Genomic DNA, 57,671 nt, shown 5'->3' on the forward strand with positions numbered 1-57,671 from the left:
CTCTGGTCACTGTCCGAGGACGTCGTACTTCATCGCACCGCTCGCGATGACCGGTTGATCCTCTCCAGCCCCTGGGGCGTGAACCGGCTGGAACGGCCGGGCCCCCTCGTACTCGAAGCGCTCCGGCGCATGGAACTCGGCCCCGTCCTGCTCGCCAACGCGCTGCCCGGGCATCCCGACGACCGCCCGAAGGACGACACGCCCGCGATACTCGTGCCGGTGCTCACCGGCCTCTCCCATCTGATCGTGCGCACGCTCGGCGTGGACGACCTGGGCGGTCCGCTGCTGTCCGTGTTCCCCGTCGAACCCGCGGCCCGTTTCACGCTGGTACGGCTCACCGGCGGCAAGCCGATGCGTCTGCCGGACACCGCCGTCCTGACGTCGCTCCCGTCCGGATTCTCGCTGGAGGCCACGACCTCCGCGCACCGCGTCGTACTGCACAGGCCGGAGGCCGCCATGGTGGTGGCGCTCCTCGCCTGGCCCGTCACCCACGAGGCGGCCTCGGCCGCCCTGCCCCTGCCGCCCCAGGTGACGGAGGCCGTCCTGTGCTATCTGGCCGCCGCCGGGATGGCGGTCTGGGCGGACGGCTGAGGACCGGAAGCCGACCGGGAGCCGAGACCCGAGAACCGAGAGCCCGAAGGCCGAGCCGCCGTCAGAGCAGCCAGCCGGCGTCCCGCGCGAGACGGATGGCGTCGATGCGGTTGCGGGCGTTGAGCTTCGAAACGATGGTCGTGAGGTAGTTGCGTACGGTGCCCGACGACAGATGCAGCTCCGCCGCGATCTCGACCGCCTCCAGACCCTCGGCGGTGAGCCGCAGCACCTCCGTCTCCCGCTCCGTCAGCGGGTTCTGCGCGCTGTTCCACGAGGCGAGGGCCAGCCGTGAGTCGATGACGCGGTGGCCCGCGACGACCCGCCGGATCGCGTGCGCCAGCTCCGTCGGCGACTCGTCCTTCAGGAGATAGCCCGACACTCCCGCCGTCAGGGCCCGTTGGAGTACGCCGGGCCTGCCGAGGCTGGTGAGCATCAACGTCCGGCAGTCCGGCAGCTGTTCGTGGATCTGGACGGCGGCGCTCAGCCCGTCGAGTCCCGGCAGGTCGATGTCGATGAGGGCGACATCGGGCTTGACCGTCAGCGCCGTCTCAAGGATCTTGTCGCCCCGCTCCAGCTCGGCGACGACCTCGATGTCGCTCTCCAGATTCAGCAGCGCGACGAGCGCGCCCCGGACCATGTTCATGTCCTCGGCCAGCAATATTCGGATCACTGCCATGCCCCCATGCAGTTGCGATCGAACAACCCGGAGCCTATCAACCGGCCCGCACAGCGTCGGAATCAGGCCGCCGTCCGATTCCCGTCCTGCCGCTGCGAGGCGCCTTCGGCTCCGCCGAGGGGGGCCGACGCCGTCAGCCGGAATCGCGCGTCGCCGCGCTGCTCCACGACCAGCGTGCCGTTCACCGCGCTCAGCCGGCGGCCCAGATTCCCGAGGCCGGAACCGCTGTGCGGCGACGGATCGCGGTAGCCGGGCCGTACACCGTCGTTGCTCACCGAGAGCGTCATCAGCTCACCGTCCCGGTCGGCGACGATCTCGCAGTGCGAGGCATGGCTGTGCCGCAGCACATTGGTGACCGCCTCACGCAGCACGGTCGCGAAGACGGTGTCCAGGTCCTGGCTCACCGCGCCGATCCGCATCCGGACGCTGACCCGTACATCGGCGGAGTTCAGCACCGACTCCGCCGAACCGATCTCGTCCCGCAGGGACATGTCGCGATATCCGCTCGCGACCCCGCGGACGTCGGCGAGCGACTGCCGCGACATCGCCAGGACGTCCTCCACCTCCGTCTTCGCCCGCGCCGGGTGGGCCGGGAGCAGCCGGTGGATCAACTCGCCCTTGAGCGTGATCGCGGAGAGGCTGTAGCCGAGCAGATCGTGCAGGTCGCGCGCGAAGCGCAGGCGCTCCTTCGTCACCGCCACCCGCGTCAGTTCGCCCCGGGTCTCGTGCAGCATGTGAATCACGTCCACGAGCCGCGTCAGACCGTAGACGACGACCCCGGTGAGGAGCGTCGACTGTACGAAGTAGAACGTGTCGACCACCGAGCGTTCGGTGAGGATCGGCGGTACGAGCATGCTGGCCCCCACCGCCCCGTACATGATCCAGGCCGACTTCGTGGGAAGCAGCAGCAGGAGCGACCCGGCCAGGAATCCGGCCATCGAGCCCCACTGGGACTTGAACACGAGAAGCGGCAGATAGGTGAACAGGGCCTGGATGCCGAGCGTGAGGATCTTCCGGCGCACGGCGACCGTGCTCGCGCCCGGTCTGGAATGCACCAGTTGCAGCGCGAAGATGACGAAGAGACCGATCAGTGCGGCGGCTTCCTCTTCCGCCGACGTGTGGGCACTGAGGATGTTGAGCATGGTGATGCTGACGTAGCAGAGCAGTGCGGCGAGCAGGATCACCCGGCCCAGGCGGGGCACGGGCAGCTGATGACCGGCGTCCGGAGGATGTGCGCTCCCCTCCTCGCGCCGTTCTTCCGATTCGCGTAAAAACCTGCGGAACCGCGCCATCTCTTCCCCCATTTGTCACGATCACCTGCGCCCCCCTGCTCGGAGCATAAGCGAGGGACATGTGGATCACATAAGGGTGCGTTCCCAAAACAAACGCGTCACACCTGACCATCAACTCACAGGAGTTTCACAGGAAAACGTGCGGACCTGTTGCTTTCGGCTCAGCGGGTGGCATCCCTGGATGGCCGTACGAGCAGACCTCGCTCCAGGGCCACCATCACGGCGTGCGTACGGTCCTTCACGTCCAACTTGGCGAAGACCCGCAGCAGATGGGTCTTGACCGTGGCCTCGCCGATCACCAGACGCCGGCCGATGTCGGCGTTGGACAGGCCGTCGGCGACCGCGTTCAGTACGTCGATCTCCCGTCCGGTCAGGGCCACTTGGGTGGGCCGGCGCATCCGGGCGACCAGGCGTTCGGCGACCTTCGGGGCGAGGACCGTCTCGCCGCGGGCCGCCGCCCTGATGGCGTCGACGAGCTGTTCGCGGGTGGTGTCCTTGAGGAGATAGCCGATGGCTCCGGCCTCGACGGCGCGTTCGATCTCCACGTCAGTGTCGTACGTGGTGAGGATCAGCACCCGGGTCGCGGCGGGTCCCGCGATGATGCGTTCGGTCGCGGCTACACCGTCGAGCACGGGCATCCGCAGGTCGACCAGGGCGACATCGGGGGCGAGGGCCTCGACCAGCGCGACGGCCTCCCTGCCGTTGTCCGCCTCGCCGACGATGGTGATGGACGGCTCGGGCGCGAGGAGGGCGATGACTCCGGCGCGCATCACGGCGTGGTCGTCCACCACGATCACCCGGAGGCCATCGGTCTGTTCGGCCGGAGCGGCCGGAGCCGGCGAGGAACCCAGACCGGCCGGAGAAGTCGTAGCGGCCGGAGCGGCCGGAGCGCTGGAGGTGCTCGGATCGGACATGTCAGTCCTGACTGTTCGTGGGAATCATGGCTAGGACGCGGGTGCCGGCCCCGGGAGAGCTGGTGACGGTCAGCTCTCCGTCGAGTTCGGCGAGCCGCTTGCTCATACCGACCAGGCCGAAGCCCTGGGACTCCTCGACCAGGAAGCCCCGGCCGTCGTCGGTGATCTCCAGCTCTATGCCGTAGGGCAGTTCGGCCAGGACCATGCCCACCGTGGCCGCGCCCGAGTGCTTGCGCACATTGGCGAGGGACTCCTGGGCGCACCGCAGCAGGGCGATCCGGGTGGTCTGGTCGCACTCGACGTCCGCCAGCTCCGCGCTGACCGTGAGCCCGGTGTCCTGGACGAACCGGTCCAGTGTGCGGCGCAGGGTGGTGGCGACCGTCCCGGCGGCGACTCCGCTCTGCGGCGCGGAACCGACGAGCACCCGCGCCTCGGCGAAGTTCTCGCGGGCGGTCTGCGCGATGGACACGAGCTGTTGGTCGCAGCGCTCCGGCGCCTCGGTCAGACTGCCGCGGGCCGCCTCCGCGAGCACGAGGATGGAGGCGAAGCCCTGGGCGAGGGTGTCATGGATCTCGCGGGCGATCCGCTCCCGTTCGGCGGTGGCGCCCTGCTGCTGATACGCCTCCACCAAATGCCGCTGCGCCTCGTCGAGTTCGACCCGCAGCCGCTCGGTGCGCTCGTCGCTCTGCCCGACGAAGCGGTGCAGCCACAGCCCGAGGGCGGCCCCGCCGACACATCCCATGACTGTGAACACGACGTTTCCGGTGAGGAGTTGAGGACTCCACCCCTGTCGCAGGGTGCCGCCGGAGATCGCCGCCACCGCCCCGACCGCGCTCAGCACGATCGCGGAGCGCGGGCTGCGCGCGAAGGCCCAGAACTGCGGCAGGGAGACGATGTAGAAGGCGGCGGATCCGCCCAGGAGATACGAGAGCGCTCCGAGGAAGAGGGCGAGGACGAACAGATAGACCTCGGGGCGCAGGACCCGGTTCTTCGGCGCCGTCAGTACGAGCGCGTAGCAGCCGGAGATCAGGGCCAGCAGTCCCAACGACCAGTATTTCTTGGTGTCCTGGGCGTCCAGCACGGCGATGGCGGTGGGAGCCAGGCCGAAGACGATCCACGAGACGGTGTTCCAGAAGTGGAACCTGGGGGTGAAGGAACGGTCGTTGGGCTGCGGCCGGCTCATGGCGTCAGTTTACGTTTTGGAGCGGACGGTTCGCGGTGATCGCCTCGGCCGGCTTCGGCCCGGCGGCCATGCGCGACGGCCACCAGTTCGCCTCCCCGAGCAGCAGCATCAGGGCGGGGAGGATCAGCATCCGGATGACGAAGGCGTCGAGCAGGACGGCGACCGCGAGGACGAAGCCGATCTGCTTCATCTCGATCAGATGCAGGGCCGCGAAGCTCGCGAAGACCGTCACCATGACGACGGCCGCGCCGGTGACCACACCCGCCGAGCTGCTGATCCCGTCGAGCACCGCCTTGCGGGTGGGTACGCCGTTCATGGCGGCCTCCCTGATCCGGCTGATCACGAACACCTGGTAGTCCATCGACAGCCCGAAGAGGATGACGAAGAGGAACAGCGGCACCCGGGAGCCGATCGTGCCGGTGGAGGTGAAGTCGAGGAACCCTTCGGCCCAGGTGTTCTGGAAGAAGAGGACCAGGACGCCGATCGAGGCGGCGGCCGAGAGCAGGTTGAGCAGGATGCCGACGAGACCGAGGACCACGGAGCGGAAGGCCCACACCGTCATGGCGAAGGTGACGAGCAGCAGGGCGGCGATGATCAGCGGCAGCTTCTGCTTCTGATGGGTGGGGTAGTCGGTGTAGCGGGCGATGTCACCCGTCACGGCGGTCTGGGTGCCGGCGACCTTGCCGACCGTCTCGGGGAGGTAGGTGTCGCGGATGTCCTTGAGCGAGGACTGGGCCTGCTCGGTGTGCACGTAATGCGGCACCTGGATCTGGAGCATGCTGATCCGCTTGTCCTCGGAGATGGACAGCTTCGGGGTGCCGACGATCCGCGGGTCGCCCTCGATGTCCCCGGCGAGCGTGCGCAGCGCGGCGGTCACCTCCGGCGAGCGCTCGGCATCCGCGCGTACCAGGATCTGGTGCATGGACTTCAGGTCGGGGTAGGCCGCGTTGAGGCGGTCGAAGGTCTGCATGGCGACGATGTCGCGCGAGTGGGTGTCGCGGCCCATGTCGGTCAGCTTCATCCCCAGCGCCGGGGCGGCCAGGGCCAGCATCGCCACGAGGGTGACGGTCAGCGCGGCGGCGGGGTGCTTGGCGACGGGGCGCAGTACGGCGGCGGTGAACCGGCCTCCGCCGGGCTTGCGCTCCTTGGCCGCGCGCGGGGACTCACCGCGGGCCGTCGCCTTCGCCTCCTTGCGTACGGCGCGCCGCTCCGCGCGCTGGACCAGCTTCACCAGCAGGGCGGGCAGCACGGTCAGCGAGCTGATGATGGCGACCAGGGTCACGACGATCGCGCCCACGGCGATCGAGGAGAAGATGACGTCGTCGGCGAGGAACAGCGTGGCGCTGGAGACGGCGACGGCGAGACCGGACAGGACGACCGCGCGGCCCGAGGTGGCGGCTGCCAGCTCCACCACGGCCTGCGGGGTGAGATGGCCGCCGGCCTTGGCGCGCTCCTCGCGCTCCCGCTTGAGATAGAAGAGCGTGTAGTCGACGCCCACGGCGAGACCGATGAGCAGGATCACGTTGGTGCCGACGCCGGCGTCGGGGAAGACGTGCGAGGCGAGTCCCGACAGTCCGATGGCCGCGGCGATCGAGGTGAGCGCGAGCAGCAGCGGTACGAGCGCCATCGCCAGGGAGCTGAAGACGACGAGCAGCGTGATCAGTGTGACGGGCAGGGCGATCATCTCGGTACGGGCGAGATCGTCGCCGCGCAGCTTCTCCACCCCCTTGCTGATGGAGGGGGATCCGGTCTCCTCCACCCGCAGGTCCGGGTTGGCCTTCTGGACCTCGGCGGTCTGCGCGAGGAGCGGGTCGACATGCTTCTTGCCGTCCAGCTCGGGGCCGTTCATGGTGATGTCGACACGTACGGCGCTGCCGTCGGCGGAGGTCACCGGTACGGCCACCGAGCGGACCTCGGGCAGGGCGCGCATCCGGGTCGCGACGTCCTTGGCGGCGGCGCCGGCGGCTGCCGGGTCGAGCCGGTCGCCGCCGGGACCGGCGGTGATCAGCACACGCTCGACGGGGCGCTGCTGGAGGCCGCCCTCGGCCGCCAGCGCCTCGCCACGGCCGGCCTCGCCGACCCGGTAGTCCTCCGTGGCGGCCTGGTTGGTGCCCGCCGCGATACCGGCGCCCAGGCACAGGACCACGAAGAGGAGCCAGCCGACGATCGCGCGCCAGGGGTGTCCGGCGCTCCAACGAGCCATACGTACCAGTGAATTCGTCATGCGTTCATGCTGATCGGCGGGGGTGTGCCGCCGACAGCCTCACCCGGTTGAACTTGGCGTCCACCAGTTGGTGGACCCCCTTGTCCCCCGGCATGTGAAAGCCCCTGGGTACGCGCGGTCCGCGCGCACCCAGGGGCGGGGGGGGGGGAGGGAGATGGTCGGAGGGACAGAGGGGAAGAGGGAAGAGGTCGGGGGCGGCTCGGCAGAGACTCAGAAGCTCAGAAGCTCAGTGTGTGATAGACCGTCACATCCCCGGACAGCTCCTGGCATCGCCGGGCCGCCGCCGCGAGACGCGCGGGGCAGTCGGGGGCCGTGCTGTCCAGCAGGACGCCGAGCGTGGTGCCGCTGTGCGCGACCGCCACGCCCAGCCCGCCCACCTCCTCGCAGATACGCACCATCGGCTCCAACGCCCATTTGTGCCGCAGGACTTGATTCATCCGGGCGCTCGCCGTCGCCACCCGGCCGACCTCGGCGAGATCACCGCGGGCGATGGCACCGGTGACGCGTTCAAGCAGCCGCGCGTAACGGTGCTTGTCCGCCTCGGTGAACGGCTTGGGGATGGCGTTGAACGCGACCGTGTCCACCGCGCCGCCCTCGTCGATGCCGACCACGGCCATGGACGGCAGCGACCCGAGCCGGGCCCGTAGCCGGACACTGCGGTGGTGGAAAGCGACGATCGACGGATACAGCACGCCGTCGGTCGGCTCGATCCTGGCCAGATACGTCTCCAGGCGGCGCGGCGGCATCGGCTCGTCGAGCGCGTTGGCGACGGCGCGCGCCGTGGCGACCAGGTCGGCGGACGAGCTTGCCAGGCCCTTGCCCTCGGGCAGGGTGCTGTCGATGCGCAGCATGCCGCCCGCGCCGCCGCCGGAGTCCGCAAGGATCATGGAGGCGAGCCGCAGCGCCTTGGCCTTGTGCTCCGGGGAGACCGTCAACGCGTCCCCCGGGGCGCCGAGTTCGAACCGCGCCAGCGACCAGCGGGCGACGGGCAGCGTCACCAGGAAGTCCCCGTCCTCCTCGGGCAGCACGCCTTGCAGCAGCTCGCCGAAGGTGCCGAAGGCGGTGCTGACGCCGGTCGCGGCCACCCTTCGGTAGCCCGCGTCCCGTGCGCTGCCCGCGCCCGTCCTGCTGCTCGTGCTCGTCGTGCTGCTCGTGCTCGTGCTCGTGCTCGTCGTCATGGTCCGGTCCCCTCGTCCCGATCGCCATGGTCGCCCCGGTCGCCGGGCGGCGCACAGGCCGCCCGCACCAAGGCGGCCGTCAGGGCCGGCCGCGTACCGACGAAGTAGTGGCCGCCCTGGTCCAGTTCGTGCAGCGTCACCTCGTCGCACAGCTCCAGCCAGGCCCGGTGGCGACGCCCCGCGTCGGCGGTGGCGGTGTCGTCGCGCGCCACCACGACGTCCACCGGCGCGCTCACCCGGTGGCGCCGGGGATCCTGCCGGGCCCGGACGAGATGGCGGTTGGCCACGCCGACGTCGTGCCGGTAGGAGCGGTCGGCGATACGGGCCCGCTCCGGCCGGTACGCGTCCAGCTCCACGTACGCGTTGTCCACCCGCATCCGGTCGAGCAGCAGCCGCCGGTCGACCCCGGCGACCCGCTCAGCCTCGGCCCGCAACTCCTCGTCGGGCAGCAGGAGTTGCGCCCCGAGAAAGACACGCCGCACGGGCCGCCCCGCCTCCTGGAGGAGCCGGGCGGTGGCGAGCGCCACGGCTGATCCCGCGCAGTGCCCCCACAACAGCACCGGTGTGCCGACGTGCGCGAGGATCTCGTCCCGCGCCCGCGCCGCGATCGTGGGCACGTCCAGGAGCGGTTCGTCCTCGGCGGCGAAGTCGTGTCCGGGCAGTTCGGCGCCGAGGACGGCGATGCCCTCCGGCTCCAACTGGGCCGCCAGCGAGCGGAAGTTCACCGCGTTCCCGCCCGCGTAGGGGAAGCACACCAGGGTGTGGTGCACGCTGCGTACCGGCAGCAGCGGATGCAGCAGCCGCTGGCCGCCGGGTCCGGTCTCCCCCCGCCCGCGCCCGGCGAGGACGCCCGCGAGATCGGCGAGGCGCGGGTGGGCCACCAGCTCACGGACGGTCAGCCGCCGGTCGAGCTGGGCGATCAGCCGTACCGCCGCCAGCGAAGTGCCGCCGAGCGCGAAGAAGTTGTCGTCCCGGCCGATGCGCTCAAGAGGCGCGCCGAGGACTTCGGCCCATGCCATGGCGAGGCGCCGTTCGCCGGGCCCGGCGGGCGCGGTGTGCGCGGCGCCGCCGTGGCCGAGGGTCCCGGCGAGCGCGCCCAGGGCCGCCTTGTCGACCTTTCCGTGTGTGGTCAGCGGCAGCCGGTCGAGTCGGTACAGATGGGCGGGCACCATGTAGTGGGGCAGCAGCTCACCGAGGAACTCCCGGGCCGCCGCGACGAGATCGGGCGACGACGGCGCGTCCCACGCGGTGAAGAAGGCGGCGAGATTACGGGGCTCCCGGGCCTCGCCGTCGACGACGACCGCGGCCTCCCGCACCCCGGGCACGGCGCGCAACCGGTGCTCGATCTCGCCGAGTTCGATACGGAAGCCGCGGATCTTGACCTGTTCGTCGTGGCGCCCCAGATACTCCAGCCGCCCGCCGGGCAACCAGCGCCCGAAGTCACCGGTGCGGTACATCCGGGTGCCCGCCCGGAAGGGATCGGGTACGAAGGACTGCGGGGTGCGCGCCTCGTCGTTGAGGTAGCCACGCCCCACGCACACCCCGGAGAAGGCGATCTCGCCGACCGAGCCGAGCGGGACCGGCTCCAGATTCTCGTCCAGTACATAGGTGTTGACGTTGCGCAGGGGCCGGCCGAGCGGGACGGTGCCGCCGTCCGGCGGGGCGTCCATGACGTGGTGCGTCGTGTCGTCGCACACCTCGGTGGCGCCGTAGGCGTTGACGAGGCGTACGCCGGGAAAGGCGGCGAACCACCGCCGTACCAGCGCCGGCGCGAGGACGTCCCCGGTCACGCACACGGTGTGCAGCGCCCCGGTCGCGGCCGTTCCGTGCTCCACACCGCGCAGCAGCGCGTCCAGATGCGCGGGCACGGTCTGCGCGACGGTGACCCCGCCGCCCGCGATCTCGGCCAGGAAGCCCTCCGGGTCGAGCAGGACACCGGAGTCCACGACACGCACGGCGGCGCCGGTCAGGAGCGGCGCGGCGAACTGCCACAGGGAGATGTCGAACCCCTGCGAGGCGGTCTGTGCCACGACCTCGCCGGCGCCCGCCGCGAGGCCCATGTCCTCGACCTTCGCGAGGAGATGGTTGAGCATCCCGGCGTGCTCGCACACGGCGCCCTTGGGGGTGCCGGTGGAGCCGGAGGTGAAGAAGACGTACGCCGCCCGGTCCGGGGCCGGCGAGGCCTGCGGGGCGGGCCCGGTGGGCGTCGGCGGGGCCGGGCCGTCGGTGTCCTGTAGGTGCGGCGCGTTCAACACCGGTGGCGGGGAGTCCAGTTCGGCGAGGGCCTTGCGCGCGTACGCCTCACTGTCGTGGTCGGTGAGCACCACCACCGCGCCGGCGGCCCGTAGTTGGTACGCCATCCGCTCGACGGGCAGGTCGGGCGGCATCGGCAGATAGACCGCGCCCGCCTTGAACACGCCGACGGCGGACGCGATCCAGTCGAGGGAGCGTTCCATGACCACGGCGACGGTGTCCTCGGCGCCGGCCCCCGCCTCGGCCAGCGCCCGCGCGACCCGGCCGGCCCGCTCGTCGAGCCGCCGGTACGTCCAGCTCAGCTCCCCGTGGAGGGCGGCGGGGGCGTCGGGAGTGCGCCGCGCCTGCTCCTCGAACAGGTCGGTGAACGTCGCGTCCGGCAGCTCGGCGCGCGGCCCGGCGAGCCCGAAGATCTGGGTCCGCCTCTCCTGCGGCGACAGCAGGCTCTGCCGGTCGTGGCGGGCGGCGGGGTCCGCCGTGAGCAGGCGCAGGGCGGTCAGTTGGTAGCCGGCCAGCCGCTCGGCGTACGCGGCGTCGATGTGCGCGGTGTCGTGGTGGAGGCGGAGGGTGAGTCCGCCGTGCTCGTCGCGCTCCCACCCGGTGTGCAGGACGACACCGTCCCCGGCCGGGCTCTCCCCGGGGATCGCCGCCGGTCGCGTGAGCCCGGTCAGGTCCACCGTCGCCTCGGGGCGTACGCCGGGGCGGTGGGCCAGCGGCGTGTGCGAGACGGCGGTCACGAGGTCGGCCCAGGACGAGCCCGTCACGGTGTGGCGCAGGGTGAGCGGGGCCCGGTGGGCGGTCGACCGTACACAGCCGACGAGCACGTCGCGGTCGGAGGTGATCGCGGCGTGGACATGGACGTACGCCGCGAGCACCAGGTCCGCCACGGAGGTGTTCAGTTCCTCGGCGGTGCGGGTCAGGGCCTCCGGGAGTCCGGGGGGCAGCGGGGTGCGCAGCGCCGCGTATCCCGGTGCGTCGCCGGGTGCGCGCCGGCGCGGGATCCTGCTGAGTTCGGTGTCCGCGCTCATCTGCTCGGGGCCCCCTCCGGTACCGCCTGTGCGATGTCGACGGCGATCAACTCGGCTGCCGCCTCGGCCCGTCGACCGGCCGTCCGGGTGTCGGACCCGGTGGCGACCACGCAGCCGAGGCGGTCCTGGAACGAGTGCGTGATCGTGACCTCGCGGCCGACGTAGGTGTTCGCCGCCACGGCGGCCACCACGCCGGGCGCGTGCGCCGCCGCTTCGAGCCCTTCGACGGCCGTCACGCGTCCCTCGCGCCCGGCCATCACGAACCGGACGGCCGCGTGTCCGGCTGCCGTCCCCGGCGGCGCCTGGGTCAGTCCCGCCGCCCGCGCGACGACGGCGTCGACCAGGTCGACGCCGGTGGCCGCCCGGACGGCGGCCGGGATCATGCCGCCGGCGAGCCTCGGGTTGACCTCGATGACGACGGGTCCGCCGGCGGATCGGCGCAGTTCGGTGTGGGCGGCGCCCCAGCCGAGGCCGAGGGCGGCGAGCGCGCGCAGGGCGGTGTCGCCGAGGGCGGTCGCGATGTCCGGTGCCACCGGGGCGGGTACGTCGTGTCCGTGCTCGACGAAGTACGGCCGTGGGCCGAGGTGTTTGGCGACGACGGCGACGACGGCGCCGTCGAACGTCTCGACGGAGAACTCCGGTCCGTCCACGGCCGCCTCCACGAGGACGCGGCGCGCCGTGCTCGCGCCCCGTTCGTCGGTGCCGCGGGCGAGCAGGCCGGCCGCCCACCGCCTGGTCTCGTCGCGGTCCCGGCACAGCCGTACGCCGACCGAGCCCGATCCGCTCACCGGTTTGAGGACGACGGGATGGCCGATGGTGTCGGCCGCGCCGACGGCCGACTCCACGTCGTCGGCCACCGCGAACGCGGGCACGGGCACCCCGGCGGCCAGATGCGCGGCGCGCTGCGTGTCCTTGGCCCGGCAGCGTTCGACGGCGTCGCCGTCGGGCGCGGGCAGTGCGAGGCGGGCCGCCGCGCGGGCAGCGGACGCCACGAAGTACTCGGAGCTGGAGGTGATCCCGGCGAGCCCGCCGTCCGTGGCGAGCGCGGCGCAGGCGGCCAGGACGGCGGTGAGGTCCGCGGTGTCCAGGGTCCGGGTCTCGATGCCGTCCTGGACGACGTACGGGTAGCGGCCGGGATCGCGGGTCAGCAGGACGGGCCGCAGGCCCCGGGCCCGCGCGGCGGCGCAGAACTCCCGCCCCGTACCGGTGGTGTTGCTCTCCACGAACGCGAACCAGCGGCCGGTCATGACGACGCTCCTGTTCCGTACCGGGTCACGACGGCGGCGGAGTCGGCGTCGAGGCGCCGGTGGGCGGCGCGCAGCCGGCGGCGGTGTTCCGCCAGGCGCTCGCCGTGGCCCGTGAGGCTCGCGCGGAGCCGGGCCACGACCGTGTCGCACTCGCCGGGGCCGCCGCCCCTGTTCAGGTCCGCGACGACCTCGCCCGGCGTGGGCGAGGCGGCGCGCGGGTCGAGGCCCAGTTCCTCGGGGCGGGCCACCGCCGTCAGGTCGTGCTCCCCCGCCGCGACCGCGTCGCGTACGGCGGCGCCCACCACGTGGTGCGCGGTGCGGAAGGGGACACCCCGGGCGACCATTCTGTTGGCGATGACGGTGGCGGTGACGAAGCCCTCGCGGGCCCGTCGGTCCATCCGCCCGGCGTCCGGCCGTGCCCCCGACACCAGGACCTGGCCGAGCAGCACGGCGTCGTGGAGGGCGTCGAAGGCGGGCCAGGCCGCGGCCACGGCCTCCGTGCCCACCTCGATGGAGTTGGTGAACGGTGTCGACTTCATGGCGGACGCCACGGCGGTCCACGCGCCGATGGCCACCGCCGCCTTGGCCTTGACGTGTTCGAGGAGGAACGCGTTGCGTTTCTGCGGCATGGCGGAGCTGCCGCCGACGAGCCGTTCGGGGAACGCGACGAAGCCGAACTCCTGGGTGCTCCACAGCTGGAGGTCCGTGGCGAGCCTGCTGAGGGTCACCGCGGCCGATGCGGCGCAGCCGACCGCGCGCAGCACGCTGTCGCGGGAGGCCACCGCGTCCATGGCGTGCGGCGCGGGTCCGGAGAAGCCGAGGAGCGCGGCGGTGCGGCCCGGGTCGATGGGCAGATCCGTACCGGCCACGGCGCCGGCGCCCAGCGGGCTGCGGTCCACCTCGGCCAGTGTGTGCAGCAGGGCCGTCAGATCGCGGTCGAGCGCGGACGCGATGCCCGCCAGGTAGTAGCCGTAGGTGATCGGCATGGCGGGCTGGAAGTGGGTGTGCACGGGCATCACGACGTGCGCGTGGGCGCGGGCGCGGGCCAGCAGTACGGCCTGCTGGCGCAGCAACTGGCCGGTCAGCTCGATGAGTTCGTCCCGCAGCCGCATCGCGGTCACGGTCGCCTTGATGTCGTTGCGGGAGCGGGCGGTGTGCAGCTTGCCGCCGACGTCCGCGCCCAGTTCCCGCACCAGATGGCCCTCGTACATCAGATACGCGCCACGGGGGGCGTCGAGCCCTTCGAGTTCGCGGAATCCGTCGGCGCGCATCCGCCGGACCCGGTGGAGCAGGGCGGCGGCGACCGGTCCCGGGAGCAGTCCGCTCTCGGTGAGCATCACGACATGGGCGAGGTCGACGGTGCTGATGGGCGCCAGTTCGCGGCGGATGTCGTCGAAGTCCTGCGCGCCGTAGACGATGCGGCGGGTACGGGGGTTGAGGGTGCGGGTGAGCCGCCCGGTGCCGGCCGCCGGTGCGGCTTCTCCGGCGGTCATCGGTGCCGCGCCCGCCGTCATCGGTGGTGCGCCGTCGGTCGCCGTCGGTGCGCCGCTCATGACAGGCCGCCTTCCGGCACGGTGAGGGCCGAGGCGCCGCGCGCCACGGTCCCGGGGACCTGCTCGTAGGGTCGGCGGCCCCAGACGTAGCGGGACCAGCGCTCGCCGACGAGATCGGGGCCGGCGACGCCGACCGGCTCGGAGGGGTGCTCGCCCGGCGCGTACCCGTGGGACGTCAGCCAGGCGTCGTCGTACACGGTGGCCTGGTAGCGGTAACCCTCGTCCGGGAGCATCACCACACAGGTACCGTCCGGGTTGCGGTCGGCCCACCAGCGGGCGACGAGATACGCCGCGCCGCTGGTCGGTCCCTGGAACAGCGCGTGTTCCGCGTGCAGCGCGCGCGTGCTGCGGTACGCGTCGCCGGCCGAGCACCAGTGGACCTCGTCGAAGGCGGAGTGGTCGAGATTGCCAGGCCACAGGCTGTTGCCGAGGCCGCGCAGTTCACGTGTTCCGTCGGGCAGGCCGAACAGCACGCTGCGATGGGTGTCGACACCGATGGCCCGGGTGTGCGGGGTGTGCTCGCGCAGGCCGCGCACGGTGCCGCACATGGAGCCGCCGGAGCCGACCGGGCCCACCAGGCAGTCGACCGTGCCGAGTTGGCGGGTGAGCAGATCGGCGACCACCTTGTACGAGAGGGGGTTGCCGGGGTTGGTGTACTGCTCGGGGCAGAAGGTCTTGGGCAGTTCGGCGCGGATCTCGGCGAGCCGGCGCAGCCTGGCCTCCTGGTAGCCGCCGACGGGCGCGGGTTCCCGGCAGATCTCGACGGTCGCCCCGAGGTCGGTGAGCCTGCGGTACAGATTGGCGTCGATGGCGGGGTCGCTGACGAGGATCAGCTTGAGCCGCATCAGGGCCGCCTGCATGGCGAGGGCGAGCCCGAAGGTGCCCGACGTGGTCTCGACGACCACGGTGTCGCTCTCCAGCTCGCCGCGTTCTTGCGCCTCTCGCAGAATGTGATGCGCGGGCAGCAGCTTCATCAGGGTGAAGACCGCGCCGTACAGGCGGGGACCGATCCGGACGAGGCGCGGCATCATCTGCGCCTCCGTGATCGAGTGGTAGGGCGATGTCACCGGCATGGGGTCTCCCGTGGATCGTGAACGACGACTGGGCACACCTGGGCCACGTCCGACCTAGGACCTGTCGTTCGGCCATGTTTCCTTCCCCGCCCTGACAGCCCGCTGACAGCGGCCAGGCAGCGGACCGGTAGCGGGCCGGCAGCGGGCCGGGGCCGGAGCCGGTGTCAGCTCCGTGTCAGGGCCGTGACAGATCATCACGACGAGCACGACACGTTCCCGCGGGACAGCCGCGGGGCACGAATCCGGGGGGCAGCATGCTGTGGACGCAGTGCGTCGAGCCGAGACCGTTCGCCGCGCGGCGGCTGATCTGTTTTCCGCACGCCGGAGGGTCCCCGCACTTCTTCCGGGGCTGGGCGCGGGCCTTCGACGGCGTCGAGGTCCACACCGTGTGCTATCCGGGCCGGGCGGAGCGCTTCACCGAGCCGTGCGCCACGGATCTCGTGGCGCTGGCCCGGAGCGTCGCCGAGGAGCTGCTCGCCACCGGGGACACCCGGCCCACCGTCCTGTTCGGGCACAGCATGGGCGCGACGGTCGCCTTCGAGACGGCGTGCGCGCTGTCGGAGGCCGGCGCCGAGGTGAGCGCCCTGGTCGTCTCGGGCGCCCGTGCCCCGCAGCTGATGACCGCCGACCCGGCCGCCGCCACCACCTGGGACGAGGCGTCCGTCGCCCGTACCCTGGTCGAACTGGGCGGTACCGAGCCGGAGTTGCTGGAGAACCGGGGCTTCGTCGAACTCGTGATGCCGTACATCGGCGCCGACTTCCGGATGCTCGCCCGGTACGCGGGCCGTACCAACAGCCCGCTCACCTGCCCGCTCACCTCGCTCGTCGGGCTGTCCGATCCCCGGGTGTCGCGGGCGGACGCGGCGGCCTGGCAGGAGGCCACCCGGGGCCCGTTCCAACTCCGCACGCCCCCGGGCGAGCACTTCTATCTCGCCGACGCGCCCCCGTTCGACATCGTGGCGCAGGCCCTGCGGGCCCGTCCGGTCAGCTCCGCCGGTACGAGTCGGCGAGCCGGTCGGCCAGACCGAGCGCCTGCGCGCGATTGAGCCGCGGGTCGCACGCCGTCTCGTACCGCTGTGTCAGCTCCTCGGCGAACAGCGGGCCGCCGGCGCCGAGACATTCGGTGACGTCGTCCCCGGTGAGTTCCAGATGGACGCCGCCGGGGTGCGTGCCCAGCGCGCGGTGCACCTCGACGAAGCCGCGTACCTCGTCGAGCACGTCGGCCACATGCCGGGTCTTGTGGCCGCTCGGCGCGGTGACCGTGTTGCCGTGCATGGGATCGCTGACCCAGCACACCGCGGAGCCTTCGGCGTTGGCCTTCTCGACGAGGGCGGGCAGGACGTCGCGTACGCGTCGGGCGCCGGCCCGCACGACGAAGGTGAGCCTGCCGGGCTCCCGGCCCGGGTCGAGCCGGTCCATCAGCCCGAGCATTTCGTCGCTGGTGGCGTTCGGGCCCAGCTTCACCGCGACGGGGTTGCTGATGCGGGAGCAGAACTCGACGTGCGCGCCGTCGAGTTGGCGGGTGCGTTCACCGATCCACAGCAGATGTCCGCCGCCCGAGTGGACGCGCCCCGTCGCGGGGTCGGTACGCAGCAGGGCGGCCTCGTAGTCCAGCAGCAGCGCCTCGTGGCTCACATAGAACTCCGGGCCGGGGACGTCCGGTGCCCCCTCGGCGGCCAGGGAGCGCAGCACGTCGAGCGTGCGCGCCGACTCCTCGTACATGGTGCGCAGCCGGGCGGGGTCGGGTCTGCGGGCCCGCTCGCCGAAGTGCCGTCCGTTGACGGCGTCGCCCCGGTAGGACGGCAGGGTGACACCGTCCCGCCGCTCGACGGGGCTCGATCGCGGTTTGGCGTACTGCCCCGCCATCCGCCCCACCGTGACCACCGGCAGACCACTGGCGCGGCCGAGGACGGCCGCCATCCGCAGCAGCGTCGTGGCCGTGCGGCGGATCGATCCGGCGGTGCCGGGCGCGAAGGTCTCGGCGCAGTCGCCGCCCTGGAGCAGCGTCGCCTCGCCGCGTGCCACTCGCGCCAGCCGCTGCCGCAGCCGGTCGCACGCGTCGGCGCTCACCAGCGGCGGCCGTACGGCGAGTCCGGCCGTGACGCGCTCCAGCTCCCGGGGGTCGGGCCAGTGCGGCTGCTGAGCCGCCGGGCGTGTGCGCCAGGATCTCGCGGCCTCGTGCCCGTCCCCGGAATTGCTTTTCCCTGCTGCCATGTCGGCCCTTCCCAGTGAGTGTCGAAGAAGCACGCCGTACGCGCCCGCGTTCCGCCGCTCAGGCCCGTCCCGCGGCCACCAGCGCGGCCACCGCGCCGGGGCCGCCCGTCACCACGGACCGCCCGACCAGCACCGCGTCGGCGCCGAGCGCGCCGTACGCGGCGACGTCGTCCGGGCCGCGTACACCCGACTCGGCGATCCGCACCACATCGGCCGGGATCTCCGGTGCGACCCGGGCGAAGGTGCCCCGGTCGACGTCGAGCGTGCGCAGGTCGCGGGCGTTGACCCCGATCACCGGCGCCCCGGCGTCCAGCGCCCGTACCGCCTCCGCCGCGTCGTGCACCTCCACCAGCGGGGTGAGTCCCACCTCGGCGGCGAGGGCCAACAGGTCGGTGAGGAGCGGCTGTTCGAGGGCGGCGACGATCAGGAGGACCAGCTCGGCGCCGTGCGCGCGGGCCTCCCACACCTGGTAGGGGTCGACGACGAAGTCCTTGCGCAGCACGGGCAGCCGGACCCGGGCGCGGACCGCGTCCAGGTCGGCGAGGCTGCCGCCGAACCGGCGGCCCTCGGTGAGGACGCTGACCGCCGCCGCGCCGCCCGCCTCGTACGCGGCGGCGAGCGCGGCCGGATCGGCGATGTCGGCGATGGGGCCGAGCGCGGGGCTCGCCCGTTTCACCTCGGCGATCACCCGCACGCCGGCGCCGCCGCGCAGCAGGCCGGTGACGTCGCGGCCGGCCGGGCGGGAGGCCGCCCGGTCCGCCAACTCCCGCTGTGGCACCTCGCGTCGCCGGAGCGCGAGGTCCTCGCGTGCGCCGGCCAGGATGCCGTCGAGCACGTTCATCCTCGGGCCCCTTCCTCGGTTGGACCGCCGGGGGGCCCGGAGCGTGGCCCCGGGCCCCCCGGCGGAGGGTTGGTGAAGCTCTGCGGTCAGGTCATGGCGACGACGACCTTGCGCTCGCCGGTGAACGCCTCTCGGCCGTGCAGCACCGACATGTTGTCGACGATCATCACGTCGCCCACCCGCCAGGGCTCCGCGAGCTTGTTCTCGCGCTGGGCCCGGCGCATGTGCGCCAGGTCCTCGTCGGAGAGCGGGCTCCCGTCGCCGTAGGTGATCCAGTGCGGCAGATCGTGGACGGACTCGGTCACCGAGAGCAGCAACTCGCCCTCGTCGCCCGGCAGGTTGGACGGATGCCACTGGTCGGCCTGGTTGAACCAGGTGTCGCGACCCGTGCGCGGGTTCTTGCGGATCGCCGGCCGGTGCTGGCGTACGCGCAGACCGCCCTCGGCGGTCCACTCGAAGTCGGCGTCGGAATCGGTCAGGAACTCCTCGACGACGGCGCGGTCCTCGGTCTCGAAGGTGTCCTGCCACGACTTGCCGAGCCCGTGTCCGCCGTGCAGATGCTGGTGGTAGACGACCCCGCCCGCCAGCCGGTCGCGCAGTCCGGCCGGCAGCGCGGCGAGCAGGGCCTCTCCGTCGCAGACCGGGGTGGCGCCGCCGGTCGCCGCCGCCACGAAGCAGCCGAAGAACAGCCGGGTCGGCCAGGTCTTCGCGTACGACAGCTCGTTGTGCAGCGTGATGTCGTAGCGGGCCGGGTACTCGGTCGAGGTGAAGACACCGTCGGAGACGGCGGCGCGCGGGGTGTTGCCGCCCCGGTAGCTGTCGATGAGGCGGTCGCCGAAGCGGGCGACCACGGCGTGGAACGCCTCCGCGTCGGTGGCGCCGGCGCCCCGCAGCAGCACCGCGCCGTATGTGTCGAGCAGTTCCTCGGCCTGCCGCCGGATGTCGCCCAGGCCGGTGCCGTCCGGGGCATCCGCCGGGCCGCCGGCCGGGCTGTCGGCCGGGCTGTCCAGGTGCAGGACGGCGAGTGTGGTGCCGCCCGTCGTCAGGGTCTCGTGTCGCACGTCAGCGGGTCTCCTCACCGGCCGGTGCCGCGCGCAGTGCCACGGGCAGGCCGCTGTAGCCGTGAATGAAGTTGGAGTAGAGGCGGACGGCCGGGCCCCGCAGGGCGACCTCCGCCGCCATGTCGCGTACCGCTTCGACCATGGCCTGCACATGGACCCGGCCGAGGAACGCCCCGAGGCAGAAGTGCGGGCCGTGGCCGAACACCACATGCTTGTTGGGGCTGCGTCCCACGTCGAAACGGTGGGCGTCGGCGAAGACCTCCTCGTCGAAGTTGGCGGAGGTGTTCCAGAGGGTGACCACGTCGCCCGCCTTGATCACCCGGTCCCGCAGGGGTACGTCGGTCAGGGCGCGCCGGCCGAAGTGCATGGCGGGCGTCGCCCAGCGCAGCACCTCCTCGGTGGCGCTCTCCGAGGTCACCTCGCCCGCCTTGACCCTGCGCCACTGCTCGGGGTTCTCGGCCAGCGCGATGAGGCCGCCGGTGAGGGACATCCGGGTCGACTCGTCGCCGCCGAGGATGAGGCTGTAGCAGTTGAGGACGATCTCGTCCTCGGTCAGCGGCTCGCCGTCGATCCGCGCGGTGGCGAGGACGCTGAGGACGTCGTCACCGGGGTTCGCCCGGCGTTCGGCGACGAGCTGCGACATGTAGAGCAGGATCTCGTTGCGGGCCATCAGGGACTCGAACTCGCTGTCGTCGCCGGAGTGCCGGGACAGCGTCCGCGTGTTCCACTCGACGAGTTGCGGCCGGTCGGCGTCGGGGATGTCCAGCAGGTCGCCCATGGTGTGGATCGGGATGTGGTCGACGACGTCGGTGACGAAGTCCGCGTCGGGCGAGCCGATGATCCCGGCGAGGAGCCGGCGGGTGTGCTCGTGGACCCCGGCGACGACGGGTTCGAGGACGCGTGGCGCGAAGGACTTCAGCATCAGGTTGCGGATCTCGCGGTGCCGCTTGCCGTCGGTGACGGCGAGCATCTTGCCCGCCGCCGAGTCGCCGCCCTGGAGCAGGGTGGCGAGCACCGTGCCCCGCTCGGAGGTGAACCGCTTGTTGTCGCGGTAGACGCTCACGGCGTCGGCGTACGTGGACACCACCCAGAATCCGGGGTTGTCCCCGCGGGCCGGGTGCCAGTGCACCGGGCTCTCGGTGCGGAAGCGGCGCCACATGGCGGGCGCGTCGTTGTCGAGGAAGGTCCGGGGGTCGGTGAGATCGAGGGAGGCGAGGTCCGGCGCGTGCGCCAGTTCGGTTACGGGCATGGGTCTTCGTCCTCGGGACTGGGAGCGGGCTCGGGGCCGGGGCCGGTCAGCGGCCCGCGGTGCGGAAGCGGCGCAGGCTCACGACGCAGCAGGTCACGAACAGCGCGGTCATGGTCACGGCCGCGACGAGCAGGGGGTGTTCGCCGACGAAGCCGCCGCTGGTGGTGGCCGGGTTGCCCCACAGCTCGCGGCAGGCCGCGATCACGGAACTCACCGGGTTCCACTCGGCCAGTGGCCGCACCGCGCCGGGCATCGACTGCGGTGAGATGAAGGCGCTGGACAGGAAGGGCAGCACGATGACGATGAACGGGGCGACCACGGCGATCGTCTCGACGCTGCGCAGGGTCAGGGCGAGCAGCACCCCGAGCCACAGCATCACGTACACGAACACCGCGATCAGGGCGAACCCCGCGAGGGTGGGGAGCAGCCCGGTGTGCGAGCGCCAGCCGAGCAGCAGCCCGGCGACGGCCGTGACGAGGAGCCCGGCGAGGCCCACCACCAGGTCGGCGCTGGTGTGCCCGATCGGCACCGCGAGCCGGCTGATGGGCAGGGACCGGAACCGGTCGACGAGCCCGCCCTGGAAGTCCATGGCGAGCGACACCGCCGTGGGTCCGACACAGGCGAGTCCGACCTGGACGGCGCCGCCCGCGAAGACGTACTCGATGTACGAGCCGCCCGCCGGCAGGGTGACGGCGTCCCGGAAGAGATAGCCGAGCAGCACGAGCGAGATCAGCGGGTTGAGGACGACGCCGATGGCCCGGCCGGGGGCGCGGCTGAGCCGGCGCAGCCGGCGGCCGGCCACGGCGGTGATCTCCACGGCGGCGGTGCGCAGCCGGCCGTACGGCGTCCCCGCCGCCGTGGGCGGGGGCGCGTCGACGGGCTTCGGATGACGGGGGGTCGGCAGGGTCGTCGTCATGACAGCTCCCGGCCGGTGCGCGCGGCGTGCAGCCGGTCGAGTTCGGCGGCGACGGCCGGACCGATCTCGGCCAGTGGTCCGGCGCTGAGCATGTCGTCGTGCGCGCAGTCGATCCGGTGCACGGTGGTGGGGCCGCTGTGCTGTGGCCGCCACAGCGCCTCCTTGTCCGTCACCTCGCCCCACGGTGAGCGCCCGGCGACGAAGAGCTGCATCTCGCCGTCGTAACTCCCCGGCAGATACGCGGTGTTGAGGATCTGGTGGCGGGCCATCAGGGCGACCATGCGGGTCATGCGCTCCTCCCCCATGCGGGCCAGCGGGTTGTTGTCGCGGCGCAGCACGTCGATGAGATCGGCGGGTGTGAGGTCACGGCCGCCGTACTCGTCGGGGCTGTGGCCGATGCCCTCCAGCAGCCAGGCGAGACTGCCCTGTTCGTCGCGTACGTCGGCCACGCCGGTGCGCGGGTAGGAGTCGAGCACCGCGAGGAGTCCGACCTCCTCGCCCGCCGCGCGCAGCTGGACCGCGATCTCGTAGGCGAGCAGTCCGCCGAACGACCAGCCGAGCAGGTGGTACGGGCCCTTCGGCCGTATCTCCCGGATGAGCCGGATGTAGGCCGCCGCGTTCTCCTCGACGGTCGCGGGCAGCGGGGCGTCGCCCACCACGCTCGGCGACTGGATGCCGTAGACGGGGTGCTGCCGGTCTATGTACGGCGCGAGCGGCAGATAGGACAGGGCGAAGCCGACGCCGCTGTGCAGGCAGAACACGGGCGGCCGGTCACCGCCGGGCCGGATGCACAGGGTCGTGCCGAACGTCTCGGCGTGGTCGAGCGCGTCGGTCTCCCCGATCGCCTCGGCCATGATCCTGGTGCTGTCCCTGGGCGCGGACGCCGGTGTCGGCGCCGGTGTCTCGGGCGCCGCGGCGACCGGGGGCCGGAGGCCCGCCGCGAGCGCCGCGACGTTCTGGTGCGCGAAGACGTCCGCGACGCTCACGTCGAGGCCCGCCTTCTTGGCGCGGCTCACCAGGCGCATCGACTTCATGCTGTCCATGCCCGCCTCGAAGAAATTGGCCTCGGCGGGGAGCTGTTCGACGCCGAGGATCTCGGTGACGATGCCGAGCAGGGCCACCGTCACCGGGTCCCGCTCCACGGCAGGCGCCGCGGCCGGGGCGGGCGCCGGTTCCGGCTCCCCCGGTGAACTCGACGGTGGCGCCTGGAGGTTGCCGCCGGTGTCCCAGCGGGCGAGCCGTCCGGTCCTGCGCATCCGCGCGCCCTTGCCGCCCCAGGGGTCGGCGACGATCGTCGCGGCGGACTCGCCGGGCCGGCCCGCGACGACGCGCGGCACCGAGGCCCCGGCGAGATACACCTCGCCGGTGACACCCGGCGGCACCGGCCGCAGCCACGCGTCCAGGACATAGCGGCGTACGTTCCAGGCGGGCCCGTCGTCCACCGGTTCGGGCCGGGGCGCCGTCCACTCCGGTCCGGGCCGCTCACCGGCCGCCACACCCTTGCCGGCGAGCAGCGCGCCCCACAGTCCGGCCTCGCCGGACCTGCCGGCGCCGAGCGCCCACCGCAGATGGGCGGCGGCGGCGCGGTGGTCCACGACGTGGGCGTACGGGCGGTCCCCCGTGCCGGTGGCGCGGACCAGCCAGGCGGCGTGTCCGGGGGTCAGGGCGCCTCCGCGCTCGGTGTCGGTGACCGGCCCGGTGGGCGAGGTGCCCGGGGCCGCGCCGTCCAGGACCACGACGGGCACCCCGGTCGCCCGCAGCCGCCCGGCGAGTCCCGCCGTGGTCAGCACACAGACGGGGCCGGTGTCGGCGAACAGCGCGCGTACCCGCCCCGTCGGTTCGTCGGCGGCCACCGGCAGCAGGGCCGCGCCCGCCTTGAGGACGGCGAGCGACGCGAGTGCCTGGTCGGCGGCGCGGGGTACGGCGAGTGCCACGACCCGGTCGAGGCCCGCACCGGCGTCGATCAGACGCCGGGCCAAGTCGTCCGCACGGGAGTCCAGTTGGGCGTAGGTGAGGGCCCGCTTGCCGGAGCCGGCCGCGACGACGTCCGGGGTGTGCGCCGCGCGTTCCGCGAACAGGCCGACGACGGTCTCGGCCGGCAGCTCGCGGGCGCTGCCGTTGAAGCCGTGGAGCACCCGCTCCTCCTCGGCCTCGTCGAGCAGCCGCAGTCCGCTCACGCGTACGTCCGGGTCGGCGACGGCGTCCCTGAGCACCTGGGTGAACTGCTCGGTCAGCCTGCGCACACTCTCCCGGGTGAACAGATCGGTGCTGTACGTGAACAGACCGCGCATGCCGCCCTGGCCCGCCCAGGAGATCAGCTCCACGACGAGGTCCAGCTTGGCCTGCCGTGAGGGCACGTACTCGGGACGGGCGGTGAGGCCCGGCAGATCGAGGTCGCGCACCGCGTCGTACTGCACGGTCAGCGAGACCTGGAAGAGCGGGTGCCGGCCCAGGGCGCGGGCCGGCCTGAGCGCGTCCACCACCTGGTCGAAGGGGACGTCCTGGTGGGAGTAGGCGGCCAGATCGGTCTCGCGCAGCCGGGCGAGCAGTTCCCGGAAGGTCGGGTCGCCGCCGGTGTCGCCGCGCAGCACCAGCGAGTTGAGGAACATCCCGACGGTGTCGGCGAGGGCGTCGTCGCCCCGGCCCGCCACGGACACCCCGACCGGGATGTCGGTGCCCGCGCCGCGCCGGGTGAGCAGGGCGGCGAGCGCCGCCTGGAAGACGATGAACTCGGTGGTCCCTGTCGTACGCGCCAACTCGCCGACCGCGTCGTGCAGTTCGGGCACGACGTCGAACATCACGGCGTCTCCGGCGCGGCTGGGCCGCTCCGGGCGCGGGAAGTCCGTGGGCAGCACCGGCTCCTCGGGCAGGCCCGTCAGGGCGTCCCGCCAGAAGTCGAGCTGGCGTGCCGCCGTGCTGTCCGGATCGTCGGCGCCGCCGAGGAGTTCGCGCTGCCAGGCGGCGAAGTCGGAGTACCGCACGGCCGGCGGCTGCCACTGCGGGACGCGGCCTTCGGCCCTGGCCCGGTAGGCGGTGGAGAGGTCGCCGAGCAGCGGGCCCATCGACCAGCCGTCGAAGGCGATGTGGTGCAGCACCAGCAGCAGGACGGACTCGTCGGCTCCCGCCGGGAACACCCGCACCCTGACCGGGGTCTCCTCGGTGAGGTCGAAGCCCTGGTCGGCCTCCGCCGCCAGGGCGGCGGCCAGTTCGTCCGCGGGCACGGACACCACCTGGACGGTGGGCGCGCCCCCGACCGCGTCCAGGACGCGCAGCGCCGGCTCCCCGTCGGTCTCCGGCATGACGGTGCGCAGGACGTCGTGCCGGTCGGTCACGTCGAGCAGGGCGGCCTGGAGGGCGGCCAGGTCGAGCCGGCCGGTGAGCCGGAACGCCATGACGGTGTTGTACGAGCCGTCGCCCCGGCCCTCACGGCGGTTGAGGAACCACTGCCGCTGCTGGCTGAAGGACAGCACGCGGGGCGCGTCGGGCGCCGCGGGTACGAGCGCGGGCCGCGCCTCGTCGGCGGCGGCGACCTGCGCGGCGAGCGCCGCCACGGTCCGTGCCTCGAACAGGGCGCGGATGGGCAGTTCGACGCTGAGCGCCTTGCGGACCCGGCTGACGAGCCGGGTCGCGAGCAGCGAGTGCCCGCCGATCTCGAAGAAGTCGTCGTCCACCGAGACCTGTTCGATGCCGAGGACATCGGCGAACAGGCCGCACAGGATCCCTTCGAGAGGGGTACGGGGCGCCTGTCCCCGCGACACGGCGCCGAGGTCGGGGTCGGGCAGCGCGGCGCGGTCCAGCTTGCCGTGCGGGGTGAGCGGCAGCGCGGGCAGTGTCACCACGGCGGACGGCACCATGTAGTCGGGCAGTTCGCCGGTGAGCCGGTCCCGCAGTTCGCCGCTGATCCGGGGTTCGGCGTCGGGCGCGGCGCCCTCGGGCACCACGTAGGCGACCAGGCGGCGTTCGCCCGCCGCGTCCTCGCGCAGCACGGCGACGGCCTGCTCGACGCCCGGCGCGGAGCGCAACGCCGAGGCGATCTCGCCGAGTTCGATCCGGATGCCGCGCAACTGGACCTGGTCGTCGATGCGGTCGAGGTAGTCGAGCCGGCCGTCGGGCAGCCACCGCACCAGGTCCCCGGTGCGGTACATCCGGGAGCCGGCGGGGCCGTGGGGGTCGGCGACGAAGCGCTCGGCGGTGAGTCCGGGCCGGCGCAGGTAGCCGCGGGCCAGGCCGCCGGAGACGTACAGCTCACCGGTCACGCCCTGCGGCACCGGCCGCAGGCGCGCGTCGAGGACATAGACGCGGTGGGCGCTGGTGGGCCCGCCGATCGGCGGGCGTCCGGCGCCGCCGGCCAGCGGGCCGGCGAGGGTGCAGCCGACGACGGCCTCGGTCGGGCCGTAGCCGTTGAACATCAGCACCTGGTCGGCCCATCGGTCGACCACCTCGGCGGGGACCGCCTCGCCGGTCGCCACGAGCCGCAGGTCCGCGGGGAGCGTGCTGCCGCGCGGCAGTCCGCCCGCGACGACGGGCGGCAGGGCCACCAGATTGATCCGGGCGTCGTTGATGAGGTCGACCAGCGGCTGTCCCGGGGTGCGGCGCTCCTCGTCGGCGATCACGAGGGTGCCGCCGTTGAGGAGGGCCAGCATGATGCCGAAGACGGAGGCGTCGAAGCTGAACGAGGCGAATTGCAGGGCGCGTACGTTCTCGTCCAGGCCGAGCCGCTCGGTGAAGCTGTCGACCATCGCCATCAGCCCGGTGTGCGCGACCGTGACGCCCTTGGGGCGCCCGGTGGAGCCGGAGGTGTAGATCATGTACGCGGCGTTCTCGGGGTGCAGGGCGCCGTTGCGGTCGGCGTCGGTCGGATCGGTGTCCGGCTGCGCCGCCAACTCCCGTACGGTCTCCGGGTCGTCCAGCAGCAGGGGCGTACCGGCGCCGGGCACCGCGGCGGTGCCGCGGGCGGTGGCGGTGTCGGTGATCAGCGCGGCGGGACGGGCGTCGGCCAGGAGGTAGCCCACCCGGTCGGCCGGGTAGTCGGCGTCGACGGGCAGGAACACCGCGCCGGCCTTCATCGCGGCGAGCGCGGCGACCACCAGGTCCGGGGAGCGCGGCAGCAGCACGGCGACGGGCTGTTCGGGGCGTACGCCCCGGGCGAGGAGGAGCCGGGCGAGCCGGTTGGCGCGGCCGTTCAGCTCCGCGTACGTCAGCCAGGTGCTGTCGAGTCCGACGGCCTCCTTGCCGGGCCTGTTGGCCGCCCACGCCTGGAGGGCGTCGGTGGCGAGGGCGGGCGCGGTGGTCCGGGCCGCCTCGGCGCCCGACCAGACGCGCAGCAGGGTGTGGCGTTCGTCGTCGCCCAGGGTGTCGACGGTGGCGAGCGGCGCGTCGGGGGTGGCGGCGAGCGCTTCCAGGACGCGTACGAAGCGCTGGACGAAGCCGGCCGCCTGGCTTTCGTCGAAGATGTCGGGCCGGTACTCGGCCTCCACCCGCAGCCGCCCGTCGGGCAGCGGGAACACCCCTACGGCGAGCGGGTATTCGGCGATGACGCGGGCCTTCCAGTGCCGCATGGTCAGGCCGGGCAGGTGTTCGCCGATCCGGTCGAGCACGCCCGCCGGGTAGTTGTGGAAGCTGACGACGGTGTCGAAGAGTTCACCGGTCCCCACAGAGTTCTGGACCTCGGCCAGGCCCAGGTGGTGGTGGGCCTCCAGACCGAGCTGCCGGTCCTGGAGGTCGGTGAGGGCCGCCTCGAAGGACAGCGCCGGGTCCAGGGTGACCCGTACCGGCAGGGTGTGCAGGAAGGCGCCCACCATCCGCTCGACGTCGGGCAGTTCGGCGGGGCGCCCGGAGACGACGGCGCCGAAGGTGACGTCCCGTCTGCCGGTGAGACTGCCGAGCACGGCGGCCCAGGAGCCCTGCACGACGGTGTTCATGGTCAGTCCGCGCTCATGGGCCCACGGGGTGAGCCGCGCGGTCAGCTCCGCCGGGAGTTCCACGCCCAGTGTCTCGGGCAGCGCGGACACCCGCTCACGCTCGGCGGGGCCGAGCCGGGTCGGTCCGTCGACACCGGCCAGCTCCGCGCGCCAGGCCGCCCGTGCGGCGTCCTTGTCCTGGGCGGCGGACCACTCCAGGTAGGCGCGGGCGGGGGCGACGCGGGCCAGCGGTGTCACATCGGCGCCGTTGGACCACAGGGTGACGAGTTCGTCGGCGAGGACGGCGGACAGGGACCAGCCGTCGACCAGCAGATGGTGGGTGGTCCACACGACGCGGTGCCGGTCGGCGGCGGTGCGGTAGACGGTGAACCGGGTCAGCGGCCCGTGCGCGGCGTCGAAGCGCCGCAGCCACTCCGCGTCGGTACGGCGGCGCACCTCGGCGGCCGTGTCCGCCGCCGCGACGTGCGTCAGGTCGACCTCGCTCCAGGGGAGTTCGACGGCGGCGGGGATCACCTGCACCGGGTCGCCGTTCGCCCGGCGTCGGAAGCAGGCGCGCAGCGCCGGGTTGCGATCGAGGAGCGCGGTCGCGGCGGCCCGCAGCGCGGCCGGGTCGAGGGGGCCCTCGATGTCCATGACGACCTGGAGGGTGTACGCGTCCGTGCCCCGGCCGTCGAACTCGCTCTGGAACAGGAGCCCGCGCTGGAGCGGTGTGAGGGGCAGGATGTCGGTGATCCCCGCCAGTTCGCTCTCGTACGCGTCGATCTCCTCCTGCCCGACGGTGACCAGCGGGAACTCCGCCGGCGTGAGGCGTCCGGCGGCGGGCCGTCCGGCGTGCGCGACGAGTGCTTCGAGCGCCTCGAACCAGCGCTCGGCGAGCGCGCCGACCTCGGACTCGGACAACAGCGCGCCGGCCCAGGTCCAGTCGGCCACCAGGACGGGCCCGTCCGGGCGGTCCTCGGTGACGGCGACGAGGTCCACGGCCTGGCGCAGCGGGGTGCCGGGGGCCGCTGTCAGCCCGGAGGCGCCGGCCCGTATCGTCCAGTCGCCGCCCTCCCGGCCCTCGGTGGTGGTGAACCGGCCCAGGTAGTTGAAGCTGAGCTGCGGGACGGCCTCGCGGGCGAGGACGCCCGCCGTCTGCGGGTTGAGGTGGCGCAGCAGTCCGTGTCCCGCGCCGTGGTCGGGCAGCGCGCGCAGCGCCTCCTTGACCCGGCCGAGCGCGGCGCCGAGGACGGCTCCGCCGCCGCGTATCTCCTCCCGGTCGAAGGCGCCGACCTCAAGGGCGACGGGGAAGACGCTGGTGAACCAGCCGACGGTACGGGACACATCGAGGTCGCCGGCCAGCTGTTCGCGGCCGTGGCCTTCCAGTTCGATCAGCGCGCGGGTCGGTCCGTCGCCACCCGCTTCCCGCGCCCGGCCGGTGACGGCGAGGGCGAGGGCGGTGAGCAGCACCTCGTTGATCTCGGCGCGGTACGCGGCGGGGACGCGGGTGAGCAGGGCCTCGGTGGGGCCCGCGGGCAGTTCGACGCGCAGTCGTCCGGCGCTCGCGTGGGTGTCGCGGGCCGGGTCGAGCGGGCGGTCGGTGAGCCGGGCGGCGGGGGCCGCGCCCTGGCCGGTCCACAGCGGCAGTTCGGCCACCCGGCGGGCGGAGCGGGCCTCGCCGGACAGGGCCTTGGCCCAGGTGCGGTAGGAGACGGGCACCGGATCGAGGAGCGGTTCACGGCCCTCGGCGAGTGCCTCGTAGGCCGCCCGCAGGTCCGGCAGCAGGATCCGCCAGGACACGCCGTCGACGGCGAGATGGTGGATCACCAGCAGCAACTCCCGCTCCGCCGCGTGGTGGACGGCCCGCATCATCAGGCCGTCGCGCGGGCGCAACGCGGCGCGGGCGAGGGCGAGTCGGGACTCGGCGGTGCCGCCGGGGTCGGCGCCCACGACGTCGGACGCGGACACGGCGCCGCGCGGCAGGACGTCCAGGGACCACAGGCCGGGCACCGGGGAGGTGAGCCGCTGGCGCAGCGCGTCGTGCCGGTCGAGGAGTGCCTGTACGGCGCGCTCCAGGAGGTCGGGGCGCAGCCCGTCGGGCACGGACACCGTGACGTACTGGCCGAACTCGTCCGTCTCCTCGGGCAGTTGGCCCAGGGACTCGCGCAGCTGGTGGGCGACGGGGAGGAGTTCGATCTCGCCGACACCGTCGTCCTCGGGCAGCAGCGCGGTGCCCGGTCCGTCGGCGGCGCGCCGGGCCACGGCGGCGATGGCGGCGGGGGTGCGGTGCCGGAACACGTCGCGGGCGGTGATGACGAGACCGGCCTTGCGGGCCCGGCTGACGACCTGGAGCGAGCTGATGCTGTCGCCGCCGAGGGCGAAGAAGCTGTCCTCGACTCCGACGGCGCCGAGGCCGAGCACCTCGGCGAGGACCGCGCAGAGGATGTCCTCCTCGCCGGTGCGCGCGGTGCGGGTCACGGTGGGCACCGCGAGGTCCGGCACGGGCAGCGACTTGCGGTCGACCTTGCCGTGCGCGGTCAGCGGCAGCCGGTCGAGGGTGACGAGGGCGCTGGGGACCAGTGCCTCGGGCAGCCGCTCGGCGAGCGCGGCGCGTACGGCGGCGGTGTCGAGGGCGCCGGTGGTCGCGGTGTCGGTGTCGGTCACGGTGCTGGTGTCGGGGGCATCGCCCTCGGGCACCAGATAGCCGACGAGCCGCTGCTGCCCGGCCGGGTCGGTGACGGCCACGGCCACCGCGTCGGCGATGCCGGGCAGGGCGCGCAGCGCCGACTCGACCTCGCCCAGCTCGATGCGCTGACCGCGGATCTTGACCTGGTGGTCGCGGCGTCCCACGAAGGCGAGCTGGCCGTCGGCCCGCAGGACGACATGGTCACCGGTGCGGTACATGCGTGAGCCGTCGGCCGCGAACGGATCGGGTACGAAGGTGGTGGCGGTGCGGCCCGGCTCGCCGAGGTAGCCGCGGCCCACGCCGTCGCCCGCGATGAACAACTCGCCCTGGACACCGCGCGGCACGGGCCGCAGGTCGTCGCCCAGGATGTGCAGCCGGGTGTTGCGCAGGGGCCGGCCGATCGGCACCACCGGTGCGTCGAGGTCCGCGTCCGACGCGGCGTAGGCGTGGGTGACATCGTCGGAGCACTCGGTGGGGCCGTACAGGTTGGCGAGCGGGATGTCCGGGTAGCGGGCGAACCAGCGGGTGCACAGCTCGGCGGGCAGCGCCTCCCCGTTGGAGATCATCCAGCGCAGCGCGGGCAGTTCGGGGGACGCGCCCGCCGCGTCCCACACGTCGAGGGTCGCCCGCATCAGGGACGGTACGACTTCGAGTACGGTCAGCCGCTCGGCGCCGATGGTGGTGAACAGGGCGTCGGGGTCGGCGGCGTCGGCGCGGCTGAAGGCCCGGACCCGGCCGCCGACGAGCAGTGTGGTGAGGGTCTGCCAGACGGTGACGTCGAAGGTGACGGGCGCGTTGTGCACCAGCGCGTCGGCGTCGGTGAGGCCGAACTCCTCCACCTTGGCGAGGAGATGGTTGATCATGCCGCCGCGCTGCACCATGGCGCCCTTGGGCTTGCCGGTGGAGCCGGAGGTGTAGATGACGTACGCGAGGTCGAGTGGTCCGCCGAGCACCGGGGCCAGCGCGTGCGCGGGGTCCTCGGCGCCGTCCAGGAGGTGCACGGGCAGCGGGGCGCCCTCGTGCCCGGCCTCGGCGGCGGCGCGCAGCGCCGTGTCGTGGTGGGCGGCGTGGGTGAGCACACCGGCGGCGCCGCTGTCGCGCAGCAGTGCGACGAGCCGGGCGTGCGGGGCGCCGGGGTCCAGGGGCACGAAGGCGCGCCCGGCGCCGAGCACGGCGAGTTCGGCGGTGACGAAGTCGCCGCCGGGTTCGGTCAGTACGGCGACGGGGCCGCCGCCGGCGAGCTTGCGCGCGGCGGCGGAGGCGCGGCCGACGAGCTGTCCGTACGAGAGGGTGCCGTCGTCGTCGGTGACGGCGGGTGCGCCGGGGGTACGGGCGGCCCGCTCCCGTACCCGCTCGACCACTCCGAGGTACGGGGTGCGCCGTACGGGTCCGAACAGCGCCGCCTCCAGGGCGTGTTGCTCGCCGGCGGCGAGCAGGTCGAGTGCGCCGAGCGGCTGGTCGGCGCCCACGGTGAGGAAGGCGTCGAGGAAGGCGGTGAAGCGGTCGAGGTGGGCGCGTACCTCCGTCATGTCGTAACGCGCCTCGTTGCCGCTGAGGTTGACGCTGATGCCCAGGTCCCCCTGGTCGGCGACGGTGAACTCCAGGTCGTCTACGAGGCCGGTGGACGCGCTGTGGATGGTGGCCTCGCACGGGCCGATGCCCAGCTTCTCCACCTGCGGCATCATGTTGATGAACGGGCCGAACGGGCGCCGGTCGTCGCTGGACAGGCCCATGGCGCGGCGGATCCGGCTCACCCGGTGCCGCTGGTGCTTCAGCCCCCGGGAGAACACCCGGTAGGTCTGGGCGAGCAGCTCCGCGCGGCTGGTGCCGGGCCGTACCGCGAGGCGCAGCGGCAGATAGTTGACCACCATGCCGGGGACCTGCTGGGTGCTGCCGCCGACCCGCGCGGTGACCGGCAGGGAGAGCAGGACATCGTCGGTGGCCGCCATCCGGGCCGTGTACGCGCCGAGGGCGGCGGTGAGGGCGGTCTGCCAGGTCACGCGGGACTCCCACGCGACGGCACGCAGCCGCTCGGCGGTCGCCGCGCTGAGGACGGTGCCCGCCTGGAGGAAGGTCTGCGCGGGTTCGGCGTCCCGGGTGGCGAGGGTGATCAGCTCGGGCCGGTCCTCGAACTCCCCCTGCCAGTAGGCGGCGTCGCGCTCGGCGCGGGCCGATCCGAGATAGGCCGTCTCGGCGTCGAGGAGGGTGCTCAGCGGCGGGAAGCGGTCCTCGTCGGGGGAGGTTCCGGCGAGCAGCGCCTCGTAGATCCCGGCGAGGCGCTGCCAGTAGATGACATAACTGAATCCGTCGGAGACCAGGTGGTGGTTGAGCAGGCAGAAGACCGCCCGCTCGGGCCCCAGCCGGAAGACGCTGAACCGGAACAGCGGCTCGGCGCCCTCGTCGAGGGCGAAGGGCACGCGCAGGTCGGCGCCGATGGCCTGCCGCGCCGCGCCCGCCGGGTCGGGGGACGCGGCGACATCGGTGACGGTCAGCGGCAGCACGGCGAGCGGCTCGATGAACTGGCGGGGTTCGCCGTCCACTTCGGCGAACCGGGCGCGCAGGCACTCGGACTCCTCGGCGAGCCGCTGGAGCGAGCGGCGCAGCACGTCGTGGTCGAGCGGCCCCCGGATGTCCCAGTAGATGGCGGTGTTGTACGTCGCGCCCCCGCCGGAGAGCTTCGCGTCGAACCAGATGTCCTTCTGGCCGGCGGTCAGCGGGAGGCCGGCCGTCTGTCCATGCGTCATGGCAATCCCTTAGGTCGTGTCTGACAAACAGCGCCGTCCGCCCGCGGGGCGGGGGCACGCGCCACGCTGCGGAGCGGCTGATGATTCGTCGATGCGTGCGATCGCAAGGCGGAGGATCGGCCTCGTACGGGGCGTACTCGGGCGACTCCGACAGCGCGGGGGGTGCCTCCCGTGCCCGAAGGGCTACGGGGGGAGAAGGTGCGTGCCGGGCGTCGCGCGCCAGGCGTGATTTGTCGGACACGGCCTGGCAGTGGTCACGGTTGTCACACCGGTAATCGTCGGATCCCGCGCTGACAGCCGGCTGAGACGGCGCTGACAGGCCGTCGGAGTGGTCAGCCGCAGCCGCCGGCGTGGCCGTCGTCGACGGACGCGGCGAGGCCGACGGCGGTGAGCGCCGGGGGCTCGGACCGGGCGGTCTGCGGAAGGTCGCGCAGATGCGCGACGAAGTCGTCGAGCCGGTCGAGCCCCCAGTAACGCCGGTAGCCGTGCACCAGGAACGGCACGCCGAACACACCGTCCTTGTTGGCGTCGAGCAGCAGCTTGATGCCTTCGGCGCGCAGTTCGGGCACGTCGGCGGCGCGGGAGAGCCGGAGCGGGTCGATACCCAGCTCCAGGCCGATGTCCTCGATCGTCTGCCGGTCGCAGACGTCCCGGCCGCGCCCGAAGCGGGCCCGGTAGACGGCGTCGATGTAGTCGTGGCCGCGGCCCTCCCGGGCGGCGACGAGGTACGCCAGGTGCGGCACCTCCCACACCGGCTCGCGGTCCACCGGCCAGGACACGGTCAGACCGCGGGCCTTGGCGAGCCGGCCGACGTCCTGGAGGATGTACCGGTTCTTCTCGCGTGACATCTCCGCGTACGGGAACCGGCCGCCCTGTTCGGTCAGGAGCCGCGCGGTGAGCGGGTCGGGTTCGAAGAACGGGATCCACTCCAGGCTCTCGGCCAGCTCCCGGTGCCGGCCCATCACCTCGCGGTAGGCCAGCCAGGAGTACGGGCTGCGCAGGGAGAAGTAGAACTTCGGTGTCTTGGTCCTGGGCATGGTGACGCCCCCTTCTTCTCGGACTCGGACGCGGACGTGGACGCGAACGCTCGGACGCTCGGACGCCGACGCGGACGCGGGAGGTGAAGCCGGGTCAGACGACAAGCCCGCCGTCGATGCCGAACACCTGTCCCGTGATGTACGAGGCGCGCTCGGAGGCGAGGAAGGACACCAGGTCGGCGACCTCCTCGGGGCGGCCGAACCGGCCGAGCGGGATCCGCTCGGTCACCTTCGCGGTGTACGTGTCGTCCAGGCCGGCGAGCATGTCGGTCTCGATGAACCCGGGTGCGACGGCGTTGGCGCGGATGCCGTAGCGGCCCGCCTCCTTGGCGAGCGCCTTGGTGAAGCCGATGATCCCGGCCTTGCTCGCCGAGTAGTTGGTCTGGGTGGCGTTGCCGTACACACCGGCGACGGACGAGAGGGTCACCACGCTGCCGGTCCGGCGCTTCATCATCGCGAAGACGGCGGCCCGGCAGACGTTGTACGTGCCGTCCAGGTTGACCCGGAGCACCGCGTCCCAGTCGCCGGGGGCCAGCATCACGAGCGGGTTGTCGCGGACGACGCCCGCGCAGGAGACGACGGTGTGCAGCGGGCCGAGATCCCGTTCCGCCGCGCGGACGAAGTCCCGTACGGCGTCGTGGTCCGCCACGTCGGTACGCGCGGTGAACACCCGGGCCCCGGCGGCGGCGGCCTCCTGCGCGACGGCGTCCGCCGCCTCCTTGTTCGACTGGTAGCAGAAGGCGATGTCGTGGCCGTCCCGGGCGAGCCGGGTCACCACATGGCGGCCGATGCCCCGGGAGCCGCCGGTGACCAGGGCGACCCGGCGCCCGGCTGCGGGTATGCCGGTTTCCTTGGGAGGTGTCATCGCGGGGACCCACCGCCCACGAGGACGGCGCAGCCGACCATGCCGTCCCGCTCCACCGCGGTGACCAGGGCCGCCTCGCCGGGCGCGAGCCCGGTGTCACCGGCCACGGCGAGCGAGGCGGCGAGCTGGAGGCTGGTGGCGGCGGCCGAGGTGTCGCCGACCAGGGCGCTCAGCCGGATCCAGCGCGGCTCCGCGTCGTCCGGCAGGTCCTCCAGCACGTCCCGCACGGCCGCCTCCTCCGCGGCGACGTACGGGCCGCCGCCGCCCAGGGGGACGACGGTGCGTATCTCGCCGGGTTTCACGCCGGCCGCCTCCAGGGCGCCGCGCAGGCAGTCGGCGAGTGTCCGCCGGACCGAGTCCGGCTCGGCGAACGCCCGGAAGCGTACGGCCGCGACCTCGGCGAGCGGCACGCGCCCCGCGGCTGCGGCGTCCTCGGCGCTCTCCACCAGGAAGACGGCGCTGCCCTCGCCGAGCGGCGTTCGGCGCTCCTCCTCGGGACGGCCGTGCCACTCCAGCCAGGAACGCTGGGTGGAGTACTCCTCGACCGCTCCGCACAGCGCGCGGACGCAGTGGCCACCCTTGAGCAGCCGGACGGCGTAGCTCAGGGCCAGCAGGCCCGTCAGGGCGCCGCCCGCGATGGTGGTGTTGGGGCCTTTGATGCGGTGCCAGATGGCGCTCTGCCCGGCGGCCCGGTTCATCACGGCGTTCGGGAAGCGGGCCGGGTCGACGTGGTAGGGGCGCTCGCCCAGATACGAGTCCTTGGTGAAGTCCATGATGCTCTGCACGCTGCCGGAGCCGGTGCCGAGCACGATGGCGGTCTGTTCGGGGTGGGCGGAGAGTTCGTCGTCGAGGTGCGGGACGAGCCCGCCGACGGTGGCGACGGCGAGGGCGGACAGCCGGTCCATCGTCCGGGTGCCCTTCTTGCCGACGTGCTCGCGGGCGGAGAACTCCGGTACCAGGGCGCCCTGTTCGAGCGGCCCGGGGTAGGTCTCGCGGTCCACGGCGGCCACCGCGCTGCGTCCGGCGGCGACGCCGTCGCGGAACGCGGCGTCGCCCACCCCGAACGGCGAGGTCGCCGACCAGGCGGAGATGATCAACGGTGACATCACGCTGCCTCCCTGACGCGGCCGAGGATCAGCACGGCGTTGTTGCCCGCGAAGGCGAGCGCGTTGTTCTGGACCACGTCGAGGCGGGCCGTACGGGCCTCGTTCGGTACGCAGTCCAGACCGCACTCGGGGTCCGTCTCGCGGTGGTTGATCGTGGGTGGGATGAAGCCCTCGGTGATGGCGAGGGCGCAGGCCGCCGCGGCGAGGGCGCTCGCGGCGCCCATGGAGTGCCCGATCATCGACTTGATGGACACGGTGGGCGGCGGGGTCTCGAAGACCTGCCGGATGGCTCCCGCCTCCGTCACGTCGTTGGCCCGGGTGCCGGTGCCGTGCGCGGAGATGAAGTCGATGTCCGACTCCTTGACGCCCGCGTTGCGGTGCGCCACCTCCATGCAGCGCGCGAGGCTGTCCTGGTCCGGTGCGACGGGGTGGTGGGCGTCGCAGTTGAGGCCGTAGCCCAGCACCTCGGCGTAGATCCGCGCGCCGCGCGCCAGGGCCGAGTCCAGGCTCTCCAGGAGGAGGATGCCCGCGCCCTCGCCGGTGAGGATGCCCTTGCGGTCCTTGTCGAAGGGCTGGCAGACCTCGGGGGCGATGGTGCCCACCCGGTAGAAGCCGGCGAACGTCTTGCGGCACACCGCGTCGGCGCCGCCGCACAGGGCGGCCTCGACCTCGCCGCTGCGGATGGCGTCGAAGCCGCTGCCGATGGCGTAGTTGCCCGCGGCGCAGGCCGTCGGGATGGTGAGGGCCTCGACGTCGACGAGGCCGAGTTCGCGGACGACGGCGCTGGAGAGCCGGCCGGCCTGGGCGCGGCGCGCCAGGCCGGCGGGCATCCGCTCGGGGCCCTCCTCCAGCTGGATCCGGGTGAGGTTGTCCAGGTCGCCGGATTCGGCGTCCGTGGTGCCGACCGAGATGAGGACCCGGCGCTCGCTCAGCTCCTGCGGCGTCAGTCCGGCGTCGGCGACGGCCATGCCGGCCGCCGCGACGGAGAACTGGGTGGCACGCCCCAGTTCCGCGGGGTCGATGCGGTGGATCCACCGCTTCGGGTCGAAGCCGGTCACCTCGCACCCGTTGGCGTGGGTGAATCCTGTCGTGTCGAAGCTGGTGATCGGCTTGACCCCGCTGCGGCCGGACCGCAGTCCGGCGAGGAAGTCCGGGGCGCCGAGCCCGATGCTGGTGACCGTGCCGAGTCCGGTGATGACCACTCGGCGCGGTGGCTGTCCGTCGTAGTTCACCCTGCGCTCCCGTCGTAATCGTCAGGCCGGGCGGGTCAGTTGGCCGGTGCGTGCTTGGCCGCGACGGATTCCTCCACGACGAGGACGACGGACTCCAGGTTCGCCATGCGGACCAGTTCGTTCTGGTCGATGTCGATGCCGAAGGCGCGCTCCAGCTGGGAGAGGATCTCGATGGCGCCCATCGAGTCGACCTCGTGGTCCTCCTTGAACCGGCTGGTGGCGGTCATGTCGGCCGGCTCGATTTCGAGGATGTCGCAGATGAGGTCCTTGATGCGGGCGTGGTCCTCGGGCTTCAGGTTCTGTGTGGTCGTCATGCCGACGATGCTGGCGGACCGCGCTGACACGGTTCTGACCGCCGGCTGACATCGGCGGAACCCGGGCCGGCGGCTCGCGGGAGCGCTCTCAGACGGCCAGCCGGCCCGTCCGGGGAGCGGGCTGCGCGGGCTGCGCGGGATCGTACGCGCGGTAGTAGGCCCGGACGGTCTCGACCAGTTGGCGCAGCGTCCGCTCGGGCATCGACCCGCGCCGCCAGATCAGCGCCATCTCGACATGCGCGGTCGAGGTGAGGGGCACGGCGGTGACACCGTCGATGACTCCCGACGGGGTGGTCAGCGCCACCACACCCATGTCGTGGACCCATTTCATGGCCTCGCGCTGGCTGTTGACCTGGTGCAGCACGTCCGCCGGGGCGGGACGCCCCGCCCCGGAGAGCAGGGCCTCCTCGACCGCGCGGAACCAGTGGGTGCTGGAGTGGAGCACCCAGGGCAGCCGGACCAGATGCGCCACGTCGACGGAGTCGCGGCCGGTCCACGGGTGGCTGTGGGCCAGCGCGGCCCGGACCGGTTCCCGCACGATCAGTACGCGGCCGAGGCCGGGTTCGTCGACACCGACGGCGGACGTGGGGCCGACGGCGTGCACGAGCGCGGCGGACAGGGTGCCCTGCCGCAGGGCCGCCACGGCGGCGTCGGGGGCGAGTGTCTCCGTGCGTACGACGGTGTCGGACAGCGCGGCCCGCAGCGCCTCGCGCAGCTTCGGCGGGGTCCACTCCGTGTTCCCGAGGCGCAGCGGCTGCGCGGACGCCGCGCTCGCCACCGCCATCACGTCGTCGGCGCGCCACACGAGATCGGTGAAGCGCGGGATGAGGAGCATGCCGAGGTCGGTGAGTGTGACACCCGTACGGGAGCGTACGAACAGCTCGCCGCCCACCGCCTTCTCGATGCGCTGCAATTGGGCGGTGAGGCTCGGCTGCGGAAGATTGAGTTCGCCGGCCGCGCGCGAGATGCTCCCCGCGGCGTGCACCGTCACCACTATTCGAGCGTGTCTCAGTTCGATATCCATATCCCGCCCCACCCTTGACCCGTTGTCAGACACAACCGAAGGCGCGGATGCACGCTAACTCGGGCCCGGGGGGCGGTATATGAAATTTCAGCGCTTCCTCAGTGGAAATTCAGCGTCCGCACACCGGGAAGTTGTAGAAGGGCGCGGCGCGCGGTCCTTTCGGCGGATCAGCGGCGGCCGTCCGCGAAGGTGAGCACCTGCCGGGGGCCGCCGAACAACAACTCGTCCTGTTCCAGGATGGCCTGATAGGCGCGGTGCAGTGCGGGGCCCGGCTCCAGACCGAGGTCGCCGGCGAGTCTGCGGCGCAGCGTGTGGAAGACGTCGAGCGCCTCGGACTGCCGCCCGTCGCGGTAGAGCGCCAGCATCAGCAGCTCGCTGAGGCGCTCCCGCTCCGGGTGTTCGGCGGCCATCTGCCGAAGCTCCGACACGAAGGTGCGCCGCGCGCCCACCGCCAGCCGGGCGGTGATCAGATCCTCGTACGCGGTCACGCGCCGGTCCTCCAGGTCCGCCGCGGCGATCCGGATCCGCAGACCGTCGTGCGCGTCCGTCAGCGCGGCTCCGCGCCACAGCGACAGCGCCTGCTCCAACTGGACGACGGCCTGCGCCGGATAGATACGGACCAGCTCCGCGCCCGCGTCCGCCTGCTCCTGGAACCGGTGCGCGTCGACCAGGTTCGGTGAGACGTCCAGGAGATAGCCGCCCCCGACGGTGCGGATGATCTCGTCGCCCTTCTCGTGCGTGATGGACGCGAGGAATCGGCGCAGCCGCCCGACGTTGACCTGGAGGGCGTTCCGCGCGTTGGCCATCTTGCGCCCCTCCCACAGCTCGTCCTCCAACTGGTCGGAGGAGATCGTGCGGCGCGGCGTCAGCGCCAGCATGGCCAGAATCGCCATGGCCCGCCGCGACGCCATCGCGTACTCGCGATTGCCGAACAACACCGATACAGAACCAAGCACTTGAATATCCATGAACCCCGCCCCCGTTTTCGCCGGCTGGAGCACCGAATATCTCCCGGGTACACCGATCGGGGGAAATACCATCCGAACCGCCGCACACCCGCCGGATGGTATGGCCGGATCTACACCCTTGCCGGTCTCGCACCCCGAAGAGATGATGGCGAACTCGACGGTCCCCCCGCCCTGTTCGCCCTTCCGCGGCGGCCCGGCGGCGACCGGTGACTTTCATCCTGCGCTTAATCATCTGTTACCCGCGCGCGGCTGTTCCTAGGATTTCCCGGTCGCGGTTCTCGCCACGTACACCCTCCTGACCTCCCTAAGGACACCCATGATCGGGACACAGGACCCGCACTCCGAGCCGGTGGTCCGGCTCTCGGCTGTGACCAAGCTCTACGGCGGACCGAAGAACCGGGTGACCGCCCTCGACGAGGTGAGCATCGATCTGCGGCGAGGTACCTTCACCGCGCTGATGGGGCCCTCCGGTTCGGGCAAGAGCACCTTCCTGCACTGTGCCGCCGGGCTCGACAGGCCGACGTCGGGAACCGTGCACCTCGACGGCGTGGACGTCGGCGCGCTCAAGGAACGGCCGCTGACCAAGTTGCGCCGCGAGCGGGTCGGCTTCATCTTCCAGGCGTTCAACCTGCTGCCCTCGCTCACCGTGCTGGACAACGTGATGCTGCCCCTGCGGCTGGCCGGCGCCCGCCCCGAGAAGGGCCGGGTCGACGACGTGCTGGAGCGGGTGGGACTGGGCGAGAAGCGCAGGAGCCGGCCCGGTGAGCTGTCGGGCGGCCAGCAGCAGCGCGTCGCCATCGCACGGGCCCTGATCACCCGGCCCGCGGTGATCTTCGCCGACGAGCCGACCGGCGCCCTCGACACCCGTACCGCGGCCGATGTCCTGGCCCTGCTGCGACAGGCGGTGGAGGGGGCGGGCCAGACCATCGCGATGGTCACCCACGACCCGGTGGCCGCCGCGCACGCGGACCGGGTGGTCTTTCTCGCCGACGGCCGGATCAACGGCGCGCTGGAGCGGCCGACCGTCGAACAGGTCGCCGAGTACATGACCAGCATCGGCAAGCGGGGCGGACGGGCCACCGACGGCCGCCGGTTCACCGACGGTCTGCCGGAGCGGGAGGTGCGCCGGTGATCAGGCTCGCCCTCGCCACCCTGCGCCACCACAAGGCCGGGTTCCTCGCCTCGTTCGTCGCCCTGTTCCTGGGCGCCACGATCATCATCGGCTCCGGTGGAGTGCTGGAGACGGGCATCCACAACGCGGCCCCGCCGCAGCGCCTCGCGGCGGCGCCGGTCGTCGTCACCGGTGACCAGCGCTACCACGACACGCAGGAGGGCCTGGTCTTCCCCGAGCGCGGCCGGATGGCCGCCGATGTCGCGGAGAAGGTCGCCGCGGTGCCCGGCGTCGACTCGGTGGTGCCGGACCTCTCGTTCCCCGCGGCCCTGGCGAAGGACGGCGCCCCGGGGGCGGGCGAGCAGGCCACCGGGCACGGCTGGTCGTCCGCGAAGCTCTCCCCGTACCGGCTCGTCGACGGCTCCGCGCCGGGGACGGACGGGCAGATCGTGCTCGGCGCACGCCTCGCGGAGAGCGCCGGACTGCGCCCCGGCGACCGTGTCGAACTGCGGGCCCACGGCGCTTCGAAGAGCTACACCGTCTCCGGCACCGCCACCGGTCCCGGCGAGGGCTCCGACATCTTCCTCTCCGACCCGGAGGCCGACCGGGTCTCCGGGCGCGGCGGCGCCACCGACAACCTCGGGGTGTTCCCCGCGGCCGACGCCGACCTCGGCGAGGTCGCCCAGCGGATCCGTACCGCCGTCGAGGGCCGGCCGATCTCCGTACTGACCGGCGACAGCCGCGGCCGGGCGGAGGACCCGGACGTGATCGCCGACGGCAGCGATCTGATCCCGATCGCCGCGACCTTCGGCGGTCTGTCGGCGATGGTCACCGTGTTCGTCGTGGCCGGCACGCTCGGCCTGTCGATCCAGCAGCGGCAGCGTGAACTCGCCCTGCTCCGCACCATCGGCTCCACACCCGGCCAGCTGCGCCGAATGATCCTGGGCGAGACCATGCTGCTCGCCGTGGTCGCCACCGCGCTCGCCTGCTACCCCGGACCCCGGTTCGGGCGCTGGCTGTTCGAGTCGTTCGCGGACGCCGGGGTGGTGCCGGACATCGTCGCCTTCCGCTCCGGATCCGTACCGGTGATCGTCGGGGTGGCGACGGCGCTCCTCACCGCGCTCGGCGCCGCGTACGTCGCCGCCCAGGCCGCGGCCCGCACCCGCCCGACCGAGGCGCTGGCGGAGGCCACGCTGCAACGCAAGTGGTTCAGCGGCTTCCGGCTGGTCGTGGGACTCCTCTGTCTGGCGGGCGGCGTCGCGCTCGCCTTCGGCACGGCCCGCTCGGCGGGACCGGACGCGCCCGGCGTCGCGACACCGGCCGCGATGGTGTGGGCGGTCGCCTTCGGGCTGCTCGGCCCCGTCCTCGTACGCGGCATGATGTCCTGGCTCCGCGGCCCCGTGGGGCGGCTCTCCGGACTCGCGGGCCATCTCGCCACCCGTAACGCGCAGGCCAGGACCGGGCGGCTGGCGTCCGCCGTGATGCCCGTGATGCTGGCCAGCGGTCTCGCCATCGGTCTGATCTACATGCAGACCACGCAGGACGACGGGGCGGACAAGGCGTTCACCGAGTCCCTGCGCGCGGACCTCGTGATCACCTCCGACTCCGGTGCGCTGCCGCTGGATCTGGTGGACACCGTCAAGGAGCAGCCCGGCGTCGCCGCGGCCTCCGCCCAGGTCTCCACCCTCGGCTATGTCGAGCCCGACGAGCCGCTGCGGCCCAGCCAGGGCGAGGAGTCGGCGGGCCCCCAGCCCACCGAGCTCTCGCTCCAGGGAGTCACCGCCGACGGTCTGGACAGCACCACGGCCTTCCGCGCCTCCTCGGGCGACCTCGGCCGACTGAGCGGCGACACGGTCGCCCTGCCGTCGCGCTACACGCACGGCCACGACATCGGCGACACCGTCCCGATGCGCCTCGGCGACGGCACCCAGGTACGGCTGAAGCTCGTGGCGACCGTCGACGGCGAACGCGGCTACGAGACCGCTCTCGTCCCGGCGTCGGTCCTCGTCGGGCACACGGAGGGCGGGCTCGTCCCGCAGATCCTGGTCAGCGCGGCGCCGGGGACCGACCGCGCCGAACTGGCAAGTGCCCTCTCGGGGTTGGCCGCCGAGCAGCCCGGCCTTCGGGTGACGGACCAGGACGTGGTCAAGGCCATGCGGTCGGACTCCGGCGACAAGCAGACGCGGATGGCGTATCTGGTGCTCGGGGTGGTCGTCGGCTACGCGGCCATCTCGCTGGTCAACACCCAGGTGCTGGCCACCACCGAGCGGCGCAGGGAGCTGATGCTCCAGCGGCTCATCGGGTCGACGCGCCGTCAGGTCATGCAGATGATGACGGTGGAGGCGCTTCTGGTGTCGCTCGCGGGGCTCGTGCTCGGCTTCCTGGTGGCGGCGGCGACGCTCGTTCCACTGAGCCTGAGCATCCAGGGCTCGGTGCTCCCCGAGGGCTCGCCCTGGATCTTCGTCTCGGTCGTCGGCATCACCACGGGCCTGACCCTGGCGACGACGCTGGTCGCCGGCGCGGCGGTGCTGCGGGGCAACCCGGGAAGCGCGGCGACCCTGCGCGAGTGACGGACGGACGGTGTACGTCCCCGCCCCGGGACCGGTGCCATCGGCGCCGCGTCCCGGGGCGCTCGCGTGCCCCGGCGCACACACGTCGGCGTCCGCCGCTCCGGAGTGCGGGGCGACGGACGAGGGGCGTTGGCCGAGGGTGCCGGACAAGGGCGGGACTTCGAAGACTGCTACGGCTTCGACGACTGGGCCTACGAGACCCGGCGGGCGGCCGGCAGCGGCACGGCCGGAGCCGAGGCGGCCGGCCGGGCGCGGGTGACTCCGATACGGGAGAGATCGCCCACCGGGCGCTCGGCGGCCGGCAGCGGGGACATGCCCCGGAGCAGGGCCAGGCCGAGCGGGGTCAGGGTGTGCAGGACGGTGTTGCGGATCCGGCGCGTGGTGATCAGACCGCTCCTGCGGAGCACGGCGGTGTGCTGACTGGCGCCGGCGGCGGAAATGCTGAGCTGGTCGGCCAGTTGGCCGGTGGTGCAGCTGGCGCGCAGGACATGCAGGGCCGCCGCGCGGGTCTGTCCGACGAGCGCCCCGAGCGACTGGCCCGACTCGTCGTCGGAGGCTCCCCACAGGGTCGCCGCCTGGTGGATGTCGGGCGGTGCGGCGAACGCCACGGTGACCGGCCCGCTCTCCGCCAGCCGTCTGACCACCCGGCCGGGCCGGTGGTTCAGGAACACCGAGGGGGTCAGCACCAGTCCGCGCCCGTCGAGCCGGACGGTCTCGTCGGGCCCGTCCTGGATCTCCAGGACCGGCGCCTTCCAGACGATCCGGGAGTGCAGCGTCGACAACAACTGCTCCACCCCGCCGGTCATCAGCACCCGGCCGCGCGTCTCGCACTCGGCCTCCAGATGGACGAGCATGTTCTCCCAGTACGGCGCCACGGTCGCCCGCCAGATCCGCGACAGGTCGCCCGTCGACGGATGGAAGGGCGCCTGCCGCGTCGCGGCGGCGCTCCCCCACCGGGTGTTGCGCTCGATCCGCAGCAGCAGTTCGTCGAGACCGGGGAAGTCGCTGCCGCCGGACAGCGGCAGCGGCCGTTGCGCCAGACGTTCGCTCACCTGGCCGCGCCAGTTCGCGAACGGCGGGCCGACGCCGCGCCCGAGCAGTCCGTGGGCGAAGGCCGACTCCACCAGCGGCCCGGCGGTGATCTTCAGTCGTACCCGGGAGAGGTCGGCGGCGGTGAAATGGATTCTCTGCATGGGGATGCCTTCGTGCTCGGGCCCGGAAGGGGAAGCCGCAACTGCCGTCCGGTCAGGTCGACTTGCCGGTGAGGGTGACGAAGACGTCGTCGAGCGTGGGCCTGCGCAGCGCGAAGTCCGCGACGTCCACGCCCTCGTGATGCAGCTCCTTCGCCACGGACGCGATGCTCTCCATGCCGCCGTCGAGCGCGACGGAGACGGTGCGCCTGCCGGTGTCGACGGTCGGCTCGCCGGTCGCAGCCCTGCCCAGCGCGGCGACCGCGCCCGCGATGCCCTCCACGCGCGCCACGGACACCTCCAGCCTCTCCTCGCCGACCTTCCGCTTCAGCTCGTCGGACGTGCCCTCGGCGATCACCCGGCCGGACTCGATCACGGCGATCCGGTCGGCCAGGAAGTCGGCCTCCTCCAGATACTGCGTGGTCAGCAGCACCGTGACACCGTCGGAGACCAACTCCCGTACCACCGACCACAGAGCCATCCGGCTCACCGGGTCGAGCCCGGTGGTGGGTTCGTCGAGGAAGAGCACCGACGGCGTTGCGACCAGACAGGCGGCCAGGTCGAGGCGGCGCCGCATGCCGCCGGAGTACGTACGGGCCGGCCGGTCGGCGGCACCGGCCAGATCCAGCAGATCGAGCAGGTGCGCCGCCCGGTCGCGGGCGGCGCGCCTGCCCAGATGCACCAGGGTGCCGATGAGGACGAGGTTCTCGCGCCCGGTGAGCACGTCGTCCACCGCCGCGTACTGCCCGGCCAGTCCGATGCGCCGGCGTACCTCCGCGGCCTGCCGCACCACGTCGAAGCCCGCCACCCGGGCGTACCCGCCGTCGGGTTCGAGCAGGGTCGACAGCATCCGTACCGTTGTCGTCTTGCCGGCCCCGTTCGGGCCGAGCAGTCCGAGCACGGTGCCGGCCGGGACCGCCAGGTCGACGCCGTCGATCGCGCGGGCCTGCCCGTAGTGCTTGTACAGGCCCTCGGCCTGAATAGCCATGTTCACAGCTGTTCCTCCGCCCCCCTGGTGGACCGGCGCCGGCTCAGGCGGCCGGCGTGTCCGCGGCCTCGCGCAGGCCGCGCGGGCGCATGTCCGTCCAGTGCTCCTCGATATGGGCGAGCGCGACGTCGCGCGAGCTCTCGCCGAGGGCGACCGTCCAGCCCGCGGGCTGTTCGGCGAAGGAGGGCCACAGGGAGTACTGGCCTTCGTCGTTCACCAGCACCAGGAAGCCGCCGTCCGCGTCGTCAAAGGGATTCGCCACGTCACACACTCCGTGTCCAGGTCGTCGGATGGCCCGGCCGGTCGTCCGGGCACCTTCGATGCTGCCTGGCCGCGCTGACACAACGCTGAGCGGACGCTGACGCGAGAACTGCGGGGGCGTGCGGGATGCACGGGACGTACGGCTGACGCGCGAGGGCGGGTGAAGTGGCGTACGTGGAAAGGCTCTTGACGTGCCGTCACGTCACCCCGGCAGTGCCACGGCCCTGTCCCGGGTGGCGGCGACGTCACGCTTGCCGTTGGCGTTGGTGACGATCTCGTCGACCGTGTGGACGGTCTCGGGCACGAGCGCGGAGGGCAGCACCGCGGCGAGCGCGTCACGTACCGCGTCGGCCAGCTCCGGGCGCCCGGCGGCCGTCGCGTCGGGCCGTACGAACAGCTCCAGGCTGTCGACGGGGCCCCGCACCACGTCGAACACCGCGTCGGCGACACCCGGCACGGCCAGCACATGATGGCGCAGCTCGCCCGGCTCGACGCGGTGGCCGTTCACCTTCAACTGGTCGTCGCGGCGCCCGAGATACAACAGGGCGCCCTCCGGCAGGAGTTCGACCATGTCCCCGGTGCGATAGGCGCGGCCGGCGGGACCGCCGAGGTCCTTCTCGTCGATGAACCGGTCCGCGGACGGCTGCCCCAGATATCCGGCCGCGACGGCACGCCCCGCGATCACCAGCTCGCCGGGCCGGCCGGCCCCGGCCGGCTCCAGGTGCTCGTCCACGACATAGGCCCGGGTGTTCCAGGCCGGCCGTCCGATGGGCACGGTCGGGGTCGTCGGGATGGCGGTGTTGTCGAACCGGTGCGCGCAGCAGCCGATCGTCGTCTCGGTCGGTCCGTAGTGATTGACGAGGCGTACCCCGTCGACGCGGGAGCCCAGAGCGGCGACGAGGGCGGGGTCGAGCCCCTCGCCGCCGAACATGAGCAGCCGGGTCGCCCGGTCGTAGCGCGGCGGCTCGGCCAGGACGTCGAAGAACCGCGCGTGTGAGGGCGTCATCTTCACGAAGGTGTACTTCCGCGCGCGTTCGCCGAACAGCGTGGCCTGGTCCCACAGTCCGGCGACCGTCACCACGCGGCGCCCCTGCGCGAGCGGCACCCACAGGGAGGTCATGGCGAGGTCGAAGCCGAGGCTGGCGAACAGCGGGCTTCCCCCGCCGCCGACGCCGACGAGATCGCCGCACCAGGACACGTAGTTGGCGAGCGCGCCGTGCGGCACCATGACGCCCTTGGGGGTGCCGGTGGAGCCGGAGGTGAAGACGACGTACGCGATGTCCTCGGGTCCCGGCAGGAAGCTCCGCGACGGTACGGGGCCCTCCGGTAGCGCCGACACGTCGATGACGGCCATGCCGGGCCGCGACGGCGGCGCGGGGGTGGCCGTCGCGTCGTGGACCAGCGCGACCGGCCCGGCGACGGACAGGATCGCCGAGGTCCGGTCCGCCGGGTGCGTCGGGTCGATCGGCACATAGGCCGCGCCGACGGCCATCACCGCGAGCGCGGCCACCACGGTGCCCGCAGTCCGGTCGGCGAGCACCGCGACCCGGTCACCGGGCTCGACGCCCGCCTCGTCGAGGACCGCGGCGACGCCGAGCACCCGGTGCCACAACCGCCCGTACGTCAGGGTCGCTCCGGCGGACTCCACCGCGACGGCGTCGGGCGTCGCCCGCGCGTGCCGGCGCACCATCCGTACGAGGGAGGCGACACCGACGGGACGCTCGGGGCCGGCGAGCGAACTGGGGTGGGGCGCTGGGCGCATGGCTACTCCTGAGGTCGGGCGGCGCACGCCGGGAAGCCTAGGAGCGCTCCCCTACCGCGGCCACACTCTTAAGTACGAGCCGAAACTCACCGGTCAGCCGGGCCGGCCCGGTCCTTCGCCGGCGACGACGACGGCCGCGACCAGCACTCCGTGCCGCGACAGCCACCGCCCCGTGAACTCCCGCCGCCCTCCCGCAGGGGCGGGGCGCAGCACCGTCGCGCCGAAGGTGTGCCCGTCGGGGGCGAACGTCACCTCGACGTCCCGGAAGCCGAGCGGGATCCGGGTGGGCGGGAACCACGCCTTGTAGACGGCCTCCTTGGCGCAGAACAGCAACCGGTCCCAGCACGGTCCCGGTCGCTCACGCGCGAGGTCCGCGTGCCGGGCCCGCTCCTCGGGCAGGGAGACGGTGAGCAGCACACCGTCGCGCAGCGGTCGGCAGGGTTCGGCGTCGACGCCGAGCGCGTGCGCGGACCGGGTCAGGGCGACCACGGCCGCGCGATAGCCCGCACAGTGCGTCATGCTGCCGAGCACTCCGGGCGGCCAGCCGGGCACGCCGTCCGGGTCCGGTATCAACGGCACGGCGCCGAGGCCGAGTTCGCCGAGGGCGCGCCGTGCGCACCGGCGGACGTCGGTGAACTCCGCGCGCCGTCCTTCGGCCACCTCGCCCAGGGCGGCCCGTTCCGCCGGCAGGAGTCCGTCACCCGGCCGGTCCGTCCCGGGGCCGGGGGGAGGGCCGGGGCGAGCGCCGGGACCAGGGCGAGGGCCGGGGCCGGGGGCGGTGAGGACGTCGGCCCCCACGACGCCGTACGGCAACAGTTCCTGGATCACGGTGGACTCAGGTCAGTGGCTTCCACACATCGGGCAGGACCCTGCGGAGCGCGGCCCGCCACAGATAGGCCGCCCCGGCGGACCCCGCCGTACCGGCGCTGTTCCCGATGAACCGCTCCGCGAGTACGGCGTGCCTGGCCCGCCACACGGTGACGGCCTCGTCGAACGCGAGCAGCGCCTCGCGCACCCGTCCGCCGGCCTCCCGGTCCGCGCAGCGGTCCACATAGCCGCGGTAGGCGTCCTGGACCGAGCGCTCCTCAAGGCGCTTCGTCAGGCGGGCGCGGTCCCGTTCGGTGAAGCCGGGAGTGGTCAGATAGCGGGTGTCGCGCAGCCCGCAGAGGAACTCGATCTCCCGGAACTGCACCGACTGAAAACCGCTGGCCTCCCCGACCTCCTCCCTGATGGCGTTGAAGCCGTCGTCGGCCATGGTCGCGAGGCCGTCGAAGTGCTTGGTCAGCGTGGACATGATGGCGGGCAGCGGAGCCGCTCTGCGAACGGCCATGGCCGCGTCGTCCGCGTCGAGGGCCGCGCGGACCTCCTCCAGATGCCTCAGCAGGACGGCGAAGAAGATCTCGCACGACTGATGGGTGGACAGGAACAGGATCCGGTCCATGTCGTCGTCGTGGACGCACGCGGCTTCCAGGACTTCGTCGAGTCTGAGCAGCTTCCCGTAGGTCGGTGAGGCGGTCGCGGGCAAGGTGGCGGTCGCACTACTCACAAGGGCCTTCTTCCTCGCAGATGAAAGAGGTCTGCGCGTGCGGATCGAGGGTGTGTCCCCCTGAGCCCATGAGCGTAATGACGCCGCGTCCGGCAAACACCAAGGTCAAGCGGTGGCTTAAAAGCGCACCATCACCGGACGTGAAAACTTCACCCCGCAGTGGTGACCGGCGCACTGTCATCGGATCGTGACCCCTTGCAGAATCTCCCATCAGCACCACGGGAAACACCGACCCCCCACTGCGTCAACACAGTGCAACCACATCATCAGCCTCCCTTGAAGCAGAGGACTTTCCTGTCATGAATCCCGTTATTTCCAGCGTGCGCCCCTCCTTCGTCCAGCTCTCCGGCACCGGCGCCCTCGCCGGCCCCGCCCGTGGCGGTCTGACCATCGAGCACCTCGACGCGCCGTCCGAGCACGCCGTCGCCCTGGCCAGCTTCTGCATCGCCTCCACCGACTCGGCCCTGTCCACCGGCGCGCGCAACGCGGGCGGACTCACGCAGTGACCGGGCCCGACGGCCGGAGAGAGCTTTCCTTGTCGGCGACGACGCGGGACGACGACGTCCTGCTGGGATTCAAGAGCCATCTGCGCCCGGCCGTGTCGCTGGGCGACGCCACCTATCTGGTGTCCAGGCGAGGGGTCACGGCCCTCCAAGGCGCTCAAGTGGACATCCTCGTACCACTGTTGGACGGGACCCGCACCCGTAGTGCGATCCTGCGGGAGGCCGGCCGCTTCCTGAGCACCGAGGAGGTCGACGCGTCGCTCGACTCGCTGGAGACCGCGGGGCTGCTGCGCTGCCGCGCCGCGGCTCCGGCCGGCGGCGGGCCCGCCGATCCGGCCGCCGAGGCGTACTGGGACCTGATCGGTCTCGACAGCGGCCCGGCGGCGGCGCGGCTCGCGGGCGCCACCGTCCTGATCGAGGCGTTGCCGGGCACCAGTTCGCACGCCGTGGCCGCGGCCTGTCGCGCGTCGGGCGTCACGGTCACCGAGGACCGGGCCCGCGCCGATCTCGCGCTCGTCCTGTGCGACGACTATCTGTCGCCGCAACTCGCGGCGGTGGACCGGGCCCATCGCGCGGCGGGACGGCCCTGGCTCATCGCCAAGCTGTGCGGCGCCGACCCCTGGGTGGGCCCGGTCTTCCGGCCCGATGCCGGGCCGTGCTGGCACTGTCTGGCCGTCCGGCTGCGCGGGCACCGGCGCGCGGAGCTGCCGGCCCAGCGCGCCCTGGGGCTGGCCGGCCCGCTCCCCCGCCCCGTCGCCTCGCTGGCGGCGGGACGCTCGCTGGCCGTCGACATCGCCGTGCTGGAAACGGCGAAGTGGCTGGCCGGGGCGCGGCACACGGACCAGCGGCACATCCGCACCCTGGACACGGCGCGGCTGCGCACGACGTCCCATCCGGTCCGCAGGTCCCCGCAGTGCGCGCACTGCGGGGACCCCGGGATCGTCGCCCGGCGGGTGCGGGAGCCGTTCGTGCCGGCCTCCCGTCCGAAGGCGGCGGCGGAGGGCAACGGTCACCGGGCGCTGTCCACCGCGCAGATGCTCCGGGCCCACGGGCATCTGGTCGATCCGGTGACCGGCATCGTCAAGGAACTCCGCCGGGCACCCGGCACCCCGGACTTCGTCCACAGCTATCTGTCGGGGCAGAACCTGGCCATGGAGTCGGCGACACTCGCCGGGCTCAAGGCCGGGCTGCGGGCGCTCAGCGGCGGGAAGGGACTCACCGAGACGGAGGCCAGGGTCAGCGCGCTGTGCGAGGCGGTGGAGCGGCACAGCGGCACCCTGCACGGGGACGAACCCACCGTGCTGGACACCTACCGCTCGCTCGGCGCCGACGCGGTGCACCCCAACTCCTCCCAGCTGTACGCGACTCGGCAGTTCGAGGAGCGGCAGAGGTGGAACGCCCGGCACTCGCGCTTCCAGCATGTCTCCGCCCCGTTCGACGAGACACGGCCGACCCGGTGGACTCCGGTCTGGTCGCTGACCGGCGGCACCCAACGGCTGCTGCCCACGTCGCTGCTGTACTTCGCGGGCCCCGGTCAGCCGCGCGGCCCGGTGGACGGCCTGTGGGCCGACTCCAACGGGAACGCGGCGGGCAGCAGCCCCGAGGACGCCCTGGTCCAGGGCTTCCTCGAACTGGTCGAGCGGGACGCCGTGGCGTTGTGGTGGTACAACCGCACCCGGCAGCCGGGGGTGGACCTCGACACCTTCGGTGAGCCGTACGTGGAGCGGCTGCGCGCCGGATACCGGCGGGTGGGGCGGGAGTTGTGGGTCCTGGACCTGACGTCCGACTTCGGGATACCGGTGCTGGCCGCGCTGTCCCGGCGTACGGACAAGCCTGCGCAGGACGTGATCTTCGGCTTCGGCTGCCATTTCGATCCGCGGATCGCCCTGCGCCGGGCGCTGACGGAGATGGGCCAGCTGCTGCCCGCGGTCGGCGGGGCCCGGCCCGACGGCACCGGATATCTCATCGACGATCCGGAACCGCTCTCCTGGTGGCGCGGCGCCACGGCCGCCGGACGGCCGTGGCTCACGCCCGATCCGCACACCGCGCCGCGGGCTCCGGGGCACTGGGCCGTACCCCGGCGCGCCGATCTGCTGGACGACGTACGGGCGATCACGGACCTGGTCCGGGGCAAGGGCCTGGAGCTGCTGGTCCTCGACCAGACGAGGCCGGACGTCGGGCTCCCGGTGGTCAAGGTGATCGTGCCGGGTCTGCGGCACTTCTGGGCCAGGTACGCACCGGGGCGACTCTTCGACGTACCGGTACAGCTGGGCCGGCTGGACGCGCCCACGCCGTACGAGGAACTGAATCCGGTCCCGCTGTTCGTCTGACGCCGGTGGCGCGCCAGGCGGCGCACCTCGCGGCACCGCCCGGCGGCACCGCCCGGATCCTGACAGGTTCTAGGCGGTGCCGCCGGGCGCCGGAAGCTCCTTCCCGAGGCGCGCGAGAGGTGAGAGCGCCATGAACACCGGGGACAGGAAGAGCCCGACTACGGTCAGCAGCAGGCTCGTTCGCGGGTCCCACCCAGTCGCCAGGAATCCGCCGAGGAGCGAGCCGAGCGGGGTCAGCCCCATACCGACGAAGTTGAGGGTCGCCACGACCCGGCCCTGGATCGGCAGGGGCGTGATCGCCTGACGTACGGCCATCACCGTCACATCGACCAGCTGACTGAACACACCGAACAGGAAGTTGACCACCATCAGGGCGGCGATCGTCGGGCCGCCGGAGCCGCGCAGCGCGGGTACGCACAGCAGCACGCCCTCGGCGAGCACCGCCGATGACACCAGCACCACCCCGTGGCCGAGCCGCCTCGGCAGGCCGGCCGCCAGGAGTGAGCCCACGACCGCGCCCGGCCCCATGGCCGCGAGCACCAGGCCCACACCCGCGCCCGACAGTTGCAGCGTGCGGGGCAGGAAGAGCAGATAGACCGTCATCATCGCCGCGAAGAAGAAGTGGAAGAGGGCGGAGGCGATACCGACGGCCCGCAGGGAGGGATCGCGGGCGACGAAGCGGAGCCCCTCAAGGATCTGCCGTCCCATCCGGGGTGCGGATCGCCCTCCGTACGGAGACGTCGGCAACTCTCCGCCGGGACGGCCCGGCAGCTCTCCGTACGGAGGCGTGGGCAGCTTCTCGCGGTGACGTATCCGCCGGATCGAGAGGCAGGACACGGTGAAGAAGAACGCGCCCGTGACGACGGCGACCGGCGCCGAGAGCAGCGACACGAGCGCGCCGCCGAGCGCGGGACCGCCGACCTGCGCGGCCGACCGGCTGCCCTCCAGGGCGCTGTTGCCCTGCGCCAACCAGTCGCGTCTCACCAGTCGTACGAGAGCGGCCTGGTAGGCCACGTCGAAGAACACCGTGAGTACGCCGACGAGGAAGGCGAGTACGAGCAGCACCGGAATGCCGAGTACGCCGAAGAGAAACGCGAGCGGGATGACGCCCAGGGCCACGGCCCGGCCGAGATCGGCGAGCACCATCACGTTGCGGGACCGCCGGCGGTCCACCCACACACCGACGAAGAGAGAGAACAGCAGGATGGGTATCTGCTGGGCGGCGCGCAGGGCGCCGAGTTGCGCGGCGTCGGCGTTGAGCGCCACCACGGCGAGGAGCGGCAGGGTGACCTGACCTGCCTGCGCCCCGAACTGGGAGGCGGTCTGGCCGAGCCAGAGACGGCGGAAATCGTGATCGCGCCAGAGGCTCGACGGAGGAACGGTGGGCATGGGAGACCCCTTGAGTTGCCGGGAACGAAACCGCCGAAACGGGGCGGGGAAGGGTTCGCTGTGCCGCAGCTCGAAGGGCGGCACGCGATGACGGGCCGGTCGTGGCCTACGACGTCAACGCGTGCTGTGGTGACCGGGCATCTCCACTCCTCCGGACTCGTCAGGTGCTGTCGGGAACTCACCGGTGAACGAACGGGGTTGGGGCGTTGGCCCGGATCAGGTGTCAGCCCCAGGTGAGCGGGTCGAGATGGAGATAGAACATCTCGCGCTCACGGTCCAGCTCGATGCCGTACCGCCGGGCGAACGCCTCGTCCGCGTCCTCCGCCCGCCCCTCGTCGGCCCATGTCTCGCGCGAGTTGGCGAGGAGGAGGGCGATGTCGGCGTACGGGTCGGCCCGGCCGAGGCGGCCCAGATCGATGAAGCCCGCCACGCCCAGGGTCTGCGGGTCGAGGACGATGTTGGGCAGGCACAGGTCCCCGTGACAGACGACGCTCTCGCCGTCCTCCTGGGCGAGCCGCTGGTCGAGCTGCGGATCGAGGCGCGCGAGCAGTTCGTCGGCGGGCGTCCCCTGCTGGTCCTCGGGCAGGAACTCCGGATTGACCGCGCCTCGCGCGACGACGTCGCGGGCGGTGGCGAACATCCGCGAGAGATCCCGGCTGAACGGGCACCGCTCCACGGGCAGTTCGTGCAGATGCCGTACGGCGTCCGCGATCCGCTCCCACGCCGCCCGGAGCCGAGGGGCGTCGACCTGGTCGGCGGGAATCCCCGCGACGGTACTGGTCATCAGACAGACCGCATCGGGGGTGACCCGCCAGTCGAGCACGCGCGGCCCGGGGACGCCCTGCCCGCTGAGCCAGTCGACACGATCGCGCTCGTCCGCGAGGGAGTTCGCGGAGCCTGCGGGCACACACTTGGCGTACCGCGAGCCGTCCTGGGACCGGAAGACACCGGCCCCGGACTCCCCGTCCGTGACGGGCTCCCAGTCGCCGCTGTCGTGCCCGGCCCGCAGAAGCGTTCGGTACATCGCATCGATCACGCTGGTCACCCTAACCAGCGCGGCCCGCATCGCACGCGGCATTAAAACGCGGGCGGAGGTACGGGCGCGGCCCGGCCGGCGCTTCCGCCCGGCCTTGACTTGAAGTGCACGCCAACCGGGAGAGTTCCCGGCGTACCCACTCCAGCCCCTCTCCAACTCGCGGAGCACCCATGCGTTTTCGCACCCTCGGCCGCCGTCACGACGCCGCGCCCGGCCCTCTCGTCAGCACGCTCTGTCTGGGCACCATGCCGTTCGGAACCCGGGTCGACGAAGCCACGTGCTTCGCGATCCTGGACCGGTTCGTGGCGCGCGGCGGCACCTTCGTCGACACCGCCAACTGCTACGCGTTCTGGGAGGACGGCGCCCACGGCGGCGACAGCGAGGAAGTGATCGGGCGCTGGATGGCGGCGCGCGGCAACCGGGACGAGATCGTGCTCGCCACCAAGGCCGGCGCCCGCCCGGCGGGTCCGGGCAGCTGGCCCGGGAACGCCGAAGGGCTGTCAGCGAAGGCCCTGCGCGCCGGCGTCGAGGGCAGCCTGCGCCGGCTCGGCACGGACCGGGTCGATGTCCTGTTCGGACACATCGAGGACCGTACGACCCCGCAGAGCGACACCGTCGAGGGGTTCGGCGCGCTCGTCGCCGACGGCACCGTCGGCCTCGTGGGCGCCAGCAACCAGCTGACCTGGCGCATCGAACGCGCCCGCTCACTGGCGCGCGCACGCGGGCTGGCCGGATACACCTGTGTCCAGCAGCAGTACACCTATCTGCGGCCCAGACCGGGCGCGACCTTCGGTACGGGTGAGCACGCCACCCCGGAACTCCTCGACTACGCGCGTGCCGAGCGGGACGACCTCACCCTGCTCGCGTACACGCCGCTGCTCGGCGGCGCCTACTCCGACCCGGCCAAGCCCGTGCCGGCCCCGTTCGACCACCCGGGCGCCGACGCGCAGCTCGCCGTACTGCGTGACGTCGCACGGGAAACCGGCGCCACCGGCGGGCAGGTCGTGCTGGCCTGGCTGCTCGGCGGCGAGCTGCCGGTCATCCCGGTGATCGGCGCCAGCGGGGTCGCCCAGCTGGACGAGTCCCTGGACGCGCTGGATCTGCGGCTCACCCAGGACCAGCGCGACCGCCTCGACCAGGCGTAAGCCCAGTGGCAGGTGCGCCCGGTCGGACCTCCGTCCCGATTGGACCTCTATAGGAGAGCGTCATTGGTCCTGGAGACCGGGCCGCGCGGAGGATGGGATGGTGCGAGCGCCCCCCTTCCGCGCCCGTCCTCCTCTCCCCCGCACCGCACTGGAGCAGTTACGCCGTGACCACTGCCACTGCCGCTGACGACTTCGACCGGTGGATCAGGAACGACTTCGTCGCCCTCAACACCCGCCTGGAGGAGGTGTACTTCGCGGCCGAGGGCCGGATTCCGTACGACCTGCCGGACGTCGCGGCGGCCAGGCTTCGGATCGGCCGTGAGGGCGCCGAACTGGTCGGGCGCGTCACGGACGGCGGCGCGCCGCACTCGCTGCCCGCGGGGGACGACGAGCGGTACGAACTCCTGGGCTCGGTCGGGCTCTACCTCGGTGCCTGCCGCCGTCACGAGATCGAGGGGCCGCAGTCCGCCGCCTGGCCGCTCGCCCAACTGCTGGCGTCGTCGCTCGGTGTCGTGCCGCGCTTCGTCTTCGCGCACCAGGCCCTGTACAACCGGGCGGTCGGGGACGCCTTCCGTACCTTCACCACGCTTGAGGACGAACGCGCCTTCATCCTGTACAACGGCCTGTCGGTACTGGCGTACCAGCGCACGGCCGCCGCGCTGCGACGTGTCCCGACGCTCGGCGTCTCCAGCCCGCTGACGGCGTATCTGCTGCGGGAGGCGCGGTCGGGCCTGGAGGACGTACTGGACCTGGGCAGAACGCTGAGCAAGACACTCGACATCGACCGGTTCTTCCTCAACATCAGGCCGTACTTCTCGGGGCACCACGTCGGCGCCGTGGAGTACCGGGGCGTGAACGCGGGTGACTTCGCGGCGATCAACTCGATCGATGTGCTGCTCGGCCTCTGCTCGCCGTACGACCCCTTCTACCAGGCCCTGTTGACGGAGAAGTACCCGTACATGCCGCCGGAGGACCAGGCCACGCTACGGGCCACCGTGACGGCCGAGCCGCTGCTCGACGCCTTCCTCCGGGAGACCGCGGCCGACCCGCTCACGCCCCAACTGCGCGACAACGCCGAGCTGTTCCTCGCCGTGTGCCGTCTGCACGGCGCCGCGTCAGCCTTCCACCACCACCGGCTCGTCGTCCCCTTTCTCCAGGCTCCCGCCGCCCGTGTGCCACAGGAGCCGGAGCAGGAGTCGGGGACGGCCGGTCTGACGACCAGCGGGCCGCCCCTCCACGTCGTCATGGGCATCCTGGCGCGCCTGGTCGACCTCAGGACCGCCCGGCAACGGCCGGGCACGGACGGCGGCGCGCGACCCGCGCTCGACCGACTGCGGCACACGCTCGACGCCGCTCCCCGATCCGGTGTCTAGGTCCTGTACGGGGGACAGGGCCTAGACACCGAGGGGCCACGCCGCGAAGCCGGCGGCCTTGGCGTGGGATATCAGTTCGTCCACCCGCCGGGGGCTCAGGCACGCCACCGGATAGCAGTCCGACTCGATATCCAGGATCACCAGGGCGGTGCCGACCTCTCGGTAGTGCCGGCCGCACGCCTCAAGGAAGTCATGGGTCGTCAGTCGCATCTCGGCGTCCTCGAACAGCACCCAGGGATCCACGGAGGGACGTGAGGCCAGGCCGCCCATCCGCCACCGGATCTCCTCGGCGCTCTCCTTCCAGTCGAGCTCCGCGAGCAGCTTGTGCTCGTGCAGCGCGTCGACGAGGGCGATCCACGCGAGCCCCGGGAACGGCTCGTCGATGCCGCGGTCCTCCAGCCGGACCGCGTACGTACGCACATAGCCCTCGGGGTCCTGGTGGGCGTGCCGCACCTGTTCGGCGACGGCCGGGTGGTCGGGCGCCAGCAGTGACGCGACGGCGTTCAGGGAGTCGAGCACTCTGTCGGGGGCGTCGCCGGGTCCGGGACCGGACATGGATGTGCTCCTTCGGTGGGCAGGGGTCAACGAGGTAGGAAAGTGCGCGTCGTTCAGCACCTGAAAACACCCTGCCACAGGGGTACGACAACGGGCCGGGACCGCTAGACCCCCGCGGGCCTCCCCGGCTTCCCTGGCTTCCCTGGCTTCCCTGGCTCTCCCGACCCCTCCGGCTTCCCCGGCTCCCCCGGCCCGCCCGCGTCCTCGGACCCACCGGGCTGCGGCGTGGTCCCCGTCACCCGCGTCCCGGGATGGAACAGCGAGCAGACGAACGCCAGCCCGAGCGCGATGGCCATCCCGTAGAACACCCACCGGTTGGCCTCCGCGAAGTCCAGCCGGATCGCGTCCATCGAGTCCCGCATGGTCCGCGCGACCTCGCTCCCGCCGCCGGGCTGCCGCGTGTCGGCCTGCCCGGACACGGCCTCCGCGACGCTCCGGGCCGCGTCCCGCGCCTCACCGGCCGGTACGCCCTTCGACCGGAGGGTCTCCACGACCCGGTCGGTGGTGACATGCGTCAGTACGGTGCCGAAGACCGCCAGTCCC

Annotated in this window: 41 protein-coding genes (2 of these 41 running past the window's edge); 8 read left to right on the plus strand and 33 right to left on the minus strand. The window is 72.7% G+C overall.

Features of this window, described 5'->3' with window-relative positions; all coding sequences use genetic code 11:
* Nucleotides 1–591 carry the 3' portion of an NADH oxidase gene (locus ACFYNU_RS00945; protein WP_356589865.1) on the plus strand. The gene continues 36 nt to the left of window position 1, outside the view, so only the last 591 of its 627 coding nucleotides appear in the window; its start codon lies beyond the left edge, outside the window; its stop codon occupies nucleotides 589–591.
* 61 nt (nucleotides 592–652) lie between these two features.
* Here ACFYNU_RS00945 and ACFYNU_RS00950 read toward each other — a convergent pair whose 3' ends face one another.
* The 10 genes from ACFYNU_RS00950 to ACFYNU_RS00995 form a co-directional block, all read right to left on the minus strand.
* Nucleotides 653–1,267 carry a response regulator transcription factor gene (locus ACFYNU_RS00950; RefSeq protein ID WP_356589863.1) on the minus strand — a complete coding sequence of 205 codons (615 nt, stop codon included), beginning with the start codon at nucleotides 1,265–1,267 and terminating at the stop codon, nucleotides 653–655.
* Between the two features lie 62 nt (nucleotides 1,268–1,329).
* On the minus strand, nucleotides 1,330–2,469 hold the full coding sequence (locus tag ACFYNU_RS00955; protein ID WP_356589861.1) for a histidine kinase: 1,140 nt from the start codon (nucleotides 2,467–2,469) through the stop codon (nucleotides 1,330–1,332).
* A 251-nt stretch (nucleotides 2,470–2,720) separates the two neighbouring features.
* On the minus strand, nucleotides 2,721–3,473 hold the full coding sequence (locus tag ACFYNU_RS00960) for a response regulator transcription factor (RefSeq protein WP_356589859.1): 753 nt from the start codon (nucleotides 3,471–3,473) through the stop codon (nucleotides 2,721–2,723).
* A gap of 1 nt (nucleotide 3,474) precedes the next feature.
* A complete protein-coding gene (locus ACFYNU_RS00965) occupies nucleotides 3,475–4,656 on the minus strand; it encodes a sensor histidine kinase (protein ID WP_356589857.1) in 1,182 nt (393 codons plus the stop codon).
* 4 nt (nucleotides 4,657–4,660) lie between these two features.
* Nucleotides 4,661–6,880, minus strand: coding sequence for an MMPL family transporter (locus tag ACFYNU_RS00970; protein ID WP_356589855.1), 2,220 nt, complete (start codon nucleotides 6,878–6,880; stop codon nucleotides 4,661–4,663).
* Nucleotides 6,881–7,098: 218 nt separating this feature from the next.
* Nucleotides 7,099–8,058: a kinase gene (locus ACFYNU_RS00975; RefSeq protein ID WP_356589853.1), complete on the minus strand. Its 960-nt coding sequence runs from the start codon at nucleotides 8,056–8,058 to the stop codon at nucleotides 7,099–7,101.
* Entirely contained in the window at nucleotides 8,055–11,339 is a 3,285-nt protein-coding gene (locus tag ACFYNU_RS00980) for an amino acid adenylation domain-containing protein (RefSeq protein ID WP_356589851.1), read from the minus strand. Before ACFYNU_RS00980 ends, ACFYNU_RS00975 begins: the two co-directional genes overlap by 4 nt.
* Nucleotides 11,336–12,586, minus strand: a complete 1,251-nt coding sequence (locus ACFYNU_RS00985) for an ATP-grasp domain-containing protein (protein WP_356589849.1) — start codon at nucleotides 12,584–12,586, stop codon at nucleotides 11,336–11,338. The genes ACFYNU_RS00980 and ACFYNU_RS00985 overlap by 4 nt, the downstream gene beginning before the upstream one ends.
* Nucleotides 12,583–14,139, minus strand: coding sequence for an argininosuccinate lyase (gene argH, locus ACFYNU_RS00990; RefSeq protein WP_356589847.1), 1,557 nt, complete (start codon nucleotides 14,137–14,139; stop codon nucleotides 12,583–12,585). The genes ACFYNU_RS00985 and argH overlap by 4 nt, the downstream gene beginning before the upstream one ends.
* Entirely contained in the window at nucleotides 14,136–15,212 is a 1,077-nt protein-coding gene (locus ACFYNU_RS00995) for a cysteine synthase family protein (protein ID WP_356589845.1), read from the minus strand. The genes argH and ACFYNU_RS00995 overlap by 4 nt, the downstream gene beginning before the upstream one ends.
* Nucleotides 15,213–15,466: 254 nt before the next feature.
* Here ACFYNU_RS00995 and ACFYNU_RS01000 point away from each other — a divergent pair, with 254 nt between their 5' ends.
* Nucleotides 15,467–16,258, plus strand: coding sequence for an alpha/beta fold hydrolase (locus ACFYNU_RS01000; RefSeq protein ID WP_356589843.1), 792 nt, complete (start codon nucleotides 15,467–15,469; stop codon nucleotides 16,256–16,258).
* Here the strand turns inward: ACFYNU_RS01000 and ACFYNU_RS01005 are convergent.
* The 13 genes from ACFYNU_RS01005 to ACFYNU_RS01065 all read right to left on the minus strand — a co-directional run bounded on the left by ACFYNU_RS01005 (nucleotide 16,197) and on the right by ACFYNU_RS01065 (nucleotide 39,357).
* The gene (locus ACFYNU_RS01005; RefSeq protein ID WP_356589841.1) at nucleotides 16,197–17,426 is read right to left on the minus strand and encodes a 3-deoxy-7-phosphoheptulonate synthase class II; all 1,230 of its coding nucleotides are present in this window, start codon (nucleotides 17,424–17,426) and stop codon (nucleotides 16,197–16,199) included. The genes ACFYNU_RS01000 and ACFYNU_RS01005 overlap by 62 nt on opposite strands.
* 58 nt (nucleotides 17,427–17,484) lie before the next feature.
* Nucleotides 17,485–18,267, minus strand: a complete 783-nt coding sequence (trpC, locus tag ACFYNU_RS01010; protein WP_356589839.1) for an indole-3-glycerol phosphate synthase TrpC — start codon at nucleotides 18,265–18,267, stop codon at nucleotides 17,485–17,487.
* 86 nt (nucleotides 18,268–18,353) lie between these two features.
* Entirely contained in the window at nucleotides 18,354–19,328 is a 975-nt protein-coding gene (locus ACFYNU_RS01015; RefSeq protein ID WP_356589837.1) for a TauD/TfdA family dioxygenase, read from the minus strand.
* A 1-nt stretch (nucleotide 19,329) separates the two neighbouring features.
* Nucleotides 19,330–20,577: a cytochrome P450 gene (locus tag ACFYNU_RS01020; protein ID WP_356589835.1), complete on the minus strand. Its 1,248-nt coding sequence runs from the start codon at nucleotides 20,575–20,577 to the stop codon at nucleotides 19,330–19,332.
* 46 nt (nucleotides 20,578–20,623) lie between these two features.
* Entirely contained in the window at nucleotides 20,624–21,493 is an 870-nt protein-coding gene (locus tag ACFYNU_RS01025) for an ABC transporter permease (protein ID WP_356589833.1), read from the minus strand.
* Nucleotides 21,490–32,823 carry an amino acid adenylation domain-containing protein gene (locus ACFYNU_RS01030; RefSeq protein WP_356589831.1) on the minus strand — a complete coding sequence of 3,778 codons (11,334 nt, stop codon included), beginning with the start codon at nucleotides 32,821–32,823 and terminating at the stop codon, nucleotides 21,490–21,492. Before ACFYNU_RS01030 ends, ACFYNU_RS01025 begins: the two co-directional genes overlap by 4 nt.
* A gap of 332 nt (nucleotides 32,824–33,155) precedes the next feature.
* Entirely contained in the window at nucleotides 33,156–33,860 is a 705-nt protein-coding gene (locus ACFYNU_RS01035) for a DsbA family protein (protein WP_356589829.1), read from the minus strand.
* Nucleotides 33,861–33,954: 94 nt separating this feature from the next.
* Entirely contained in the window at nucleotides 33,955–34,725 is a 771-nt protein-coding gene (fabG, locus tag ACFYNU_RS01040; protein ID WP_356589827.1) for a 3-oxoacyl-ACP reductase FabG, read from the minus strand.
* A complete protein-coding gene (locus ACFYNU_RS01045; RefSeq protein WP_356589825.1) occupies nucleotides 34,722–35,831 on the minus strand; it encodes a beta-ketoacyl synthase N-terminal-like domain-containing protein in 1,110 nt (369 codons plus the stop codon). Before ACFYNU_RS01045 ends, fabG begins: the two co-directional genes overlap by 4 nt.
* Nucleotides 35,831–37,063, minus strand: coding sequence for a beta-ketoacyl-[acyl-carrier-protein] synthase family protein (locus ACFYNU_RS01050; RefSeq protein WP_356589823.1), 1,233 nt, complete (start codon nucleotides 37,061–37,063; stop codon nucleotides 35,831–35,833). Before ACFYNU_RS01050 ends, ACFYNU_RS01045 begins: the two co-directional genes overlap by 1 nt.
* A gap of 35 nt (nucleotides 37,064–37,098) precedes the next feature.
* Entirely contained in the window at nucleotides 37,099–37,377 is a 279-nt protein-coding gene (locus ACFYNU_RS01055; protein WP_356589821.1) for an acyl carrier protein, read from the minus strand.
* Nucleotides 37,378–37,465: 88 nt separating this feature from the next.
* Entirely contained in the window at nucleotides 37,466–38,401 is a 936-nt protein-coding gene (locus ACFYNU_RS01060; protein ID WP_356589819.1) for a LysR family transcriptional regulator, read from the minus strand.
* Nucleotides 38,402–38,568: 167 nt separating this feature from the next.
* The gene (locus ACFYNU_RS01065) at nucleotides 38,569–39,357 is read right to left on the minus strand and encodes an AfsR/SARP family transcriptional regulator (protein ID WP_356589817.1); all 789 of its coding nucleotides are present in this window, start codon (nucleotides 39,355–39,357) and stop codon (nucleotides 38,569–38,571) included.
* Between the two features lie 328 nt (nucleotides 39,358–39,685).
* Here ACFYNU_RS01065 and ACFYNU_RS01070 point away from each other — a divergent pair, with 328 nt between their 5' ends.
* Nucleotides 39,686–40,501, plus strand: coding sequence for an ABC transporter ATP-binding protein (locus tag ACFYNU_RS01070; protein WP_356589815.1), 816 nt, complete (start codon nucleotides 39,686–39,688; stop codon nucleotides 40,499–40,501).
* Entirely contained in the window at nucleotides 40,498–43,050 is a 2,553-nt protein-coding gene (locus ACFYNU_RS01075; RefSeq protein WP_356589813.1) for an FtsX-like permease family protein, read from the plus strand. Before ACFYNU_RS01070 ends, ACFYNU_RS01075 begins: the two co-directional genes overlap by 4 nt.
* Nucleotides 43,051–43,241: 191 nt before the next feature.
* Here the strand turns inward: ACFYNU_RS01075 and ACFYNU_RS01080 are convergent, their stop codons facing one another.
* The 6 genes from ACFYNU_RS01080 to ACFYNU_RS01105 all read right to left on the minus strand — a co-directional run bounded on the left by ACFYNU_RS01080 (nucleotide 43,242) and on the right by ACFYNU_RS01105 (nucleotide 48,797).
* Nucleotides 43,242–44,243, minus strand: a complete 1,002-nt coding sequence (locus ACFYNU_RS01080) for a helix-turn-helix domain-containing protein (protein ID WP_356589811.1) — start codon at nucleotides 44,241–44,243, stop codon at nucleotides 43,242–43,244.
* Nucleotides 44,244–44,295: 52 nt separating this feature from the next.
* Nucleotides 44,296–45,228, minus strand: coding sequence for an ATP-binding cassette domain-containing protein (locus ACFYNU_RS01085; protein WP_388764698.1), 933 nt, complete (start codon nucleotides 45,226–45,228; stop codon nucleotides 44,296–44,298).
* A 43-nt stretch (nucleotides 45,229–45,271) separates the two neighbouring features.
* On the minus strand, nucleotides 45,272–45,490 hold the full coding sequence (locus ACFYNU_RS01090; protein WP_356589807.1) for an MbtH family protein: 219 nt from the start codon (nucleotides 45,488–45,490) through the stop codon (nucleotides 45,272–45,274).
* A gap of 201 nt (nucleotides 45,491–45,691) precedes the next feature.
* A complete protein-coding gene (locus tag ACFYNU_RS01095; RefSeq protein WP_356589805.1) occupies nucleotides 45,692–47,251 on the minus strand; it encodes an amino acid adenylation domain-containing protein in 1,560 nt (519 codons plus the stop codon).
* A 93-nt stretch (nucleotides 47,252–47,344) separates the two neighbouring features.
* A complete protein-coding gene (locus ACFYNU_RS01100; protein ID WP_356589803.1) occupies nucleotides 47,345–48,079 on the minus strand; it encodes a 4'-phosphopantetheinyl transferase superfamily protein in 735 nt (244 codons plus the stop codon).
* Between the two features lie 7 nt (nucleotides 48,080–48,086).
* Nucleotides 48,087–48,797 carry a tryptophan 2,3-dioxygenase family protein gene (locus ACFYNU_RS01105; RefSeq protein ID WP_356589801.1) on the minus strand — a complete coding sequence of 237 codons (711 nt, stop codon included), beginning with the start codon at nucleotides 48,795–48,797 and terminating at the stop codon, nucleotides 48,087–48,089.
* 299 nt (nucleotides 48,798–49,096) lie between these two features.
* On the opposite strand from ACFYNU_RS01105, the gene ACFYNU_RS01110 reads away from it, so the two are divergent.
* Both ACFYNU_RS01110 and ACFYNU_RS01115 read left to right on the plus strand, forming a co-directional pair.
* Nucleotides 49,097–49,303 carry a hypothetical protein gene (locus tag ACFYNU_RS01110; RefSeq protein WP_356589799.1) on the plus strand — a complete coding sequence of 69 codons (207 nt, stop codon included), beginning with the start codon at nucleotides 49,097–49,099 and terminating at the stop codon, nucleotides 49,301–49,303.
* A gap of 29 nt (nucleotides 49,304–49,332) precedes the next feature.
* Nucleotides 49,333–51,630 (plus strand): TOMM precursor leader peptide-binding protein, encoded by a 2,298-nt coding sequence (locus ACFYNU_RS01115; RefSeq protein ID WP_356589797.1) that lies wholly within the window; start codon nucleotides 49,333–49,335, stop codon nucleotides 51,628–51,630.
* Between the two features lie 69 nt (nucleotides 51,631–51,699).
* Here ACFYNU_RS01115 and ACFYNU_RS01120 read toward each other — a convergent pair whose 3' ends face one another.
* A complete protein-coding gene (locus ACFYNU_RS01120) occupies nucleotides 51,700–53,019 on the minus strand; it encodes an MFS transporter (protein WP_356589795.1) in 1,320 nt (439 codons plus the stop codon).
* Between the two features lie 223 nt (nucleotides 53,020–53,242).
* Nucleotides 53,243–54,043 (minus strand): APH(3'') family aminoglycoside O-phosphotransferase, encoded by an 801-nt coding sequence (locus ACFYNU_RS01125; RefSeq protein WP_356590027.1) that lies wholly within the window; start codon nucleotides 54,041–54,043, stop codon nucleotides 53,243–53,245.
* A 182-nt stretch (nucleotides 54,044–54,225) separates the two neighbouring features.
* On the opposite strand from ACFYNU_RS01125, the gene ACFYNU_RS01130 reads away from it, so the two are divergent.
* Together ACFYNU_RS01130 and ACFYNU_RS01135 are read left to right on the plus strand one after the other, a co-directional pair.
* Complete coding sequence (locus tag ACFYNU_RS01130) at nucleotides 54,226–55,200, plus strand: aldo/keto reductase (protein WP_356589793.1); 975 nt, start codon at nucleotides 54,226–54,228, stop codon at nucleotides 55,198–55,200.
* 164 nt (nucleotides 55,201–55,364) lie between these two features.
* Entirely contained in the window at nucleotides 55,365–56,573 is a 1,209-nt protein-coding gene (locus tag ACFYNU_RS01135) for a monodechloroaminopyrrolnitrin synthase PrnB family protein (RefSeq protein WP_356589791.1), read from the plus strand.
* Between the two features lie 21 nt (nucleotides 56,574–56,594).
* Here the strand turns inward: ACFYNU_RS01135 and ACFYNU_RS01140 are convergent, their stop codons facing one another.
* Nucleotides 56,595–57,128 (minus strand): hypothetical protein, encoded by a 534-nt coding sequence (locus ACFYNU_RS01140; protein WP_356589789.1) that lies wholly within the window; start codon nucleotides 57,126–57,128, stop codon nucleotides 56,595–56,597.
* A 104-nt stretch (nucleotides 57,129–57,232) separates the two neighbouring features.
* Nucleotides 57,233–57,671 carry the end of an MFS transporter gene (locus ACFYNU_RS01145; RefSeq protein WP_356589787.1) on the minus strand. The gene runs 1,241 nt beyond the window's last position, so 439 of the gene's 1,680 nt are visible here — the last part of the coding sequence; its start codon lies beyond the right edge, outside the window; the stop codon is at nucleotides 57,233–57,235.

The sequence above is a fragment of the Streptomyces sp. NPDC006643 genome, assembly GCF_042870175.1.
GTDB lineage: Bacteria > Actinomycetota > Actinomycetes > Streptomycetales > Streptomycetaceae > Streptomyces.

What these genes read in the sequence shown, in the direction of transcription:
- ACFYNU_RS00950 (WP_356589863.1), bottom strand. Translation starts at nt 1,267, where the DNA reads ATGGCAGTGATCCGAATATTGCTGGCCGAGGACATGAACATGGTCCGG.
- ACFYNU_RS00960 (WP_356589859.1), bottom strand. Translation starts at nt 3,473, where the DNA reads ATGTCCGATCCGAGCACCTCCAGCGCTCCGGCCGCTCCGGCCGCTACG.
- ACFYNU_RS00965 (WP_356589857.1), bottom strand. Translation starts at nt 4,656, where the DNA reads ATGAGCCGGCCGCAGCCCAACGACCGTTCCTTCACCCCCAGGTTCCAC.
- ACFYNU_RS00970 (WP_356589855.1), bottom strand. Translation starts at nt 6,880, where the DNA reads ATGACGAATTCACTGGTACGTATGGCTCGTTGGAGCGCCGGACACCCC.
- ACFYNU_RS00975 (WP_356589853.1), bottom strand. Translation starts at nt 8,058, where the DNA reads ATGACGACGAGCACGAGCACGAGCACGAGCAGCACGACGAGCACGAGC.
- ACFYNU_RS00980 (WP_356589851.1), bottom strand. Translation starts at nt 11,339, where the DNA reads ATGAGCGCGGACACCGAACTCAGCAGGATCCCGCGCCGGCGCGCACCC.
- ACFYNU_RS00985 (WP_356589849.1), bottom strand. Translation starts at nt 12,586, where the DNA reads ATGACCGGCCGCTGGTTCGCGTTCGTGGAGAGCAACACCACCGGTACG.
- argH (WP_356589847.1), bottom strand. Translation starts at nt 14,139, where the DNA reads ATGAGCGGCGCACCGACGGCGACCGACGGCGCACCACCGATGACGGCG.
- ACFYNU_RS00995 (WP_356589845.1), bottom strand. Translation starts at nt 15,212, where the DNA reads ATGCCGGTGACATCGCCCTACCACTCGATCACGGAGGCGCAGATGATG.
- ACFYNU_RS01000 (WP_356589843.1), top strand. Translation starts at nt 15,467, where the DNA reads ATGCTGTGGACGCAGTGCGTCGAGCCGAGACCGTTCGCCGCGCGGCGG.
- ACFYNU_RS01005 (WP_356589841.1), bottom strand. Translation starts at nt 17,426, where the DNA reads ATGGCAGCAGGGAAAAGCAATTCCGGGGACGGGCACGAGGCCGCGAGA.
- trpC (WP_356589839.1), bottom strand. Translation starts at nt 18,267, where the DNA reads ATGAACGTGCTCGACGGCATCCTGGCCGGCGCACGCGAGGACCTCGCG.
- ACFYNU_RS01020 (WP_356589835.1), bottom strand. Translation starts at nt 20,577, where the DNA reads ATGCCCGTAACCGAACTGGCGCACGCGCCGGACCTCGCCTCCCTCGAT.
- ACFYNU_RS01025 (WP_356589833.1), bottom strand. Translation starts at nt 21,493, where the DNA reads ATGACGACGACCCTGCCGACCCCCCGTCATCCGAAGCCCGTCGACGCG.
- ACFYNU_RS01030 (WP_356589831.1), bottom strand. Translation starts at nt 32,823, where the DNA reads ATGACGCATGGACAGACGGCCGGCCTCCCGCTGACCGCCGGCCAGAAG.
- ACFYNU_RS01035 (WP_356589829.1), bottom strand. Translation starts at nt 33,860, where the DNA reads ATGCCCAGGACCAAGACACCGAAGTTCTACTTCTCCCTGCGCAGCCCG.
- fabG (WP_356589827.1), bottom strand. Translation starts at nt 34,725, where the DNA reads ATGACACCTCCCAAGGAAACCGGCATACCCGCAGCCGGGCGCCGGGTC.
- ACFYNU_RS01045 (WP_356589825.1), bottom strand. Translation starts at nt 35,831, where the DNA reads ATGTCACCGTTGATCATCTCCGCCTGGTCGGCGACCTCGCCGTTCGGG.
- ACFYNU_RS01055 (WP_356589821.1), bottom strand. Translation starts at nt 37,377, where the DNA reads ATGACGACCACACAGAACCTGAAGCCCGAGGACCACGCCCGCATCAAG.
- ACFYNU_RS01060 (WP_356589819.1), bottom strand. Translation starts at nt 38,401, where the DNA reads ATGGATATCGAACTGAGACACGCTCGAATAGTGGTGACGGTGCACGCC.
- ACFYNU_RS01070 (WP_356589815.1), top strand. Translation starts at nt 39,686, where the DNA reads ATGATCGGGACACAGGACCCGCACTCCGAGCCGGTGGTCCGGCTCTCG.
- ACFYNU_RS01080 (WP_356589811.1), bottom strand. Translation starts at nt 44,243, where the DNA reads ATGCAGAGAATCCATTTCACCGCCGCCGACCTCTCCCGGGTACGACTG.
- ACFYNU_RS01085 (WP_388764698.1), bottom strand. Translation starts at nt 45,228, where the DNA reads ATGGCTATTCAGGCCGAGGGCCTGTACAAGCACTACGGGCAGGCCCGC.
- ACFYNU_RS01095 (WP_356589805.1), bottom strand. Translation starts at nt 47,251, where the DNA reads ATGCGCCCAGCGCCCCACCCCAGTTCGCTCGCCGGCCCCGAGCGTCCC.
- ACFYNU_RS01110 (WP_356589799.1), top strand. Translation starts at nt 49,097, where the DNA reads ATGAATCCCGTTATTTCCAGCGTGCGCCCCTCCTTCGTCCAGCTCTCC.
- ACFYNU_RS01120 (WP_356589795.1), bottom strand. Translation starts at nt 53,019, where the DNA reads ATGCCCACCGTTCCTCCGTCGAGCCTCTGGCGCGATCACGATTTCCGC.
- ACFYNU_RS01125 (WP_356590027.1), bottom strand. Translation starts at nt 54,043, where the DNA reads ATGTACCGAACGCTTCTGCGGGCCGGGCACGACAGCGGCGACTGGGAG.
- ACFYNU_RS01130 (WP_356589793.1), top strand. Translation starts at nt 54,226, where the DNA reads ATGCGTTTTCGCACCCTCGGCCGCCGTCACGACGCCGCGCCCGGCCCT.
- ACFYNU_RS01140 (WP_356589789.1), bottom strand. Translation starts at nt 57,128, where the DNA reads ATGTCCGGTCCCGGACCCGGCGACGCCCCCGACAGAGTGCTCGACTCC.